At 49.8% G+C, this 55,394-nt stretch carries 66 protein-coding genes and 1 pseudogene (1 of these 67 running past the window's edge); 48 read left to right on the top strand and 19 right to left on the bottom strand.

Going from position 1 to position 55,394, the window contains the following annotated elements:
- From E4L36_RS17755 to E4L36_RS00030, 7 genes are all read left to right on the top strand, one after another.
- Positions 1–236, top strand: a 236-nt coding sequence (locus E4L36_RS17755; RefSeq protein WP_206064466.1) for a hypothetical protein, incomplete at its 5' end; no start/stop codon positions are given.
- The gene (locus tag E4L36_RS00005) at positions 229–459 is read left to right on the top strand and encodes a hypothetical protein (RefSeq protein ID WP_127693786.1); all 231 of its coding nucleotides are present in this window, start codon (positions 229–231) and stop codon (positions 457–459) included. The genes E4L36_RS17755 and E4L36_RS00005, both read left to right, overlap by 8 nt.
- A gap of 5 nt (positions 460–464) precedes the next feature.
- Positions 465–1,508 (top strand): NAD(P)H-dependent glycerol-3-phosphate dehydrogenase, encoded by a 1,044-nt coding sequence (locus E4L36_RS00010; protein WP_136678448.1) that lies wholly within the window; start codon positions 465–467, stop codon positions 1,506–1,508.
- Positions 1,508–1,957 (top strand): histidine phosphatase family protein, encoded by a 450-nt coding sequence (locus E4L36_RS00015; RefSeq protein WP_136678449.1) that lies wholly within the window; start codon positions 1,508–1,510, stop codon positions 1,955–1,957. Before E4L36_RS00010 ends, E4L36_RS00015 begins: the two co-directional genes overlap by 1 nt.
- Before the next feature lie 41 nt (positions 1,958–1,998).
- Positions 1,999–2,835: an alpha/beta fold hydrolase gene (locus E4L36_RS00020; protein WP_136678450.1), complete on the top strand. Its 837-nt coding sequence runs from the start codon at positions 1,999–2,001 to the stop codon at positions 2,833–2,835.
- Between the two features lie 32 nt (positions 2,836–2,867).
- Entirely contained in the window at positions 2,868–3,686 is an 819-nt protein-coding gene (locus E4L36_RS00025) for a DUF4892 domain-containing protein (RefSeq protein WP_136678451.1), read from the top strand.
- Positions 3,687–3,688: 2 nt separating this feature from the next.
- Positions 3,689–4,570: a patatin-like phospholipase family protein gene (locus tag E4L36_RS00030; RefSeq protein ID WP_127693781.1), complete on the top strand. Its 882-nt coding sequence runs from the start codon at positions 3,689–3,691 to the stop codon at positions 4,568–4,570.
- Positions 4,571–4,578: 8 nt separating this feature from the next.
- On the opposite strand, the gene folE is transcribed toward E4L36_RS00030, so the two are convergent.
- Complete coding sequence (folE, locus tag E4L36_RS00035; protein ID WP_127693780.1) at positions 4,579–5,118, bottom strand: GTP cyclohydrolase I FolE; 540 nt, start codon at positions 5,116–5,118, stop codon at positions 4,579–4,581.
- A gap of 90 nt (positions 5,119–5,208) precedes the next feature.
- A complete protein-coding gene (locus E4L36_RS00040) occupies positions 5,209–5,766 on the bottom strand; it encodes a Smr/MutS family protein (RefSeq protein ID WP_136678452.1) in 558 nt (185 codons plus the stop codon).
- Positions 5,767–5,885: 119 nt separating this feature from the next.
- Here E4L36_RS00040 and prmB point away from each other — a divergent pair, with 119 nt between their 5' ends.
- The 4 genes from prmB to speE all read left to right on the top strand — a co-directional run bounded on the left by prmB (position 5,886) and on the right by speE (position 9,651).
- Positions 5,886–6,800 (top strand): 50S ribosomal protein L3 N(5)-glutamine methyltransferase, encoded by a 915-nt coding sequence (gene prmB, locus E4L36_RS00045; RefSeq protein WP_136678453.1) that lies wholly within the window; start codon positions 5,886–5,888, stop codon positions 6,798–6,800.
- Positions 6,801–6,853: 53 nt separating this feature from the next.
- Positions 6,854–7,942 carry a chorismate synthase gene (aroC, locus tag E4L36_RS00050; RefSeq protein WP_136678454.1) on the top strand — a complete coding sequence of 363 codons (1,089 nt, stop codon included), beginning with the start codon at positions 6,854–6,856 and terminating at the stop codon, positions 7,940–7,942.
- 376 nt (positions 7,943–8,318) lie between these two features.
- A complete protein-coding gene (speD, locus tag E4L36_RS00055) occupies positions 8,319–8,816 on the top strand; it encodes an adenosylmethionine decarboxylase (protein WP_127693776.1) in 498 nt (165 codons plus the stop codon).
- Positions 8,797–9,651 (top strand): polyamine aminopropyltransferase, encoded by an 855-nt coding sequence (gene speE / locus E4L36_RS00060; protein WP_136678455.1) that lies wholly within the window; start codon positions 8,797–8,799, stop codon positions 9,649–9,651. The genes speD and speE overlap by 20 nt, the downstream gene beginning before the upstream one ends.
- Here the strand turns inward: speE and E4L36_RS00065 are convergent.
- Positions 9,648–10,244: a TetR/AcrR family transcriptional regulator gene (locus E4L36_RS00065; protein ID WP_136678456.1), complete on the bottom strand. Its 597-nt coding sequence runs from the start codon at positions 10,242–10,244 to the stop codon at positions 9,648–9,650. The genes speE and E4L36_RS00065 overlap by 4 nt on opposite strands.
- Positions 10,245–10,337: 93 nt before the next feature.
- Here E4L36_RS00065 and E4L36_RS00070 point away from each other — a divergent pair, with 93 nt between their 5' ends.
- From E4L36_RS00070 to cydX, 5 genes are all read left to right on the top strand, one after another.
- The gene (locus tag E4L36_RS00070) at positions 10,338–10,787 is read left to right on the top strand and encodes an HPP family protein (RefSeq protein ID WP_240770646.1); all 450 of its coding nucleotides are present in this window, start codon (positions 10,338–10,340) and stop codon (positions 10,785–10,787) included.
- 254 nt (positions 10,788–11,041) lie between these two features.
- Positions 11,042–12,355, top strand: a complete 1,314-nt coding sequence (locus E4L36_RS00075) for an FAD/NAD(P)-binding oxidoreductase (protein WP_136679247.1) — start codon at positions 11,042–11,044, stop codon at positions 12,353–12,355.
- 212 nt (positions 12,356–12,567) lie between these two features.
- Positions 12,568–14,142, top strand: coding sequence for a cytochrome ubiquinol oxidase subunit I (locus tag E4L36_RS00080; protein ID WP_136678458.1), 1,575 nt, complete (start codon positions 12,568–12,570; stop codon positions 14,140–14,142).
- The gene (gene cydB / locus E4L36_RS00085; RefSeq protein ID WP_136678459.1) at positions 14,135–15,271 is read left to right on the top strand and encodes a cytochrome d ubiquinol oxidase subunit II; all 1,137 of its coding nucleotides are present in this window, start codon (positions 14,135–14,137) and stop codon (positions 15,269–15,271) included. Before E4L36_RS00080 ends, cydB begins: the two co-directional genes overlap by 8 nt.
- Positions 15,272–15,287: 16 nt before the next feature.
- Positions 15,288–15,386: a cytochrome bd-I oxidase subunit CydX gene (cydX, locus tag E4L36_RS00090; RefSeq protein WP_127693770.1), complete on the top strand. Its 99-nt coding sequence runs from the start codon at positions 15,288–15,290 to the stop codon at positions 15,384–15,386.
- Positions 15,387–15,442: 56 nt separating this feature from the next.
- Here the strand turns inward: cydX and E4L36_RS00095 are convergent, their stop codons facing one another.
- The gene (locus tag E4L36_RS00095; protein WP_136678460.1) at positions 15,443–16,759 is read right to left on the bottom strand and encodes a sigma-54-dependent Fis family transcriptional regulator; all 1,317 of its coding nucleotides are present in this window, start codon (positions 16,757–16,759) and stop codon (positions 15,443–15,445) included.
- Between the two features lie 100 nt (positions 16,760–16,859).
- On the opposite strand from E4L36_RS00095, the gene cydD reads away from it, so the two are divergent.
- Both cydD and E4L36_RS00105 read left to right on the top strand, forming a co-directional pair.
- Positions 16,860–18,524 carry a thiol reductant ABC exporter subunit CydD gene (gene cydD, locus E4L36_RS00100; protein WP_136678461.1) on the top strand — a complete coding sequence of 555 codons (1,665 nt, stop codon included), beginning with the start codon at positions 16,860–16,862 and terminating at the stop codon, positions 18,522–18,524.
- Positions 18,521–20,146: an ATP-binding cassette domain-containing protein gene (locus E4L36_RS00105; RefSeq protein ID WP_136678462.1), complete on the top strand. Its 1,626-nt coding sequence runs from the start codon at positions 18,521–18,523 to the stop codon at positions 20,144–20,146. The genes cydD and E4L36_RS00105 overlap by 4 nt, the downstream gene beginning before the upstream one ends.
- Here the strand turns inward: E4L36_RS00105 and E4L36_RS00110 are convergent.
- Positions 20,131–20,451, bottom strand: coding sequence for a DUF3301 domain-containing protein (locus E4L36_RS00110; RefSeq protein ID WP_127693766.1), 321 nt, complete (start codon positions 20,449–20,451; stop codon positions 20,131–20,133). The genes E4L36_RS00105 and E4L36_RS00110 overlap by 16 nt on opposite strands.
- A gap of 169 nt (positions 20,452–20,620) precedes the next feature.
- Between E4L36_RS00110 and E4L36_RS00115 the strand changes: the two genes are divergently transcribed.
- Together E4L36_RS00115 and E4L36_RS00120 are read left to right on the top strand one after the other, a co-directional pair.
- Positions 20,621–22,099, top strand: a complete 1,479-nt coding sequence (locus tag E4L36_RS00115; RefSeq protein WP_136678463.1) for a protein adenylyltransferase SelO — start codon at positions 20,621–20,623, stop codon at positions 22,097–22,099.
- Between the two features lie 259 nt (positions 22,100–22,358).
- Positions 22,359–25,220 (top strand): ExeM/NucH family extracellular endonuclease, encoded by a 2,862-nt coding sequence (locus E4L36_RS00120; RefSeq protein ID WP_136678464.1) that lies wholly within the window; start codon positions 22,359–22,361, stop codon positions 25,218–25,220.
- 97 nt (positions 25,221–25,317) lie between these two features.
- Here the strand turns inward: E4L36_RS00120 and E4L36_RS00125 are convergent, their stop codons facing one another.
- Complete coding sequence (locus tag E4L36_RS00125) at positions 25,318–25,788, bottom strand: hypothetical protein (protein WP_136678465.1); 471 nt, start codon at positions 25,786–25,788, stop codon at positions 25,318–25,320.
- A gap of 139 nt (positions 25,789–25,927) precedes the next feature.
- On the opposite strand from E4L36_RS00125, the gene luxS reads away from it, so the two are divergent.
- Positions 25,928–26,440: an S-ribosylhomocysteine lyase gene (gene luxS, locus E4L36_RS00130; protein ID WP_127693762.1), complete on the top strand. Its 513-nt coding sequence runs from the start codon at positions 25,928–25,930 to the stop codon at positions 26,438–26,440.
- Between the two features lie 24 nt (positions 26,441–26,464).
- Here the strand turns inward: luxS and E4L36_RS00135 are convergent, their stop codons facing one another.
- Positions 26,465–27,358 (bottom strand): DMT family transporter, encoded by an 894-nt coding sequence (locus E4L36_RS00135; RefSeq protein ID WP_240770647.1) that lies wholly within the window; start codon positions 27,356–27,358, stop codon positions 26,465–26,467.
- A 57-nt stretch (positions 27,359–27,415) separates the two neighbouring features.
- On the opposite strand from E4L36_RS00135, the gene E4L36_RS00140 reads away from it, so the two are divergent.
- The 4 genes from E4L36_RS00140 to htpG all read left to right on the top strand — a co-directional run bounded on the left by E4L36_RS00140 (position 27,416) and on the right by htpG (position 31,090).
- Positions 27,416–28,135: a DUF599 domain-containing protein gene (locus E4L36_RS00140; protein ID WP_136678466.1), complete on the top strand. Its 720-nt coding sequence runs from the start codon at positions 27,416–27,418 to the stop codon at positions 28,133–28,135.
- Positions 28,132–28,611 carry a PaaI family thioesterase gene (locus E4L36_RS00145; RefSeq protein ID WP_136678467.1) on the top strand — a complete coding sequence of 160 codons (480 nt, stop codon included), beginning with the start codon at positions 28,132–28,134 and terminating at the stop codon, positions 28,609–28,611. The genes E4L36_RS00140 and E4L36_RS00145 overlap by 4 nt, the downstream gene beginning before the upstream one ends.
- A gap of 1 nt (position 28,612) precedes the next feature.
- Positions 28,613–29,065 (top strand): PaaI family thioesterase, encoded by a 453-nt coding sequence (locus E4L36_RS00150; protein WP_127693759.1) that lies wholly within the window; start codon positions 28,613–28,615, stop codon positions 29,063–29,065.
- A 108-nt stretch (positions 29,066–29,173) separates the two neighbouring features.
- On the top strand, positions 29,174–31,090 hold the full coding sequence (gene htpG, locus E4L36_RS00155) for a molecular chaperone HtpG (RefSeq protein WP_136678468.1): 1,917 nt from the start codon (positions 29,174–29,176) through the stop codon (positions 31,088–31,090).
- 51 nt (positions 31,091–31,141) lie between these two features.
- Here the strand turns inward: htpG and E4L36_RS00160 are convergent, their stop codons facing one another.
- Positions 31,142–32,110 (bottom strand): integron integrase, encoded by a 969-nt coding sequence (locus tag E4L36_RS00160; protein ID WP_136678469.1) that lies wholly within the window; start codon positions 32,108–32,110, stop codon positions 31,142–31,144.
- A 263-nt stretch (positions 32,111–32,373) separates the two neighbouring features.
- Between E4L36_RS00160 and E4L36_RS00165 the strand changes: the two genes are divergently transcribed.
- The 10 genes from E4L36_RS00165 (at position 32,374) to E4L36_RS17760 (ending at position 37,079) form a co-directional block, all read left to right on the top strand.
- Positions 32,374–32,721, top strand: coding sequence for a DUF3265 domain-containing protein (locus E4L36_RS00165; RefSeq protein WP_136678470.1), 348 nt, complete (start codon positions 32,374–32,376; stop codon positions 32,719–32,721).
- 135 nt (positions 32,722–32,856) lie between these two features.
- Entirely contained in the window at positions 32,857–33,159 is a 303-nt protein-coding gene (locus E4L36_RS00170; RefSeq protein ID WP_136678471.1) for a hypothetical protein, read from the top strand.
- 104 nt (positions 33,160–33,263) lie between these two features.
- Entirely contained in the window at positions 33,264–33,596 is a 333-nt protein-coding gene (locus E4L36_RS00175) for a hypothetical protein (RefSeq protein ID WP_240770648.1), read from the top strand.
- Between the two features lie 85 nt (positions 33,597–33,681).
- A complete protein-coding gene (locus E4L36_RS00180; RefSeq protein ID WP_136678472.1) occupies positions 33,682–34,143 on the top strand; it encodes a hypothetical protein in 462 nt (153 codons plus the stop codon).
- Positions 34,144–34,253: 110 nt separating this feature from the next.
- Positions 34,254–34,523, top strand: coding sequence for a hypothetical protein (locus E4L36_RS00185; protein WP_136678473.1), 270 nt, complete (start codon positions 34,254–34,256; stop codon positions 34,521–34,523).
- A 101-nt stretch (positions 34,524–34,624) separates the two neighbouring features.
- Entirely contained in the window at positions 34,625–35,080 is a 456-nt protein-coding gene (locus E4L36_RS00190; protein ID WP_136678474.1) for a DUF6756 family protein, read from the top strand.
- A 102-nt stretch (positions 35,081–35,182) separates the two neighbouring features.
- On the top strand, positions 35,183–35,758 hold the full coding sequence (locus tag E4L36_RS00195) for an HTH domain-containing protein (RefSeq protein WP_136678475.1): 576 nt from the start codon (positions 35,183–35,185) through the stop codon (positions 35,756–35,758).
- A gap of 144 nt (positions 35,759–35,902) precedes the next feature.
- Positions 35,903–36,286, top strand: a complete 384-nt coding sequence (locus E4L36_RS00200; RefSeq protein ID WP_136678476.1) for a hypothetical protein — start codon at positions 35,903–35,905, stop codon at positions 36,284–36,286.
- A 105-nt stretch (positions 36,287–36,391) separates the two neighbouring features.
- Positions 36,392–36,697 carry a hypothetical protein gene (locus tag E4L36_RS00205; RefSeq protein WP_136678477.1) on the top strand — a complete coding sequence of 102 codons (306 nt, stop codon included), beginning with the start codon at positions 36,392–36,394 and terminating at the stop codon, positions 36,695–36,697.
- Between the two features lie 235 nt (positions 36,698–36,932).
- Positions 36,933–37,079 carry a hypothetical protein gene (locus E4L36_RS17760; RefSeq protein WP_169051429.1) on the top strand — a complete coding sequence of 49 codons (147 nt, stop codon included), beginning with the start codon at positions 36,933–36,935 and terminating at the stop codon, positions 37,077–37,079.
- A gap of 61 nt (positions 37,080–37,140) precedes the next feature.
- Here the strand turns inward: E4L36_RS17760 and E4L36_RS00210 are convergent.
- Positions 37,141–37,599 (bottom strand): annotated as a pseudogene (locus E4L36_RS00210) (transposase); the annotation flags it as partial.
- 81 nt (positions 37,600–37,680) lie between these two features.
- Here E4L36_RS00210 and E4L36_RS00215 point away from each other — a divergent pair.
- Entirely contained in the window at positions 37,681–37,950 is a 270-nt protein-coding gene (locus E4L36_RS00215; RefSeq protein WP_136678478.1) for a DUF1778 domain-containing protein, read from the top strand.
- The gene (locus tag E4L36_RS00220) at positions 37,947–38,480 is read left to right on the top strand and encodes a GNAT family N-acetyltransferase (protein WP_136678479.1); all 534 of its coding nucleotides are present in this window, start codon (positions 37,947–37,949) and stop codon (positions 38,478–38,480) included. Before E4L36_RS00215 ends, E4L36_RS00220 begins: the two co-directional genes overlap by 4 nt.
- Before the next feature lie 62 nt (positions 38,481–38,542).
- On the opposite strand, the gene E4L36_RS00225 is transcribed toward E4L36_RS00220, so the two are convergent.
- Entirely contained in the window at positions 38,543–38,797 is a 255-nt protein-coding gene (locus tag E4L36_RS00225) for a Txe/YoeB family addiction module toxin (protein ID WP_136678480.1), read from the bottom strand.
- Complete coding sequence (locus E4L36_RS00230; RefSeq protein WP_127693752.1) at positions 38,794–39,045, bottom strand: type II toxin-antitoxin system prevent-host-death family antitoxin; 252 nt, start codon at positions 39,043–39,045, stop codon at positions 38,794–38,796. Before E4L36_RS00230 ends, E4L36_RS00225 begins: the two co-directional genes overlap by 4 nt.
- Positions 39,046–39,352: 307 nt before the next feature.
- Between E4L36_RS00230 and E4L36_RS17935 the strand changes: the two genes are divergently transcribed.
- Both E4L36_RS17935 and E4L36_RS00240 read left to right on the top strand, forming a co-directional pair.
- Positions 39,353–39,577, top strand: coding sequence for a GFA family protein (locus E4L36_RS17935; RefSeq protein ID WP_240770649.1), 225 nt, complete (start codon positions 39,353–39,355; stop codon positions 39,575–39,577).
- A gap of 174 nt (positions 39,578–39,751) precedes the next feature.
- Entirely contained in the window at positions 39,752–40,369 is a 618-nt protein-coding gene (locus E4L36_RS00240) for a LysE family translocator (RefSeq protein WP_136678481.1), read from the top strand.
- A 125-nt stretch (positions 40,370–40,494) separates the two neighbouring features.
- Here the strand turns inward: E4L36_RS00240 and E4L36_RS00245 are convergent, their stop codons facing one another.
- Positions 40,495–41,223: an RNA methyltransferase gene (locus tag E4L36_RS00245; protein ID WP_136678482.1), complete on the bottom strand. Its 729-nt coding sequence runs from the start codon at positions 41,221–41,223 to the stop codon at positions 40,495–40,497.
- 312 nt (positions 41,224–41,535) lie between these two features.
- Here E4L36_RS00245 and rlmE point away from each other — a divergent pair, with 312 nt between their 5' ends.
- Positions 41,536–42,156, top strand: coding sequence for a 23S rRNA (uridine(2552)-2'-O)-methyltransferase RlmE (gene rlmE / locus E4L36_RS00250; protein ID WP_127693748.1), 621 nt, complete (start codon positions 41,536–41,538; stop codon positions 42,154–42,156).
- Between the two features lie 5 nt (positions 42,157–42,161).
- On the opposite strand, the gene rluF is transcribed toward rlmE, so the two are convergent.
- Positions 42,162–43,217, bottom strand: coding sequence for a 23S rRNA pseudouridine(2604) synthase RluF (rluF, locus tag E4L36_RS00255; protein WP_136678483.1), 1,056 nt, complete (start codon positions 43,215–43,217; stop codon positions 42,162–42,164).
- 441 nt (positions 43,218–43,658) lie between these two features.
- Here rluF and E4L36_RS00260 point away from each other — a divergent pair, with 441 nt between their 5' ends.
- The 4 genes from E4L36_RS00260 to E4L36_RS00275 all read left to right on the top strand — a co-directional run bounded on the left by E4L36_RS00260 (position 43,659) and on the right by E4L36_RS00275 (position 46,407).
- A complete protein-coding gene (locus E4L36_RS00260) occupies positions 43,659–44,000 on the top strand; it encodes a Fis family transcriptional regulator (RefSeq protein ID WP_136678484.1) in 342 nt (113 codons plus the stop codon).
- 268 nt (positions 44,001–44,268) lie between these two features.
- Positions 44,269–44,691: a hypothetical protein gene (locus tag E4L36_RS00265; protein WP_136678485.1), complete on the top strand. Its 423-nt coding sequence runs from the start codon at positions 44,269–44,271 to the stop codon at positions 44,689–44,691.
- A gap of 82 nt (positions 44,692–44,773) precedes the next feature.
- Positions 44,774–45,304, top strand: coding sequence for a GNAT family N-acetyltransferase (locus E4L36_RS00270; RefSeq protein ID WP_136678486.1), 531 nt, complete (start codon positions 44,774–44,776; stop codon positions 45,302–45,304).
- A complete protein-coding gene (locus tag E4L36_RS00275) occupies positions 45,298–46,407 on the top strand; it encodes an agmatine deiminase family protein (RefSeq protein ID WP_136678487.1) in 1,110 nt (369 codons plus the stop codon). Before E4L36_RS00270 ends, E4L36_RS00275 begins: the two co-directional genes overlap by 7 nt.
- Positions 46,408–46,418: 11 nt before the next feature.
- On the opposite strand, the gene E4L36_RS00280 is transcribed toward E4L36_RS00275, so the two are convergent.
- Together E4L36_RS00280 and E4L36_RS00285 are read right to left on the bottom strand one after the other, a co-directional pair.
- The gene (locus E4L36_RS00280; protein ID WP_169051430.1) at positions 46,419–47,003 is read right to left on the bottom strand and encodes a TetR/AcrR family transcriptional regulator; all 585 of its coding nucleotides are present in this window, start codon (positions 47,001–47,003) and stop codon (positions 46,419–46,421) included.
- 13 nt (positions 47,004–47,016) lie between these two features.
- The gene (locus E4L36_RS00285; RefSeq protein ID WP_136678489.1) at positions 47,017–47,856 is read right to left on the bottom strand and encodes a DUF6544 family protein; all 840 of its coding nucleotides are present in this window, start codon (positions 47,854–47,856) and stop codon (positions 47,017–47,019) included.
- A gap of 269 nt (positions 47,857–48,125) precedes the next feature.
- Between E4L36_RS00285 and E4L36_RS00290 the strand changes: the two genes are divergently transcribed.
- A complete protein-coding gene (locus E4L36_RS00290) occupies positions 48,126–48,533 on the top strand; it encodes a DCC1-like thiol-disulfide oxidoreductase family protein (protein ID WP_136678490.1) in 408 nt (135 codons plus the stop codon).
- A 45-nt stretch (positions 48,534–48,578) separates the two neighbouring features.
- Here E4L36_RS00290 and E4L36_RS00295 read toward each other — a convergent pair whose 3' ends face one another.
- The 3 genes from E4L36_RS00295 to dctP form a co-directional block, all read right to left on the bottom strand.
- Entirely contained in the window at positions 48,579–49,880 is a 1,302-nt protein-coding gene (locus E4L36_RS00295; protein WP_127693740.1) for a TRAP transporter large permease, read from the bottom strand.
- Complete coding sequence (locus E4L36_RS00300) at positions 49,877–50,539, bottom strand: TRAP transporter small permease subunit (RefSeq protein ID WP_136678491.1); 663 nt, start codon at positions 50,537–50,539, stop codon at positions 49,877–49,879. Before E4L36_RS00300 ends, E4L36_RS00295 begins: the two co-directional genes overlap by 4 nt.
- 80 nt (positions 50,540–50,619) lie before the next feature.
- Entirely contained in the window at positions 50,620–51,624 is a 1,005-nt protein-coding gene (gene dctP / locus E4L36_RS00305; protein ID WP_136678492.1) for a TRAP transporter substrate-binding protein DctP, read from the bottom strand.
- A 264-nt stretch (positions 51,625–51,888) separates the two neighbouring features.
- Between dctP and E4L36_RS00310 the strand changes: the two genes are divergently transcribed.
- A complete protein-coding gene (locus E4L36_RS00310; RefSeq protein WP_136678493.1) occupies positions 51,889–52,794 on the top strand; it encodes a LysR family transcriptional regulator in 906 nt (301 codons plus the stop codon).
- Positions 52,795–52,847: 53 nt separating this feature from the next.
- Here E4L36_RS00310 and E4L36_RS00315 read toward each other — a convergent pair whose 3' ends face one another.
- Positions 52,848–53,621 (bottom strand): SDR family oxidoreductase, encoded by a 774-nt coding sequence (locus E4L36_RS00315; RefSeq protein WP_136678494.1) that lies wholly within the window; start codon positions 53,619–53,621, stop codon positions 52,848–52,850.
- A 100-nt stretch (positions 53,622–53,721) separates the two neighbouring features.
- On the opposite strand from E4L36_RS00315, the gene E4L36_RS00320 reads away from it, so the two are divergent.
- Together E4L36_RS00320 and E4L36_RS00325 are read left to right on the top strand one after the other, a co-directional pair.
- Entirely contained in the window at positions 53,722–54,627 is a 906-nt protein-coding gene (locus tag E4L36_RS00320) for a LysR substrate-binding domain-containing protein (RefSeq protein ID WP_136678495.1), read from the top strand.
- Between the two features lie 163 nt (positions 54,628–54,790).
- Positions 54,791–55,394 carry the start of an NAD(P)/FAD-dependent oxidoreductase gene (locus E4L36_RS00325; RefSeq protein ID WP_136678496.1) on the top strand. Its footprint extends 686 nt past the window's final position, so 604 of the gene's 1,290 nt are visible here — the first part of the coding sequence; its start codon is at positions 54,791–54,793; the stop codon falls past the right edge of the window.

The following is a 55,394-nucleotide window of genomic DNA, read 5'->3' on the forward strand; positions in this document are numbered from 1 at the left end:
AAGCTCAAGAAGCTCAAGAAGCTCAAGAAGCTCAAGAAGCTCAAGAAGCTCAAGAAGCTCAAGAAGCTCAAGAAGCTCAAGAAGCTCAAGAAGCTCAAGAAGCTCAAGAAGCTCAAGAAGCCGAATCTTCTGCAGAGGCGGAGCCTAATACATCAGATGCAGAAGCGGCAGCGACCAAATCTGCCCAACTTGAGTTGCTAGAAGAGAAAGACGAGAAGAAAGCAGACAATGTCTGAAGATCGACACAACACCAAAAAACTATCCCGGATCCTCGGGGTAGTTTTTAGTGCAATTTTCTTTGCTATCGGTGTGGCGGGATTCCAGAGAACCGGCGATTTTGTGCAATTGGCGGTGTTTATTGGCTTGTCGGCGCTCGCTTACATGGTAGTGATTTTTGTCTTTGCAGGGATTGATCGCCTACTGGATAAGGTTGATGACCGTCCGGATGGTGATAAGTAGATATCATGAGCTTGGAACAACACACACAACTCAAAAAAGTAGCCGTGCTTGGCGGTGGCAGTTTCGGAACTGTTATTGCCAATATCATGGCAGAGAAGGGCATTCCTGTTCATCAATGGATGCGTGATGCAAACCGTGCAGATGAGGTGAACACTCAACACGAGAACACGCGCTACCTTCCTGGATATGCGCTATCGCCTGCGTTGGTGGCAACAACGGATATCGAGTCGGCAGTACGCGATGCGGCGATCATATTTGTTTCTATCCCTAGCCCGAGCTTTCGCGATGTTCTGCGCCAAGCAAAACCGTTTGTGACATCCGAACAGTATGTTGTTAGCACCACAAAAGGGATTGAAAGTACCGGCTTTCATTTGATGAGTGAGATCATCAAGGATGAGCTGCCAGATGTAAAAGTGGGTGTGATTAGCGGCCCAAACCTTGCCAAAGAGATCGCGCAGCATCATCTAACGGCAACCGTTATCGCAAGCGAAGATGAGGGTGTGCGGGCATTGGTTCAAGAAGCGCTGCACCAGAGCTACTTCCGCGTCTATGCAAGCTCTGACACGTATGGCGTTGAGCTGGGCGGCACGCTGAAGAACATCTACGCTATTGCGGCGGGTTTAAGCGCTGCGTTAGGTATGGGTGAGAATACGCGTAGCATGTTGATGACGCGCAGCCTTGCAGAGATGAGCCGCTTTGCCGTTTCGATGGGCGCAAACCCGCTCACATTCTTGGGGCTGGCCGGTGTTGGTGATTTGATGGTGACGTGCATGTCCTCATTGAGTCGCAACTACCGTGTTGGCTACGCACTTGGTAGCGGACAGAGTTTGCAAGAGGCGGTGGATGCACTCGGTGAGGTGGCCGAGGGCGTTAATACGATCAAGATCGTCAAAGAGAAGTCGGACGAGAAAGAGATCTATATGCCGCTGGTCTCTGGGCTTTACGAAGTTGTTTTCAATGGCGCTCCCGTTAAAGAGGTTGCTGGTATGTTGATGACGAATGAGCAAAGCACCGATGTTGAGTTCGTTTTGCCGCGAGATGCTGTGTAATGCTGACTTTGATGCGCCATGGCGAGGCTGGTTGGGATGCACCAACGGATGAGTCTCGTGTGCTTACAGCGCATGGGATCGCGTTTATCCAGCACGTGGTGGCAGAGAATGCCGCTTTGTTTGGTGGGGTTAAGCGCGTCCTTGTGAGTCCGTATCTGCGCACCCAGCAAACGGTGAATACTATCTTGGCAGAGCTGGCGCATCAGCCTGAGGTGATCACAGATGACCGCTGGACGCCTGAGTCAGATATCTCCTCAGCCATCGCCTCACTTGAGGCCCATTGGTGTGAAGGGTTGCTCGTAGTCACACATCAGCCATTGGTTGGGAATTTGGTCTCCTACTTGTTAGAAGGGGATAAACTGCATCCGGAGCCATTGCTGCCGGCGCACTTCGCTACGCTGACCATGGAATGGCCAGCAGCAGCGCTTGCTCAGCGCGTATCTATTTAATCCTCCATGCTTTTTTCTTCGTGCTTTGCTAATGTAGAAGCATGAAAGAGATCACGTTTTCTGTGGGCGACCACACACTCAGAGGGCTCGAATCAGGGCCCGCCGACGCTCCCATATTGCTCGCGTTTCATGGCTGGCTAGATAATGCCGCGAGCTTTAATGAGCTGCGTCAGCACTTCACCGATTATCGCTTTATTGCCCTCGATATGATGGGGCACGGCTATTCTGATCATCGTCCCATCTCTATGCCGTACTATATTTGGGATAATGTGGCGGATGTGCGTGCGGTGGTTGCGGCGTTGACCGATCAACCTATCACGTTGATTGGCCACTCGATGGGCGCGAGTATCGCAACACTATTTGCGGGTGCGTTTCCTACGATGGTTAAGCAGTTATTTCTGATCGAGGGGTTGGCGCCACTCGTATACAAAGCAGATGAGCTGCCAAGCTTAATGGCTGATGCCATCGTCAAGCGTGAGCGGCAAATGAGCAAAACGCTACGCCCTTACACCTGTAAAGAAGACGCGATACGAGCGCGCGTGAATGGCCGCTGGCCGGTCAATCAGCAAGGTGCTGAGTGGCTGATAGAGAGAGGCTTAAAAGAGACGCCCGAGGGGTTCATCTGGCGCAGTGATCCAGGCCTTATGCTGCCATCGATTGTGCGCCTTAGCGAAGACCATGTAACTGCCTTTATGCAAGCGGTTGAGGCTCCGGTGTCGCTCTATCTTGGCCACGAAGGGCTACATGATGAGAGCTGGGATCGGCGGATTGAGCTGCTTACTAACTGCTCGGTGAGCTGGTTGCCAGGTAATCATCACTTACACCTGTATAGCGAACCAGCACAAGCGATTGCGGTCGCTATAAGAGAGCAGCTTTAAATGTGATACCACCCACTGGCGGGAGCGGATAGATGATAGTACGACAGGTAGTTTTGGGCTTTATCCTTTTCACTTCCATGTTGAGCGCGGCGCAGGATGATATTGCAAGCGCGGGAGTTGAGCCGATCGAGCGTTATCGCGGAGCTTGGATTGTGCGGTATGCGCAACAAGATGATGTGGACTATCGATTGCCGCTAGGGGGGATAGAGCAGGTCAATGGTGTTGAGCGCCCTGAAGATTCCGAACTGCTTACAGGCCACCTAACGCGTATTACCTATCGCCTTCAAGAGGGCACACGTACCCGCAAAATTGCGGACTTTTATCAGGAACTGCTGGCATCGTTAGATGCAAAGGTACGCTATGAGTGTCGCGGGCGTGCGTGTGGTAGCAGCAACTACTGGGCGAACGAGGTGTTTGATAACTCGCGTCTTTACGGCTTAGCGGCTGCGCAACACTACATCGCGGCTGAGTTACCCGGCTTGTCATTGGCGATCTACATAACAGAGCGTGGTAACCGACGTATCTATGTGCAGGTGGAGGCGATTGAGACTGACTCAACGGCACGGCTGATCACACAGTTGGATATTCAAGGTCATGTTGTACTAGCGACAGATCAGCTACCACAAACTGATGCATTACAGCGCTTACTGGGCGCATTGGATGGGCGCGATGTTGCTTTGGTTATCCATCATCGTGGTGATGATTTTGGCGCGGCATTGGCTGCGGCGCGTAAGGTGCAATCCGAGCTTTCTGGGGTAATCCCACAAAGTGTTGATAGTTACGCGGTTGGCCGATATGTCCCGTCAGTATTAGGTGATGCGCAGTTTGTCATCACGCTAGTGAGAGAGTAGCGATGACAACCGTATCTTTGGTGTTGGGTTCGGGCGGTGCGCGTGGTTATGCGCACATCGGTGTGATCGAGGAGCTTGAGCGCCGTGGTTACACGATTAACTGTATTGCGGGCAGCTCGATGGGCGCGCTAATTGGTGGTTTGTATGCAGCCGATGGTCTTGAGGCATACAAAGCTTGGGTAGTGAGCTTATCGCGCTTAAATATTCTCAGTTTACTGGATCTTACCTTCAGCATGGGGGCTATCCGCGGGGAGCGTTTGTTTAATAAGCTGAGTGAGTTTCTCGACGATTCCGCGATAGAAACGCTCAGAATCCCTTTTACAGCCGTTGCAACCGATATCGTTCATCAGAAAGAGGTTTGGTTTCAGCGCGGTTCGCTACGTGAGGCCATCAGAGCATCGATTGCTGTTCCCGGTGTTTTTACGCCGGTTATACAAGAGCACCGCGTGCTTGTGGATGGCGGTGTTCTTAATCCGCTGCCTATTATCCCAACCGTTGCTGCGCGCTCTGATCTGATCATCGCGGTTGATCTCAACAGCAAGTCACTGCTGCCGGAGATCTCGTTGCCCGACTATTCGATGGGAGGCATCCCGCTTGAGGATGGTTTTGCAGCACATCAAGCGCAACACCGGTCTCCCGAAGAGAGCAGCAAGTTTGATAGCAATCTCGATATTATTATGAACTCTCTTGAGGTGATGCAGGGGGCGTTGGCGCAATACAAAATCGCAGGGTATCCACCCGACCTGCTGATCGAAGTGCCCACTGAAGTGTGCCAGTTTCATGATTTTCACCGTGCCACCGAGGTGATCGAAGTAGGAAGGCAGGTGGCTGCAAAAGCGTTAGATGAGATGGAAGCGCGTGCCCAGAGGCCTGGGCACATTTAGCGGATCGCTTAGCGAATCAGTGAGAGAAACTCTGAACGCGTTTCGGAGTTGGAGCGGAACGAGCCGAGCATCATTGAGGTTTTCATCGAGCTGTTCTGCTTTTCGACACCGCGCATCATCATGCACATGTGCTTCGCTTCGATAACAACGCCAACACCTTTTGCGCCGGTGACTTGCTCTATTGCTTCAGCAATCTGTTTGGTCATGTTCTCTTGAATCTGAAGGCGGCGGGCGTACATATCCACGATACGTGCGATTTTAGATAGCCCAACAACTTGTCCGTCAGGGATATAAGCCACATGCGCTTTACCGATAAACGGCAGCATGTGGTGCTCGCAAAGAGAGTAAAGCTCAATATCTTTGACGATAACCATCTCGCTGTTATCCGATGGGAAGAGTGCACCGTTAACAACATCTTCAAGAGTTTGCTCATAGCCGCGAGTAAGATAAGCCATCGCTTTGGCTGCGCGAGCTGGTGTATCTACCAAGCCTTCACGGGTCAGGTCTTCGCCAACCTGTTCAATAATGGTGGCATACGCTTTTTCCATCACGAGTGGATATCCCCTAAGTTCTTGTCGTTCAAAAAAGGCGCTAAGTTACGCCAACATGACAGTTTCGTAAAGTGTCCGCACTAATTATTATCGATTTTGCTTGATCAGTACGTAGAGCGCGCCGGTGCCACCGTCACGCGCTTGTGCAGAGCAGAATGCGAGAACTTGCGGTAACTGGCGGAGCCAATCGTTGACATAGGATTTTAGGATTGGCTTTTGGCCGCTCTGGCTGAATGCTTTGCCGTGGACAACCAACACAGCGCGGCAGCTGTTGCGCTGTGCATCGCGAATAAAGTGGCTCAGCTCATCTCGTGCGGTATCAATGGTCATGCCGTGTAGATCGATACCGGCTTCCCACGGAATATGGCCTTTGCGCAGACGTTTCATTACACGAATCTGCACACCGGGTGCAGCAAATAGCAGTTCCTCTTCGGACTCAACGATCTCCACCGCTTCGCTTGATAGCCCGTCAATAACCTGTTCAATCTCTTCGCTTGCCGCGTCACGGTGCAACGCTTTAGATCGGTTTTTGCGGATGGGGCCATTGCTGCGGGTTACACGATCATGGTTAAGCGGCTTTACGTCCGCCATCAGGTCTGAAAAGTTTGGCGTGGTTTCATCCGGTGAGTTTTTCGTATCAGACATAGAACCCTTATCAGGAATTGATTAAACTGCTGAACCTTAAATCGCGCTACGGTGCAGCAAAGTGGTTCTTATCTTTGCCTTGCTTCGCGTTAACAGTCGTTATTATCCCGATAGATATTATGTTTGATCAAGCGTTATTAAAAAATGAATTGTGTACGATCCGCGATTTTATCCGCTGGACCTGCACACAGATGAATCAACACGGCGTTTACTTTGGCCACGGCCATGTGAACGCTTGGGATGAGGCGTCCCAACTGGTTCTGGCAGCCGTGAAACTTCCTTGGGATAGCAGTGAAACAGTGCTGGATGCGCGTTTGTTATCGTCAGAGAAAGAGACGGTTATCTCATATGTCGAAAAGCGTGTACTACAGCGTATGCCGTTGCCATATATAACCCAAGAGGCTTGGTTCTTAGGTTTGCCTTTTTATGTGGATGAGCGCGTGTTGATTCCGCGCTCGCCGATTGCGCAGCTACTAGAAACCGAATGCTCCCCATTTTTGCGTCCAGGTCCAGTGGAGCGCGTGCTTGATCTGTGTACCGGTAGCGGCTGTATTGGCATTGGAGCGGCGTATATTTTCGAAGAGGCAACGGTTGATCTGGTTGATATTTCGGATGATGCACTGGCTGTGGCCCGCAAGAATATCCGTGCTCACGGCATGGAAGAGCGCATTGAAGCGCTCCAAAGTGACCTGTTTGCCGGCCTTCAGGGACGACGCTACGATCTAATCCTGTCGAATCCACCGTATGTTGATCAAGCTGACTTCGCATCGATGCCCGATGAGTACCAGCATGAACCCGAGTTAGCGTTGACATCTGGCGATGACGGCTTGGATATCACCAAGCGTATCCTGCGCGAGGCAAACGAATATCTAACCGAGGATGGGCTGCTGATTGTGGAGGTGGGTAATAGTGAAGTGCACCTCATGGAGCAGTATCCACAAGTACCGCTAACGTGGGTGGAGTTGCCCCAAGGCGGTAATGGCGTGTTCGCTATCACCGCGCAGGATTTACGCCAATATCGCGACGAAATTTAATAGACTCGTTATAATACGCCCGCAAAAAAGCGCAACGGAGAGATAAAGACACTATGTCAGGCAACAGTTTCGGCAAGCTATTTACAGTAACGACCTTCGGCGAGAGTCATGGTCCGGCATTGGGTTGTATCGTTGATGGTTGCCCTCCGGGTATCGAACTCTCAGAAGCTGATCTGCAGCAGGACTTAGATCGCCGCAAACCGGGTACATCGCGCCACACGACACAGCGTCGTGAGCCCGATCAGGTGCGTATCTTGTCGGGTGTGTTTGAAGGCAAGACAACCGGGACTGCTATCGGCTTGCTGATCGAAAATACGGACCAGCGCTCAAAAGATTACTCAAATATCGCTGAGACGTTCCGCCCAGCGCATGCCGACTATGTGTATACCCATAAGTATGGCTTCCGTGATTACCGTGGTGGCGGGCGTTCGTCTGCGCGTGAAACAGCGATGCGTGTTGCCGCTGGTGGGATTGCGAAAAAGTTTCTTGAAGCCAAAGGTATTCAGGTACGGGGTTACTTATCGCAGCTTGGCCCTGTGGCCATCAACAATGAGAACTTCGACTGGGATCAAGTTGATCAAAACCCGTTCTTTAGCCCAGATGCTGCGGCTGTGAGCGAGATGGAAACCTATATGGATGCTCTGCGTAAAGAGGGTAATTCGGTGGGCGCCAAAATCTCTGTTGTTGCACAAGGCGTTCCTGTTGGGTTAGGTGAGCCGATCTTTGATCGTATCGATGCGGATCTTGCTCATGCTCTAATGAGCATCAACGCCGTTAAAGGTGTTGAGATCGGCGACGGGTTTGATGTGGTAAGCCAGAAGGGTACTGAGCATCGTGATGAGATGTTCCCAGATGGCTTCGGCTCTAACCATGCGGGTGGTATCTTGGGCGGTATCACAACAGGCCAAGATGTTGTCGCACATATCGCACTGAAACCGACTTCGAGCTTGCGCTTGCCGGGGCAGAGTATCGATGTACACGGCAACCCAATAGAGGTGGTTACCAAGGGCCGCCATGACCCGTGTGTAGGTATCCGCGCGACGCCGATTGCTGAGGCGATGATGGCGATTGTCTTGATGGATCATTACCTACGCAACCGCGCACAAAATGCCGATGTTGATTGCGCAACCCCGGTAATCTAACGTCTGCTATAGCGGTGTGGTCTTAAGCTGCACCGCTATGACCTTTCCTCGCTATTAGCCACTCTGCTGTCTTATCGAGTCTCCCGCCGAATCGGCGTTTGAAGAAACCGTGTTAAGCGGTGCTTACCGGCCTATTTTCGTTGCTTCGCGCTTTAGTGATTTATGTCGCTAACCTTTTGAAGTTGTGTGTGATTTTTATACTTTTTATCGTTACCTTCGCGAAGGTGAAAATTAATCATCTTTGAAATTGGTTTTTTCTTGCGTTCACTAAACAAAAGAGTGTAAAACAGCCCCTCAAATTTTTAGGCGCCCAGATTGGCTGGGCAGGTTAGGTACTGGATAGATTAAAAATCCTCCCAACTGGAGACAAACCATAATGAAAGAATCGCTTTCTGAAGTGCACCTGGCGGACGACCAAGAGGCTGTAAGCAGTGTTGCACCTTGGCCTGCGTTTACGCAAGGCGAAGAAGAGGAGCGTTTGGACTACTTTATCGAGCGTAATGGCGAGCGCTTTGCTGGCACTCACCTGATTATCGATTTAAGTGGTGCTTCTAAGTTAGATGACTTGGAAGTGATGGAGCAAGCCCTACGGGACTCCGTCGACGCTGCTGGTGCGACACTGCTACATATTCATCTTCACCACTTTACCCCAAATGGCGGTATTTCGGGCGTTGCCGTATTGGCAGAGTCCCATATCAGCGTACATACATGGCCAGAACGCAATTATGCGGCGTTTGATGTGTTTATGTGTGGCGCAGCAGAGCCTGAGAAATCCATTCCGGTTCTGGAAAACGCATTCTCACCCAGCCGTGTCAACGTGGATGAGATCTTACGGGGTAAACGAAGAGTAGAAGATGATGACTACGTATCTTGAGAAACTATACGACAGTTACGGACAACAGTTTACGATTGATGAAGTGTTGTTCGAGCAACAGACCGATTCTTGGCATCTGATTATTTTCCGTAATGAGATGTTCGGCACCGTGATGGCACTGGATGGCATTATCCAGACCACGGAGCGTGACGAATTTGTATATCATGAAATGCTGACTCACGTGCCACTCTTTGCACACGGCGCGGCTAAGCGTGTATTGATCATTGGTGGCGGTGATGGTGGCATCCTGCGCGAAGTGACCAAGCACCCTGAAGTCGAGCATGTGACGCAGGTTGAGATCGACCAAGCCGTGATTGATATGTGTAAAACGTATCTGCCCAATCACTCGGCCGGTGCATTTGATGATCCGCGTGCGAATATTGTGATTGCAGACGGCATTGAATATGTCACGCAAACAGACGAGAAGTTTGACGTTATTATCTCTGACTGTACCGACCCTGTTGGGCCTGGCGAAGTGCTCTTTAGCAGCACCTTCTACGAAGGCTGCAAACGCTGTTTAAACGAGGGTGGCATCTTTGTTGCCCAAAACGGTGTTGCCTTTATGCAGATTGAAGAGGTGCAAACAACAAAGCGTCGTTTGAGCCCTTACTTTAACGATCAGAGCTTCTATTGCGCCGCTGTACCTACCTACATTGGTGGCAATATGACATTGGCTTGGGCTGCTGATAACCCAGCGCTGCGCTCAGTTGAGCTGCAAACGCTTGAAGCCCGCTTCGTTGCATCTGGCATTAAAACACGCTACTACAATCCGCAGATGCACGCCGGTGCGTTTGCGCTACCGCAATACATCATCGACGCCCTCGATGAGGTTTAACGGCTAGTGCGGTTATGCACTGAGAGCGTTGGGCTTTTGGCCTGTGCTCTCAGTGCAGCCAATATCTGCTGTGCCTGTTTGGCGGCACCCGTTTGCTGACCAACATAAGCAGAGGTGATGGCTCCCTCTTTCAGAAGCATAATAGTATCCGCCCAAGCCTGTTCGTTTTCCTCAGCAATACTGTGCCGAATTGTCTGCGCAACTAACGCTTTGTGTTTTGCACAGTAGCTCGCTATTTCTGAATCAAGTTCGGTGTATTGCGCTGCGGTGTTAATGAAGAAGCAGCCACGGAAATCTCCCAGCTCCTCCACAGTGCCGTTAAACCAGTGATCGAGGCCAGTAAACAACCGGTCTATAACCTCATCCACTGATTGGCTCCCCGATAACACACGTGCTAGCCACCCCATAAATTGCTCATGACGCTGCTCAAGTGCACTCAAGATGAGCGCATCCTTGCTTGCGAAGTGATGATAAAGCGTCTTCTTCGCTACGCCTGAACGCGCCAGTATTTCGTTAATGCCGACGCTCTTTACCCCTTTTTCGTAAAAAAGGGCTAGCGCGGCATCTATTAGCTCTTGTCGTTTATCGTTCATGTCGATGCTCATTAGGAGTTTGCGTATAGTTTGACAAAGGGAGACCGACTTGTCTATTTTAGGTAGACAGATTGGTCTACTTGGTTTTTTATAATGCATGTTTTGCTATCAGTGTGGGCAGGCATTGCTGCTGCGATTGGAATCGGCATCTTGGTGCTGTTAGGTGAGATGCACCCGAATATCACGCTGTTGATGGCGCCGTTCGGTGCTACTGCTGTGATTATTTTCGGCTTGCCGAGCAGCCCTCTCGCACGGCCTAAAAATGTGATTTTAGGTCACCTTATTACCGCTGCTATCGGTGTTTGTTTTGTTGAGCTGGGTGATGGCGTGCCGCTAGAGATGGCATTTGCGACAGGGCTCGGTGTCACTGCGATGTTGCTTACCGGTACAACACATCCACCTGCTGGAGCAAACCCGATGGTGATTATCCTAGCAGGGCAAGGCTGGAGCTTCTTATTAGCGCCGGTGCTTAGCGGGGCGGTTTTGCTGGTTCTTGTTGCTCATCTGGCGAACAGATTTGTTCATACCAATAAGACAAATTAGACATAGAACTATGTCAATTGTGGCAAAGTGTTATGTGTTTTGTTCGCTGATGGAGATATCTGTTGCTTAGATACAACGATAACTGCTTGTAATTACGAGACATTATATCTGGATTTAATTAATTAGTGATTGCTAAATAACTGGCACATTTACTGCTAATTCCTATTTAGAAAATAAATCAAAACGTTCAGCGGTAGTGGGGTAGCTTGCTCCGCTGTCGCGTTCAATTGCTGGATTAGAATAGGGTGGAAGTTATGGCAGTCACTAGACGTAGTGTGCTAAAAGCAGGCGCTGCAGTCGGCTTAGCAGGTGCAGTGGGTATTGCAGGTTGGGAGTTCAGTAAGCTCAAAACGACAGCAAAAATCGTTATTGTGGGGGGCGGTGCTGGCGGCATTGGTTTGGCCAACCAGTTGTTGACTCAGCTATCGGGAGCCGAGATTACCGTGATTGATCCACGTGGATATCACTGGTATCAACCTGGGCAAACACTGTTATTGGCCGGTGCCTACCAAGCCGAGAGTGATGTTGTTTCTGCGAACGAAAGCTACCTTGATTCGAAAATCAATTGGGTGGCTGATGAGGTGGTTGCTTACGAGCCAGACAATAATCACGTGGTCACTGCCAAAGGTGAAAAGATCAACTATGACTTTCTTGTCGTTGCCAGTGGTTTAGAGCTTCGGTACGACATGATCGAGGGGTTAGATGTTGCGCAGATCGGCCAAGATTACATTACGAGTATTTATCTAAGCCCAGAGGCTGGCGTTGCGAGCCATCAGCAAGCGCTAGGCTTTGCTCGCTCAGGTGGAGGTAACGCTGTATTCACCCGCCCGCAGGGTGCGATGAAGTGTGCTGGAGCACCGATGAAAGCCACTAACCTTGTTGAGTTCTTTGTGCGCTCGGCGGGCCCGCGTGATGCATTTCAGTTTGATTATTTTACCTCTGAACACTTTCTTTTCTCAGTGAAGCCATTCGATAAGCGCTTACGCGGCATTTGGCAAGAGCGCGCGATTGCGCCTCACTATCAGCACACGCTAACAGCCATCGATACCGAGGCAAAGACTGCACAGTTTCAAAAAGCAGATGGCGCACGCGCATCAGTATCTTGGGACTTTATTCATATCGCGCCACCGATGACAGCGGTAGCCAGTGTCAGGAACTCGGCGCTGGCGGATAAAACGAAATACCACGGTTATGTTGAAGTTGATCAGTTCACCATGCGCCATAAGCGCTTTGACAATGTATTTGCCTTAGGTGACACCGCGGGAACCCCGATTGGCAAAACAGCAGCATCGGTTAAATCGCAAATCCCAGTGATAACAGCCAACATTCGGGCGTTGCTTGAACAGCAAGAACTCGTTGCAAAGTGGGATGGCTACACCTCTTGCCCGATGATTCTGGATGTGGGGCACGCCATGCTTTGGGAGTTCGATTACAGCTTAGAGCCCATCACCGCGCTGCCCTTTGAAGTGGTTGATCCGCTCGAAGTAAGTGAGCTTGCTTGGGTGATGGAGAAGTCGCTGATTAAGCCGGTGTATGACCTCATGCTTCACGGCTATACGCCCATCTAGCGTAGTCAGGGCGTGGCAGCATGTCGCGCCCTAGTTGGCAAACGCTGCGTCAAAATTGGCAATTACCATCTGTAGATTATATCAATTCAATCTGAAATTTTATTAAGTCTATTAATTTCAATGAGTTACGTTCCTGTTTTAATTGGCATGTTTACTGCTAAAACAGTGAGCAGGTTAAGTATTTTTCATCAGGGCAAAGTAAGGTAATTTTTATGGTTTCCGAAACGGTTGTGGAGCTATCGCGTTGGCAGTTCGCGCTAACAGCGATGTACCACTTTTTATTCGTGCCCCTCACACTCGGGCTATCATTTCTATTAGCCATTATGGAATCCGTCTACGTCATGACGGGTAAACAGATCTACAAAGATATGACCCGCTTCTGGGGTAAGCTCTTTGGTATCAACTTCGCCTTGGGTGTAACAACAGGTTTAACCATGGAGTTCCAATTTGGGACGAACTGGGCCTACTACTCCCATTACGTGGGCGACATCTTTGGCGCGCCACTGGCAATCGAAGGGTTGATGGCGTTCTTCCTTGAGTCCACCTTTATTGGCTTGTTCTTCTTTGGTTGGGATCGCCTTTCGCGGGTACAGCACTTGGGTGTTACTTGGCTGGTTGCGATCGGTTCTAACTTCTCAGCACTATGGATTCTTATCGCCAACGGTTGGATGCAGAACCCTGTCGGCGCGTACTTTAACTTTGAAACCATGCGGATGGAGATGAGCAGCTTTGCTGATGTGATCTTCAACCCAGTGGCGCAAGTGAAGTTTGTCCACACCGTCTCTGCCGGATATGTCACCGGTGCCGTATTCGTGCTGTCGATCAGCGCGCTCTATCTGTTGTGGGGCCGTGATATTGCGTTTGCGCGCCGCTCGTTTGCGATTGCATCTGCATTTGGACTCGCGTCTGTGCTGTCGGTCATCATCTTGGGAGACGAGAGTGGTTACGAAGTGGGCGATGTGCAAAAGGTGAAGCTCGCTGCAATGGAAGCCGAGTGGGAAACACACCCCGCGCCTGCGCCGTTTACACTCTTTGGTTTGCCCAATCAGGAGACTCAAGAGACCGAGATGGCGGTTAAGATTCCCTATGCATTGGGGCTAATTGCAACCCGCTCTGTCACCGAAGAGGTGACTGGCATCAAAGACCTTGTGGCGCATGCTGAAGGCCGTGTGCGCAACGGCATGGTCGCTTATGAGCTGCTTATGAAGCTGCGTGGTGGTGAAGATACACCGGAAAATCGGGCGGCATTCTCAGCGGTAAGCCAAGATTTGGGTTATGGCCTGCTACTCAAGCGTTTTACGCCAGATGTGGTTGATGCCACCGAAGCGCAAATCAAACAGGCCGCAGAGGATACGATCCCGCAAGTGGCGCCGATGTTTTGGACGTTCCGCATCATGGTAGCCAGCGGCTTTACTATGCTGCTGCTATTTATTCTTGCGTTCTACTACACCTCGAAACGACAAGAGTACCAGACTCGTTGGTTATTGAAATTTGCGGTGCTGTGCTTGCCACTGCCTTGGATTTCGTCAGAAATGGGCTGGTTTGTGGCCGAGTTTGGCCGTCAGCCTTGGGCAATTGGTGAAATCTTACCCACCTATGTCGCAACCTCACAACTAACCGAAACCGACCTATGGATGAGCATCTTCGGCTTTGTTGGTTTGTATACCGTGTTCCTGATTATCGAGGTGTACCTCATGGTGAAGTATGTCCGTAAAGGCCCAAGTGCACTAGGTACAGGGCGATATGACAATGAGACCGAAACTGCGGGGGTTCCACACTATGCTTGATTACGAAACACTTCGGCTTATTTGGTGGCTGCTGGTTGGTGTCTTGCTGATTGGCTTTGCAGTAACCGATGGCTTCGATATGGGGGCTGCGATATTGCTGCCGCTACTGGGAAAAACCGACACTGAGCGACGGGTGATTATCAACACCATCGGCCCCCACTGGGATGGCAATCAGGTGTGGTTTATTACGGCAGGTGGCGCGATCTTTGCGGCGTGGCCGTTGGTTTACGCCACAGCTTTCTCAGGCTTTTACTGGGCGATGCTTTTGGTGCTGTTTGCGCTGTTTTTCCGCCCGATCGGTTTCGAGTATCGCAGTAAGCAAGAGAGCGCTCGCTGGCGGACCAACTGGGACTTAGCACTATGCTTGGGATCTTTTGTTCCGGCTTTGGTGTTTGGTGTTGCGTTTGGCAATCTGTTTTTGGGCGTGCCGTTTCATTTTGATGAGCTAACACGGCCAACCTATACCGGCTCGTTCTGGGCATTGCTCAACCCGTTTGCACTGCTATGCGGCGTAGCCAGTGTCTTGATGCTAGCGCTTCACGGCGCTGTTTGGCTGCAGATGCGCGCGGGCGGCATGATCGAATCACGTGCTCAGCACTATGCTACGCGCTTGGGGCCGGTGCTTGCGGTGGTCATGCTACTTGCCGGTGCAGCGCTGCTGTTCTTTATCGAGGGTTACGAAATCACCTCAGCCGTGGTGGGCGACGCAAGCTCAAACCCACTCTCCAAAAGTGTTGCAAGAACGGATGATTGGTTTGCTAATTTTGACCAACTGCCGCTGCTGTGGTTGTTAGCGCTAGGTGCGATCACGCTGCCGGTTGTGGTGAGTGGTTTAGCAAAAGCAGGGCGCAGCGGCTTAGGTTTTGTGGCCAGTGCGCTGAATATCGCGGTCATCATCTTATTGGCAGGCGCTACATTATTCCCGTTTGTGTTGCCATCCTCATCGGATCTTGCCAGCAGCCTAACGCTGTGGGACGCCACCTCCAGCGAACTGACGCTAACCATTATGTTTTGGGTCGCTGCGTTTTTTGTGCCGATCATCTTGGCGTACACCACTTGGGGATACTACAAAATGTGGCGTCGTATCGAACCAGAGATGATCCAGCGTGACAGCGTGTCGCATTACTGATTTGGGAGTTGATTTTATGTGGTATTTTGCGTGGATTCTTGGCGTCTTACTCGCCTGTAGTTTTGGCATCATCAACGCGATGTGGTTGGAGAACCAGCTCGACGATGGTGAGTAGCCCAGCTTCTTGAAACAATAAGAATCGGAGTTCTCATCAAAAGCATCTTGGGGGACTTAGTCCCCCAGTTTTATTTTTCGGTACAGGGTACGCAAACTGCATTGTGCGATATCGGCCACCTCTGTCTTATCACTGTGCAGCGCTAACAATGCATCCAAATAGTTAGACTCAACCTCCGCTAAACTAAGGCGCTGTTGTGCCGCCGCTAAAAAAGGGTTGGTTTGAGTCGTGCTGTGTGTCGGGCTCAAGCTCAGTGCTTGTGCAACAGTTTGTTTAGACAATTCGTTACTTTCACGTAGCACCACGGCGCGTTCTAAAATGTTTTTTAGCTCGCGGATATTACCGCTGAAAGGGTGCTCACTGAGCAGAGCTAAGGCGTCATCTGTTAGTTTAAGCGGCCGCGTTGCATCGATACGTAAAAGAATACTCGCGGCGAGGAGTGGCAAATCATCACGGCGTTCTTGCAAGGCTGGCAAGCGGATCGGAAAGGTGCTGATGCGGTGATACAGATCTTCACGAAACAGCTTTTGCTCCACCATCTCGGGCAGGTTTTTATGGGTTGCGCAGATCAAGCGGAAGTCAGCTTCGCGCAGGTCCGTTTGCCCCACCGGGCGATAGGTTCGGGTTTCGATCAAGCGCAACAGTTTCACTTGTTGGTGCAACGGGATATCGCCCACTTCATCCAGAAACAACGTGCCACCTTGAGCTGCTTCCACCAGACCTTTGCGGGTGCTGGTTGCGCCAGTAAAAGCGCCGCGCAGATGGCCGAACAGCTCACTTTCGAACAAAGAGTCAGGCAAACCCGAGCACTCCACCGTGACGAACGGTTTACGGGTTCTATGGCTGGCTTTATGTACCGCTTGTGCTGCCAGTTCTTTGCCGGTGCCAGATGCGCCGGTCAAGAGTACATTTACATCGGTTGGGCCGACTTTGTGAATCAAATCAACCAGTTGGTTAAAGGCCTTCGAGCGGCCAATCATCTTGTTTGCGATGGGCTCTGCGCTCACTTCACGGATAGGGCGCATGATCTCGATAAAGTAGCGCCGTTCATGCTCATCGGTGACGGGCGTCGTTTCGATACCAACATGCTCTTTGCCCTGCGGTGTGTTGTGAATATGCAGTACGCTAGAGGTGGCTCCGCTCTCTCTTGCTGCATGCATAGGGCAGTTTTCACCCTCTTGATCGCAGGGGCGGTGATAGCCGTGCGACATCGCGTAGCACTTTACCGGCTGTGGTGTTTGTTGTTCACCAAAGCGATGCTGATAGAGCTGATTTGTTGCCACAATCGTATAGTTCTCATCGATCAGTACAGCGGGGTCACTGTAGCTGTCGAGAATATTCGTCATCGACTTGAGCCAGCTAGCGTCGGTCATCCGTTCACCTTGGAGTTTAATAGTGTGACAATATTGGCAAATTTTATGTCAGCCCAGTGTGGTTGCCTAGTGGGATATGTGTATAAGGGAGTGCTAAAGCATGCGTTATAACGGGGCAGCGGAGCTGTTAAAGGGGTTTGCAAACCGCACGCGTGGAATATCGGCTGGGTTGGTCGCGTTGGGATTGATACAAGTAGGGATGACCATTCTGTTGGCGTATAGCGTGGCTAATATGCTGCAAGGTGCCTTATTCGCGAGTACTCAGCAGCTGCCTACCGCACTCGACTGGTGGCTAATGGGCACTGCACTGATAGGTAAAGCACTGGCCGCGTACGCACAGAGCCGATTGGGGAACTGGGCCAGTATCCAGATTCGTGCGGCGCTGCGCAGTTACGTTTTACAAGCGGTCTATGCGCGTAATATTCAGTTGCTCGCTCAGGTAAGGGCGGCTGAGCTGACTAATCTACTTAGCACCCAGACCGATGCCTTACGCGAGTACTTCTCGGATTTTGTACCCCAGCGCCGACTTGCTGTATTGATGCCGATTGCGGTGTTAATCGCAGCCGCAACAGTTAACTGGCTGGTGGCGCTGATCCTGCTGGTAACGGCACCATTGGTGCCCGTGTTTATGATGTTGGTGGGGCGCAAAGCCGCGCAAGCTAACCGTGAAAACTTAAATGAGCTCAACCGGTTAGGCAACCTACTGGCTGATCGCTTACGCCACCTTCAAGCGCTACAGCTGGTTGGTACCCAAGAGCAAGAAGCCGAAAGCCTGTTTCACCAATCTGAGCGCTTTCGCACCTCAACAATGCGGGTGCTGCGTCTTGCGTTTCTCTCTGGCACTTTGTTGGAGTTCTTTAGTGCCATTAGCGTTGCTTTGGTCGCGGTATACCTTGGCTTGTTCTTTTTGGGCAAATACGATGTTGGAGCATGGACGTCAGGACTAACGTTGGGCGACGGCGTCTTTTTGCTGATGCTCGCTCCGGAATTTTACCTACCGCTGCGCCGCCTTGGCGCGCTCTATCATGCAAAGGCGGAGGCAACCAGTGTGGCGGAGGCGGTGGTTAAGATCACACAGGGCCAAGATGAAGCCGCAGCGAACCGCAAAGACGTACCCTTGCTTGAAACCCTCACCCTGCAACAGGTGATGCTCGGCTCACAGCCGATAGACCTAACTCTACATAAAGGTGAGGTGCTGCTACTGACGGGCCCCTCCGGTTCAGGGAAAACAACATTGCTCGATGCATTAGCAGGGCTGCGGCCCTTGGGTGCCGGACAGGTTGTTATCAATGCGCACACACATGCAGCGCCAGCTGCACTCTATCGCGAGCCGAGCTGGTTTCAGCAAGTCGGATACATGACACAGCAACCCGAACTATTGTACGCCTCAATTCGCGATAACTTATCGCTTGGGCGCACTTTTAGCGATGAGCAACTGATGGCGGCGCTGCGTACCGCTCAAGTCGATGATGTGGTTGCCGCGCTGCCAGAGGGACTTGATTACTTTGTCACCGATGCGGGTGGTTATCTTTCCGGTGGGCAGGCGCAGCGTATTGCGCTGGCACGGGTGTTTTTACATCAACCCAAGTTGTTGATCTTAGACGAACCCACCGCCAGCCTTGATGCTGATACAGCCGCGCGCTTTTTAGAGAGCCTTTGCCGTTATCGTGATCAAGGTGGGCGAGTGATTATCGCCACTCACCGCGATATCGCGCCGTTATCAAGCACCTATCATGTGGACGCTGAACAAGGAGTATTACAGTGAACCCGCTAACGAAACGTTACCTGAGCCTCTTGTGGGCGCAAAAAGGCTTGGCTTTACTGGGTGTGCTACTGGCGGTTGTGACAGCGCTATCAGGGGTGGCGTTGCTGGCGGTTTCGGGCTGGTTTATCAGCGCAGCCGCGCTGGCCGGCGCGTCGGTTGTGACGGCCCATGCGTTTAACTTCTTTACCCCTGGTGCCATTGTGCGGGGGCTATCGATCTCGAGAACGGCAGGCCGCTATGGCGAGCGCATCATCACCCACGAAGCGACATTTCGGCTGTTGTCACAGCTACGGGCTGATCTTTTTCGCGTGCTTGCGGCGCGTAAATGGAGCGAGCAAAAGTTCAATCGCCATGATGTGGCCAGCCGCATGTTAGAGGATATTCGCTACATCGAGTCGATCTACTTAAGCGCCGCCGTGCCTGCTGTAACGGCCATCATTATTGCTTTTGGTTATCTTGGTGTATTGGCGCTGACCCATGCGAGCTTAGCGCTCTTTGCCAGTGGCTTTGTGGTTCTGCTGCTGTTGTTTTTGCCTTGGCTCTACAGCCGCGCGGTGCTTGTTCCGCAGGACGAGCTGCATCGCCAGCGCTCACAGCAGTGGAGTACGGCCAGTGGCATTTTACACGCGCTGCGCACGCTCACCCTCTTTGGGCAGTTTGAGCATCACAGTGAGGCATTCGTGCGCCACACGCGTAACACCGACCAACTTGAAGCGCGTGCGGTGGCCCGCCAGCAAGGGGTGCTATTGGTGGCACAGGTGACATTGGCGCTGCTGACTCTCACGCTGGTTTGGCAGGCGTTTTCCCTTTACGGGGCAGCTGAGTTGGGTGGCGCGCAGCTATTTATGGTGTTGCTGCTCACACTCGGGGTTTCAGAGGTTTTACTAGCGCACATACCTGCGGTTGCGAACTTTCGCCTTGGTTGGCGTGCACTCAGTCGGCTTGATCAGATGGCTGGTGGCGAGAATACCCCTGATCCGCGTCAGTTCATTCGAGGTGAGCGCCCTGCGGTGACGCTGAACAATGTGAGTTACCGCTATCCTGCGCAAAAAGCAGCCACACTGACTGGCGTGACTCAAAAGCTCACACCCGGTTGGCACTGGCTCGTGGGTGAAAGTGGTGCGGGTAAAAGTACCCTGATGGGGTTGCTGGCTGGTGACTTTGCCGCATCTCAAGGTGAGGTGATCCTAGCGGGTGCGACAGGTTCTGTGGCAGTGATGCCCCAGCAGGTGGATATTCTGCGAGCATCCCTTCGCCAGAATGTGGCTCTTCATCGCACCAGCAGCGATAAAGCGATAGAACGGGCGCTTGAGCAGGTCGGGTTATCGGAGTGGATAGAAACGCTACCTCAGGGCTTGGATACGTGGTTGGGCGAGGGGGAGTGGCAGCCCTCAGGCGGTGAGGCAAAGCGCATCGCCTTAGCGCGTCTACTGATTGAGGAGAGTGAAATTATTCTGCTCGATGAACCCTTTGCAGGGCTGGATGCACAACGGGTTGATCAATTGATGGTAAATCTGCGCAAGGCTTGGCAAGGTAAGGTGGTGATCGCGGTGTCGCACGATCACCGATATATTGATGCGCAGGACAGTACTCTAGTGTTGCGGCCTCACCCGATGCGGTGAGGCTCCAAATCAACGCTTGTGATGCGCCGACCCAGCACGATGACACGCCCAGTGTAGCGATCATCGCCCGTTGACGAAAACTCAAACTGGTAGCGGCGCCACAGTTTTAACTGCCCATCATCGTCACGCTTTAGCCATAACGCACGTAAACCAATGCTTTGATCAAGGAGCTGCAAGCCCATCTCTTTGCAGGTCTTGTTCGCTGCGCGAAACGCAACCTCTTTAACTTGTTGGGCCTTCCACCAGTAAAACATACCTAAGCAGATAAACGAGACCCAAAAAAGATCAGACAGCTCGATAAACATAACGCCTTATTTTGTCACTGAAATTTCGGCTAGTAGATCACACTCTATGTTGCAAAGCTACTGAGAAGGGAAGCTTGTTAAATAGTTGACTAAAATGCTAAGGTATAGGCCACGGATATAATAGAAACCCCTGTGCGACGTACCACAGGGGAAGAGAGCGGGGCGCTTCATGAATTCTCAAGGTTCTATATTTGCGGATCTTAATCTGCGGCAAACATATCGCGATTTACCAGAAAACTTTTATCAGGATATTGCACCGCAACCGCTTAAAGAGGCGCACCTGATCAGCTTTAATCCATCAGTGGCCAACTGGTTGGGGTTAGATGCGTGCCGCGTTAATCCAAGTGATCTCGCCCGCTACTTCGGTGGTGATGGCATTCTGCCAGATAGCCAGCCGTTAGCCATGAAGTACGCTGGACATCAGTTTGGTGTGTACAATCCGCAACTCGGTGATGGCCGTGGCATGTTGTTGGGTGAGTTGGTAAACCGCGATGGGCAGCGAATTGATCTACACCTGAAAGGCGCTGGCAAAACGGCGTATTCGCGCTTTGGTGATGGCCGTGCGGTGTTGCGCTCCAGCATCCGTGAATACCTTGTAAGCGAGGCCATGTATGCCTTAGGCATACCGACAACGCGTGCGCTATCGTTGGTGGGTAGCGAAGAGTTCGTAATGCGTAACGGGATGGAACCTTGCGCTGCGGTGTTGCGTGTGACCGAGTGCCATATCCGCTTTGGCCACTTTGAGCACCTTTACTATACCCGCCAGCACGACGCGCTACGCGAACTTGCCGATTATTGTATCGCCCGCTACTACCCGCAGTTTCAAAACGAAGAAGACCCGTATCTTGCGTTTTTTATCGAGATACGTAACCGCAGCGCCAAACTGGTTGCGCAGTGGCAAGCCTATGGGTTTGTGCATGGGGTGCTGAATACCGACAATATGTCGATACTTGGAGAGACGTTTGATTACGGCCCCTTCACGTTCCTTGATGAGTATGACCCGACTTTTGTCAGCAATAAAAACGATCATGAGGGCCGTTATGCATTCGAGAATCAGCCAGATATTGTGCTCTGGAACCTCTCCTGCCTAGCGCAAGCACTGCTGCCGCTCTCAGAGAAAGATGCGCTGGTGAGTGCGCTCAACGAATATCGTGATATCTATTTTGCTGCCTACTACGGCCTGATGCGTAAGCGTTTAGGGCTGCTGCTCGAAAAAGAGGGTGATGCTGATCTTATCAACCAGTTGATCTTGATGGCTCAGGCCCAAAAAGCAGATCTCACCCGTTTTCTGCGCGACCTTTGTGACATTGCGGTTGAATCTCCTGCAACGATTGAATCGTGCATGCAGCACTTTGCCAGCCGTGACGCAATCGAAGAGTGGCTAACACGCTACCTTGCACGCGTAGCATTGGAAGCGGCCAGCCAGCCGATTCGTAAGCAGCAGATGCGCAGTGTTAACCCGGCTTATCTGCTGCGTAACTACATGCTCGAAGAGGCGATAAGAGAGGCTCACCAAGGCGATTACCGGCCAGTTAATACCTTACTGGGCATTATCCGTAAGCCGTTCGAGACACAAACCGGGGCAGAACGTTTTGGCGAGGCCCCGCCCGATTGGGCCGCAAGTATCTGCCTGACTTGCTCCTCATAATACTTCGTCGCTTCTTGCAAAACAAAACCGCCACCTAGCCGTAACAAAGCTGGGTTAGGTTGGCGTTGAAAGCCTTTTGCTTTTGTTGGTATGCGGGCTTTTGCAATCACGATAACCCCTTTTTCACAGCCGCTTACGTCCTGTAGGCGGCTATTTTCGTCATCTAGACGTCACGTTTATGCAATGTCTGCGTCATCGGATTGACCCACTCGATACTTAACATCATCGCTTTCTCAAACAACTCTAAGGAATGGTCGTAATGAGTAAGTGGATCAGCCGCGTTAGCTGTATGGCGGCAGCTATTGCAGCAGCGCACGCCAGCGCTAACCCCGTTATCATCTCGGAATACATTGAAGGTAGTAGCTTTAATAAAGCGATCGAGCTGTATAACACCAGCACAGCGCCGGTCAGCCTAGATGGCTATGCGTTAAAGTTCTATTTCAATGGCCGAACAAGCCCTGCCACCACAGTTAACCTCGCGGGCCAGCAGATAGCGGGCCAAGCAACCTTTGTGATTGCACATCGCGATGCGGCATTTGATCCCAATCTCATCAACCTAACGAGTGCGGCGAGCTGGTTTAATGGTGATGATGCTATCGTGCTAGAAAACAATGGTCAGGTGATTGACTCAATCGGCCAGATTGGCACTGATCCGGGTAGCGAGTGGGGCACAGGCGTGACCTCTACCAAGGACAACACGCTGCGCCGCGTGGTGGGCACAACAGTGGGCGATACCGTCGCTGATGACCCGTTCTTCCCAAGTGTTGAATGGGTAGGTTTTGCTAAAGATGATGCGTCTGATCTGGGGCTGTTCGCTGGCAACGGTGGCGGTGATACTGGCGGCAATGGTGGTGACACCGGCGGTAATACGGGTAATCCATTCGCCTGTGCAAGCCCAGCTACGGCGATCCACGCGATTCAAGGCGCGGGAGATGCCTCTGCACTGGAAGGAGAGGTGCACGAGGTTGAAGGCGTTGTTACCCAAGTAGTGCCGGGCCTTGACGGCTTCTTCATCCAGATGCCAGACGCTGAAGTGGATGGCGATAGCGCAACATCTGAAGGTGTCTTTGTATACTCTGGGAATGCGCGGGTGAATGTGCAGCCTAACGTAGGCGAGCGTATCCGCTTAAACGCCTCCGTATCTGAGTACTTCGGTAAAACACAGTTAACCAATATTACCGCGTTTGAAGTCTGCCAAGAGAGCGCTGAGCTGCCTTCAGCTGCCACGATCTCATTGCCTGTTGCAGATACATCTGAGTGGGAACAGTGGGAGGGGATGCGCGTTGCGTTTGATCATCCGCTGGTGGTGAACGAAACCTATAACCTTGGCCGTTACGGCACGTTGATGATGGGTAAAGCGCGTGCTTGGATCCCAACACAAGTGGCTAGACCGGGTGCGACTGCACAGGCCGTTCAAGAAGCCAATGCGCGTGATCGTATCTTTATTGATGATGCATCAAATCAGCAAAACCCCGCCGTTATCCCATTCCCAGCTCCACAGCTGAGTGCGACCAATACCGTGCGTGTTGGTGATGTGGCACAAGGTGTTGTCGGTGCGCTGGACTACTCGTTTGGTGATTATAAAGTGATGCCTGAGTCTGAGGTGAGCTTCTCGCAGCAGAATCCGCGCACATCAGCGCCGGAGCTGTTGCACCAAGGTAACCTCAAGGTCGCTTCTTTCAATGTGCTCAACTACTTCAACGGTGATGGCCAAGGCGGCGGATTCCCAACAGCGCGTGGTGCTGATAACTACGCAGAGTTGCAACGCCAAGAGGCAAAAATTGTTGCAGCGCTGGTTAAGATCGATGCAGACATCGTTGGTCTCATGGAGATCGAAAACGATGGCTTTGGCGCGAACTCTGCCATTGCGAGCTTAACGCAAGCGCTGAATGCGGTGGTGGGCGAAGGCACCTATAGCTATGTGACACCGAGTATGTCACGCCTAGGTGATGATGCCATCGCCGTTGGTTTGCTATACAAGCCCGCTCAGGTCAATCTATTTGGTGCAGCGCAGGTGCTGAGCACGGCGAACTCGCCGCTTGACGGTTCCGGGCAGCCGCTGTTTTTGGATAGCAAAAACCGCCCAGCCTTGGCACAAACGTTTAGCTTGCTAGAGAACGGTGGCCAGCTCACTGTGGTTGTGAACCACCTTAAATCGAAGGGTTCTAGTTGCGACGCGCTTGGTGATCCTAACTTGAACGATGGCCAAGGCAACTGTAATCAAACCCGTACACGCGCTGCCCAAGCACTGGGCCAATGGTTACCAGAAATCTTTGGCGCTGAGCAACCCACGCTGATCATTGGTGACTTAAACGCCTACGCGAAAGAGGACCCCATTGCTGCGCTGGAAGCGGTAGGTTACGAGAACCTATCGGCAACAAAAGGCAATGGTCAAGCATACTCTTATGTCTTCTCTGGTGAGACCGGCCAGCTTGATCATGCGCTGGGTAATCTGTTTGCCGCACAAGATGTTGTAAATGTGGTTGAGTGGCATATCAATACCGATGAACCACGCGTACTGGATTACAACACCGAGTATAAAACTGCTGATCAGATCAATGATTACTATGCGAGCAACGCGTTCCGCTCGTCTGATCATGACCCAGTGATCATCGAGATGAACCTACAGAACCGTAATCTGCTACCTGTGGCTAGCTTCACTTATGAAACGGCAGGTACAGCTGTGAACTTTACTGCCGTTGCAACCGATGAAGATGGCACTATTGCAAGCTACGAGTGGGAGTTTGGCCCAGACCTCTTTGCTTACGGTGAGCAAGTGAGCTTTGATTTTGCCGCACCGGGTGAATACCCCGTTACGCTGCGCGTGACAGATGATAAAGGCGGCGTAACCGAGTACAACGATAGCGTTGTTATAGCGGCTCAAAGCAATCAGCCGCCTATTGCAGCGATGTATCACGGCAGCTTCTATCGTTTCCACTGGTACGTATCGACCAGTAGTGATGTGGATGGTGAAGTGGTTTCTCACCAGTGGAGCTTCTCGGATGGCCGCGAAGCGACTGGTGATAGCGTTTTCATTATCTCAACCCAAGAGCTGGGCGCGACGTTGACCGTCACGGATGACAAAGGCGCAACGTCGAGCACTGTTCACACACCACAATAAGTGGTTGTGTTGCTCCAAACCAAAGCCCGCAATGCGGGCTTTTTTTGTTTTGGGGGCGTAAAGATAATACGTGTTTGGGGCGGTAACGCCTATGGTGTTAAATCGAGCGGCAGCCCACTCTGGCAGGAAACACGCTGTAGTTTGTGCGGATGCTGTAATTGGTTTGGTCGGGTCTCACCAAAATACGATCTTGGGTAAGCACGGTATTGAAAATATCGTAGGTGGTGCAAACGGCATAATAACGCGCTTTCACATTAAGAATCTGAAAGCGGATAATGCCAAAGTCGTTGCTGGTGACAAGCGGCTCACGCTGGCTAGGGTCAGGCTTCATGATGCGAGCTGTCTCTTTAAGCTGCTGCTGGCGCCATTGCTCCTGTTTGGCAGCGTTGCGATTTTCAGCGGCTTGTTTGGCCTGCGCCTTATTAAAGTGGTCCTTATCGTAACGCGATAAACAGAGGTTACGCTCTTTTTGATCGCTCATGGCGTGGCAAAGAGACGCATCCATCGCCCAGCTAAACGGCGCGATGGCGAGTAGCGAAGAAACTGAAAAAACCAAGACTTTTGACACCAGTTGATATCCTTCCAACAACAAATTTTTTCGTCATTCTGGCATAGCGTGCCAGTTAGTCTATCAATATAGTTGAAAACTCCAATTGAGACGGGAGATAATTTAACTTTACTTAACCAAAAGATGTAAAGGAGCGGCCATGCCACTGCTAGACAGTTTTACTGTTGACCACACACGTATGCAGGCACCAGCAGTACGAGTAGCAAAAACGATGCAAACACCGAAAGGGGACACCATTACTGTGTTTGATTTGCGCTTTTGCTTGCCGAACCAAGAGATCTTGAGCGAGCGTGGCATACACACGCTAGAGCACCTGTTTGCCGGTTTTATGCGTGATCACCTGAATGGCGATGATGTTGAGATCATTGATATTTCACCAATGGGTTGCCGTACCGGCTTCTACATGAGCCTGATTGGCACACCGGCGGAATCCCGCGTAGCAGATGCGTGGTTGGCAGCAATGGACGATGTACAAACCGTGCAGGCCCAAAACGAGATTCCAGAGCTGAACGAATACCAGTGCGGTACGTATGAGATGCACTCGTTGGAAGAGGCGAAAGAGATCGCGGCGAATATCAAATCGCGTGGTGTTTCTGTCAACAGCAACAACGAGCTACAGCTAGATCCTAAGTTTCTTGCTGAACACTCCTAAGCAACACCGATAGGTGCCAGTGCGCTAAGCGGCGTGACTGGCACGTTTGCGGCGCTCCTCTTGGGCGCCCAATATCACTGAACCGACCCCACCCACAGCCACTAGTAACACACCTGCGTAGGTCCACTGATCGGGTATTTGTTGCCAGATTAACCAGCCCCAAAACCCAGTAAAGGCGACGCCGGTGTAACTGATAGGCGAGATGATAGACGCTTTGGCGTACTGATAAGCTTTTGTGTAAAGCCACATCGTCAGCCAGATGGAACCGCCGATCAGTAGCATGGGCGGCCACGCTGCGGCAGGGATGGGCTGCCAGTTCAGCAACGCCAATGGTACGCTAGCAACTGCGGAGAAACCGAAGTAGTAAAACAGAATACGGTTAGTTGGCTCTGTCAGTGCCAGCATACGCGTTGTCATAATGGAGCCTGCCAACGTAACGGCAGAGGCGAACCCCACAAGATACCAACCGTTTAACCCACTGGCGTCGGGCTTGAGTATCAGCGCAATACCTGCCATGCCGATAACCAGCGGTATCCAGCGAATCAGCGCGATACGCACGCCATAAACCGCGAGCACCAAAAACGGCACACACAGCGGGGCAGCGTTACGTAACAGGGCAGCATCAACGAGGGGGATCTTCTCAATCGCGAGATAGTACGCGTAAAAACAGGCCCAGCCACACAGTGCACGCACGACGTGTAAACGAAAATGTTCGGTTTTGAGTTGGCTAACGCCGCGCCGAGCAAGCCAAGGTAGCATGATGGCGGTGCACAGCAGATACTGCACGGCAACGATCACCTCAATCGAGACCATCGTGGCGGCGTATTTAATCAATGCCGCAGCAATGCTCATGATAAACGAAGTGCCGAGTGCAAATGCAGCGCCTAAGGCGATATTTTCCGAGGTTGATGCAGACAATTGAGAATCCTGAAACTTCAATTAAAATAAAAATTTACATGCAATCGAGTTGAATCCATGGACACAGCAATTTCGTTCTTTTCACAAAACTGGCTTAACGTCATTGCGTTAGCATGGTTTCTGATCTGCTTTAAGGGCTATATGTTTTACGCCCATAGAAAAAGCTTTACCACCCCTTGCCTTGCAAGTGTGATGCATATGTATCGTTTTGAGTGGATGCTCAGAATGATTGATAGAGACAATCGTATCTCTGATACATCCGCCATCGCTAACCTTGAGCGTAGTGTATCGTTTTTTGCATCCACCACGATGCTTATTCTAGCTGGTCTTATGACGGTGCTGGGTTCTACCGAACAAGCGATCGATATTGTTTCGGACATCCCCTTTGCTACCCAAGCTACGCAACAAGAGTGGGAGTTAAAGATACTCCTTTTAATTGTGCTGTTTGTTTATGCATTCTTTAAGTTTACTTGGAGCCTGCGCCAATATGGTTTTGTCTCGGTGATGGTGGGCAGTGCCGTGATGCCCGGCGAAGCGGCCAATGAGCAGGTCAAAAATGCCAGTGCCGACCGCTTAGCGCGCATGACCTCGATGGCAGCAAACAACTTTAATCTCGGTTTGCGCACCTTCTATTTTAGCCAAGCGGTGCTCGGTTGGTTTATCAACCCGATTCTGTTTATGGGACTAGCAACACTGGTCACTTGGATTCTATACCGCCGGGAGTTTAGCTCTGATACGTTGCAAATCTTGATGATGTCAGGCGGAGAGGTGAAATGAATACCGAGCCGTTGGCAAAATGTCAGCGCTTTCTAGCGGCACTGGCGCATATGCGCAAACTTAACATGCAAGCGGTCGCCGCAGACAAACGCCAAGTCACGGTGATGTTGCCCGTGCAAGAGGCGCTACAAAACCATCAGTTCAAAACCTACATGCATGGCGGGGTGTTGACCACATTAGTGGATACCGCCAGCAGCATGTCGACGCTGGTGGCGTTGGATGAGTATGAGCTGTGTCCGACGTTAGATCTGCGTATCGATCATATGTCGACCCCACAACTGAGCCAGCCGTTATATGCGCAAGCGGAATGCTACCGCATCACCCGCAGTGTGCTATTTACCCGCGCCACGGTTTACCAAGCATCGCTTGATCAGCCGGTCGCCTACGCGATTGCAACCTTTATGCGGCCAGAAAGTGGCACCACAGATAGCGCCTTCAAAGCATTGATTGATGGCACAGCAGCAGGGTTACCCTAACATGGCACAGTTGAGAGAGATCGTGGCGCACGCCCACCAAAGCGGCGACTACCAACCGGTTATCGAGATTATTCCCTACGCTAAAATCATCGGCGTATGTTGCGAGCGCTTTGGCGAAGAGATGATCTTCCGTCTGCCCAAGAACCCAGACAATATCGGTAATCCAACACTGCCTGCTATTCATGGCGGGGTGATTGCATCGTTTATGGAGCTAACTGCCGCCTTTGAACTTACCCTGCAGCTGGATCAACCTGCCTTGGCGAAGATTATCGACTTCTCGGTGGATTACATGCGCGCCGGGCGCGACCGAGACACCTTTGCTATCTGCACGATTGAGCGCCAGGGGCGCCGCGTTGGTAACTGCTCGATTATTGCGTGGCAAGATAAACGCAGCGAGCCCATCGCATCGGCCCGTGCCCACTTCCTGCTCGACTCACTCACCGCACTGGAATAAAACGCGCGTTAAAAAACCCTACCTTTTGCCCTTGAAATGAAAAACAGTGTCCCCATCAATCGGAAGAACACAACATCAAAGATCTGACGATAGATAGGGTACTGTTCTATGAGCACAGAAACGCAGAAAGAAACACTAGGATTTCAGACCGAAGTTAAGCAACTGCTTAACCTGATGATCCACTCTCTGTATTCAAATAAAGAGATCTTTTTGCGCGAGCTGATCTCCAACGCATCTGACGCGGCAGAAAAGCTGCGCTTTGAAGCGTTGTCTAACGGCGAGCTTTATGAAAACGATGGCGATCTCAAAATCCACGTTAAATACGACGAAACCGCAAAAACCGTTACCATCGAAGATAACGGTATTGGTATGTCACGCGATGACGTTGTTGACCACCTGGGTACGATTGCCAAATCAGGTACGGCTAACTTCCTGAACCAGCTAACCGGTGACAAAGCCAAAGACAACCAACTGATTGGCCAGTTTGGTGTGGGCTTTTACTCGGCATTCATTGTGGCTGACCAAGTGGATGTATACACCCGCCGTGCTGGTGCCGATGTGGCTGAAGGCGTGCACTGGAGCTCTAAAGGTGAAGGCGAATTCACCATCGCAACCGTTGAAAAAGCGGGCCGCGGTACGCAGATCGTACTGCACCTGAAAGACGGTGAAGAGGAGTTCGCCAACGGCCAGCGCCTACGTACATTGGTACGTAAATACTCTGATCACATCTCAATGCCAGTGGTCATGCAGAAAGAAGCACCGCTTGGCAGCGAAGATGATGAAGAAGCGCAAGCGGTAGTGGAAGAAGAGGAAACCGTAAACAGCGCAACAGCACTGTGGACGCGTAACAAAGGCGATATCTCTGATGAAGAGTACGGCGAGTTCTACAAGCATATCTCCCACGACTTTGGCGATGCGCTGACTTGGGGCCACAACCGCGTAGAGGGTAACCTAGAGTACACAAGCTTGTTGTACGTACCAGAAAACGCGCCATATGATTTGTGGAACCGCGAAGCCCCACGCGGCCTGAAGCTCTATATCCAGCGTGTTTTCATTATGGATCAGGCGGATCAGTTCTTGCCGTTGTACCTACGCTTTATTAAAGGTGTGGTGGACTCTAACAACCTATCGCTCAACGTATCCCGCGAGATTCTGCAGCAAGATCCTAGCGTGGATAAGCTGCGCAGTGCACTGACTAAACGTGTGCTGGATATGCTAACCAAGCTCGGCAAGAACGACCCAGAAAAATACCGTAAGTTCTGGAACGCGTTTGGTAGTGTTATCAAAGAAGGCCCAGCGGAGGATTACACTAACCGCGACAAGATCACTAAACTGCTGCGCTTTGCATCCACTCACGAAGACAACCCAGATGCACTGGTGTCTCTTGAAGAGTATGTAAGCCGCATGCAGGAAGGCCAAGAGAAGATCTACTACATCACCGCTGAAAACTACAACACTGCGAAGAACAGCCCGCACCTTGAGATCTTCCGCAAGAAAGGCATTGAAGTGCTGCTGATGACCGAACGTGTTGATGAGTGGATGATGAGCCACCTGTTCGACTTTGATGGTAAATCGTTCCAAGACGTTACCAAAGGTGAACTAGAACTGGGTGATGCTGACTCCGAAGAGGAGAAAAAAGCGCAGGAAGAGGCCGCAAAAGAGGCGGAAAGCCTAGTTGAGCGCCTAAAAGAGCGCTTGGAAGAGCGTGTATCTGAAGTGCGTGTCACCCACCGCTTAACAGATTCGCCAGCATGCTTGGTGCTTAACGCTTACGATATGGGTGCGCAAATGCGCCAGATTATGGAAGCCGCAGGCCAAGCAGTGCCAAGCAGCAAACCGATCTTCGAGATCAACCCAGAGCACCCGCTCATTGCGAAGCTAGACCAAGAGCCAGATGAAGATCGTTTTGGTGAGCTAGCACAGATCATCTTTGATCAGGCAGACCTAGCCGCAGGTGGCCGTTTAGAAGACCCAGCCGCTTACGTAGCGCGTTTAAACAAGCTACTGCTGGAACTGAGCCAGTAAGCACTTAACGCACACTACTAAAACGGGCTACGGCCCGTTTTTTTGTGCCCGCTACATGCCGGTGCTTAGGGGGCTAACCACTCCAAACGCCCCGCGTTTTAGCACATGGGTGTAGATCTCGGTGGTTTTTAGATCGGAATGGCCCAATTGCTCTTGTACCGTGCGAATATCAGCCCCGCTCTGTAGCAGGTGCGTTGCAAACGTATGGCGCAGCGTATGGCAGGTAACATGCTTAGTGATCTTGGCGTTAAGCGCCGCAGCCCGAATACATTTGTTTATTGAGGTTTCATCAACATGGTGCCTGCGCAAGTGTTCAGTTTGGGGCTCAAACGATAACCGCGTTGCAGGGAAAAGATATTGCCAGCCCACTTCATAAGCGGCGTTAGGGTATTTTTTAGCTAATGCACTTGGCATCCAAACGCCGGCAAACAGCGCATGTTGGCTATCGTCTAATAAGAATCTTTCTACTTGTGCTATTTGCTCCCGTAGGGGCAGAGCCAGCTCTTGAGCCAGTGTAACAATCCGATGCTTTGAACCCTTACCGTTCCAAACGCGAATATTGAGGTGGTCAAGATCGATATCTTTAACGCGTAAGCGGGCTAGCTCCATACGGCGAAGCCCCGACCCGTAAAGTAAGCATGCCATTAACCAGTGTGAGCCACTTAGCTGCGCGAGTAGGTCGTTTACCTCTTGTTTGGTGAGCACGGTAGGCAGTTTGGCTTGGCGTTTACTGCGGCGAAACTCCCCCAGCTCCCCCAGCGGCTTTTTAATAATATCCCGATAAAGAAAAACCAACGCATTCAACGCAATTGCCTGCGTTGCCGGTGCAACGTTACGCTGTACCGAAAGGTAAGATAAAAAGCGGCTGACATCAGCAGCGCCAAGCTGATCTGGGTGCTGCTTTTGGCAGAATAGAATATACCCCTTGATCCAATATATATAAGTGGATACTGTTCTACGACTGTAGTGGCGAGCAAGCATGTAGCTTTTAATAGCTTGAAGGTAAGGAGACTGAGCCATACGAGAGAGTCCTTTCTCATAAATATGTATGGATATACAGTATATTTTTCTTTCCTTTTTTCAAGCCTTCAAAAGTGAAAATTTGCCACTCTATTTTTTGTTACGCAGGTGCTGCCAATTTAAAGCCTTTGGAAACAATAGCTTAAAAAGTTAGCCCAAAAGTCAGAAAAATAGAGTGAAGTCATTTAAATAATTATTATGATGCCCCATGGCGTCATAATCAGGCTGTTATGCGTGCAAGCCGAATAATAAGGATATTGTTTATGGAAGATTTAATAGATTTATTACAGCATCGTGGTTTCGAGTTCCAACTTAAAGCAAATAAAGTATCAGTTAAGCTTGAGGGGCTATCAAACCAAGTTTCAATTCATAAGGATATTGTAACGAATAGGTATAAAGTTAAAACCAATGATACGGCTCTATCTATAGGAGCTTGTGTATTCTTGTTTACGGGCTTAAATAGCATGAGTCACAGTGGCGTGGGTGGTTTGTTGAGCTTTGCTCTTATTGCCGTTTCGATGTTCTCATTTATGTCTGTGGTATTGACGGAACTTAAGCTAAATAGTCTTCGTTCAGTTATAGATGAGTTAAATAGCCAGTCACACGCATAACAAAGCGTTTAAGACAGATTCCCAACGCTTGGCGGTTTCAGTTCAAAGTTTAGCTTTAGTGTTTATGGCACAATAGCTTAAGTTCAGTGGTAGCGTTGCTCACTACTTAACGCGGCGTTAAGTGTCAAAACGAGTATGGATGATTTAATCGAAGAAATTGGAATTGATAAAGAAGAAAGGCTTTATGTAAAGCCATATAATGAATCATTCCCATTTATATATCGCGAGGGCATGGAGGTTCATTGGAACGAAGAATTTGGTTATCTTTATGGTGCCAAACCAAGAAAGTGGTCGTACCTAGAATGGTTCAATCAAATTATTAGCGCAGCATCACAACAAGGTTGTATGTTACTTGTTTCGCCTTCAGTAATTTGGGTTAATGTTCCCGCTGCACTGCAACAAAAAATAACAGGCACGCAAAATGCCAAAAACACTTAACAAGGCCAAGCACAATCGTGCAATGCAAAAAACGCATTGCACTGGACAGCCTACTCTGCGCTTCGGCTGCCTGTGTTGGCGGCGTTATATGTTCAGGAGGAACAATGGCATCGCCTTACAATATGGCTTTTGCATGTTTGGATTGTCATAAATCCTTCAAACGTGAGTTTAATTTAGCTGAAGAGTATCCGGTTACTTTAACTTGCCCAAATTGTGGTGGTAATGCACACAATCTTGGTCGGCACTTTAAAGCGCCAAAGCGTACTGATAAAAAGCAATGGGCTAAAGTTCAGCTCCTCCTAGAGCACGGGTTCTTCTTTCAAAAAATATATGACAACTCAAATGCTGGAGAACTTGTTCCATACCCAGAAACTTTGGAACAAGCAAAAGAGTTTGTAGTGAAATACAAAGCTTATGCTGTACAACGGAAAATATAACAAAAACATCAAAAGTCGCCCTTCGGGCTTGGACCGCAGCTGCGCTGCGGCCCTTTATGTTGGGCGTTAGCGGTAAGGAGTAATTATGACGATCTTAGTATCATTTATAGGCTCACTTATTGCTGCATTCATAGCTGCATTTACTGCGCATCATTTGGCTACAGCACGGATGCGAAAAAATGAGCTTTCAAAATTTCAGTTAGCAGCATACTCAGATTTTTTAGGTGCGGCTTCACGCTTAGCTGTTTCACGTAGAGTTGGCGATACTAGCAATGAAATAGAGGACTTAGCGGTCCTAAATGATTCAAAGAATCGTATTCTCATTGGCGGAGATCGTGCTGTTGTCGAAGCTCTGATTGAGTTTTGGAAGCACGGTGCAACCTTAGAAAGAGAGCAAGAGATAATTGCCTTCAAGCATCTAGCGAGTGTAATTCGAGAGTCTTTGGGGCATAAAAAATATGACATATTTGATCTTGAGATTTCAAATACCATGTTCAAACTAGAGCCATCAGATTTTTCGTATCGGGCAAGCCGTAGTGATGGCTGATATCGCTAACAAGGCGGTCAAAAATTGCCAACAAGTTGGCTGGACCTCCACAAGCTCCGCTTGTTCCGGCCTTTTACCGCGACGTTATAAGTTGAAAGGAGATAGTACACATGGAAACACAACTGAGTGAAATTTTTAGTCATATCCTTAAACAACTACCACCAAGCAACATATCGATTGAGGATCTCATACAGGAGATACACGACTGGGAAAAATCTGGAAGAGAAGAGCATTCATTACGCATGGGTAACTTGTTGATAGCTGCGACAGCTTTAAATGATCAGATGTGCTTTAAAGTAACTGAGTGCACAAATGTTGCTGGAATATCTATTGTTCAGTCAAATTCACAGTCGTGGCAATTTGAACTTTCAAGGAAGTAATATAGCTAACTTATAACAAGGCCAAGCAGCATCGCACACTTTGTGCGCTGGACCTCGCTACGCTCGGCCGCTGTTGGCAGCGTTACAAGGCATAAGTGAACATGTCGCAAGTTCTCAGGGAAGTAGAAAATGCTATCGAATCCTTGGCATTGGATGCCGTGGTCACCCGTGTGACAGCTCCGCATGCAGAAGAACTATACAAAGAACTTCTTGAGGTGTTTGTTGAAGGTGGGGACAGAAGATGGTGGTGGGAGTCATTCAAAATGGAATCCCAGAGCGTTGCCTTTGAAGACGGAAAGGGATTTGAGCATCTTGATGAATTCGTACCAAACTCCAAAGAGATCTTATGGTTCGTCGTAGAAGACGACGAATTACCGTTCTATCCAATCTTCGAGGCATCGACGGAAAACGTCAAAAAGATAATTGGAGAGTGCTTTGCGTTCGAGTACTACCTAATACCCAAAAACAAACGGTGGTTGTTGTGTGAAAACCACCACAACAACGTAATCGGAGTCGGTGATGAGGTTGTGTCGGCAATTGTGCAAAATGCCATGTAACAATCATGTCAACTGGAACGCCAAAAGCTACGCTTTTGGTTCCCTTCGCTGTCGCTCCGGCGTCCGGTTACATCAGCGTTATGTTAATCGAGGAAGTATCGAGTGACTTGGAAAGAAGCAATAATAGAGATTTTGCGCCAAAATAATGCGGCAATGCATTACCTGGATATAACAGAAAAAATTGTAGAGCAACATTTGGTCAGCTTTAGTGGTAAAACACCGCACAACACGGTAAGTAATACATTAACGACAACTATTAAAAAGTTTGGCTCTGAATCCCCTTTTGTGTATTTCGGTGACGCAATTTATGGGCTCAATGGTAGCTCTAATGAAATTTTGAATAATGATGAATCGACAGAACAAAAGTTTGTCGAGGGCAGTCAAAAAACAGTGTATGTGAACCGATATGAACGTAATGCTAAAGCTAGGAAAGAGTGCTTAGAGCATTATGGTCACAAATGTTGGGTCTGTGGTTTCGACTTTGAGCAAACTTACGGGAAAGACATTGGAAAAGGTTTCATTCATGTGCACCATATTGTGGAATTGGCTTCAATTGGTTCAGAATATGAAGTTAATCCGATCACTGACTTGATCCCACTTTGCCCAAATTGCCACGCAATGGTTCACCGAAAAGTACCGGCAATGAGCCCTCAGGAATTGAAGAAAAAATTAACATAACAAAGCATTTAAGAGTGATTCTCAACGCTTGGCATTTTTCATTCTATCGTTAAGTTCAGTGTTTACGGTGGTAAGGTTAAGTTTCGTGGTCGCGTTGTTCACACCTTAATGCGGCGTTAGATCGAAAAAAAAAAGGGAAATTTTATGTCGTTAAGTAGAATAGAGTGGGGGGCAATCGCATCCGTTATTTCAGGTGCAGTTTGGCTTGGAACGTTGCAAGGTACACTAAACAACCTTGATCCAAAAGAGATAAAAGAAGAGACAAATAAGTCTGTTTTAGCAATACGTAATGTTACATCAGAATTATCCCGCAGCTTAGAAAACAACTCCATTACGACGAACCTAGAGAGCATTACCTATGAAAAGTGCGGCAATTCCGGTTCAACAGGATTAAGATGTGAAAAAACTTGTCCCAAAGGAAGTGTATTGGTTGGATTGAACTTTGGTGGTGATGATGGTGGAGGAGGAGAAATCGCATATATTCACCTCAAATGTGCTCCGCTAATAGTCAACAGTTCACCTAAATAATGATCTAACAAGCTGCATCACAAAGCTGCTTCGCAGCTCGGACAACCTACACTACGTTTCGGTTGCCGGTGTGCACGGCGTTATGTGTTTTAAGCAAGGGTAACCATGACAATAAAATATATAATTGATGAAGATTGTGAGAATGTAACTTCCAATGAAGTTTGTGATAATGAATTTCACCAGTTAAAAGTCTCTGTTGATGAAAGAAATTCAGATATATACCTGAGTTTTAGTAGTAGAGAGTCAATGAGGGATTTTGCGTTGAGCTTACTGCATGAAAGTGCATATGGCTCAGGGTGGGCTGAATTATATCCATTAGGTTTTGAAGGTAAACAACTAGTTGTGAATGGCGTCAGGCTTAGCCCAGATAGTTCACGTATATTTATTGATTACCCTAAAGCAAAGAAATAATAAAAGTGCAGTGTAAATGGGTGGGTGGTGGTATTTTACTCATAGCTAAAATCTTCATGATCACAGTCAATAACACATAACAATGCACAGCACTTTGCTCCCTCCGGTCGCGGGACGCTCGCAAGCTCGCGCCCGTGTGCTTGGCGTTGGTATGACTCCCACTGTCAAATTTGAGCACAGCTATACCTGCTTTTTTTAAGCCCTTCTGTCTAACTAAATAGAGTTCATGCATCGAATGAGGCCGGTAATTTCGTCGGTTTTCATGCTGGTATTCGTGGATTACTCATTCTTCAATGAGCAGCGCCTACCTTACTTATTCCGTCGTGGCACCGATCTTCAGTCTATGTTCGTGGATCAACTGCTGACGCAGCTGCCTGCCTAACGCCGTCGGAGATTATGCCACTGCCGTGGCCTGATCCCATGCACGAACTCTAAACCTGTCATTATGCGGGAACCCTCGCTAATCTTTTCGTTGGATCAACGGGCGATAAAACAACCTCTCTAGCGATAGCCCAGATATATGCAATCATCTCCCGTGCAATAGCCGTGACAACGACGTTGTAGTGCTTACCGCGCTTCATGAGGCGTTGATAACGGCGACATAGCCTCAGTTGAGCTTGCCATCCTATATCGACAATCTCTTTACTGAGGGATTCTTGTCGTACCTGTAATTCTGTAGAGATATTTGCGCTGTAACGATAGCTGTGTGCGCCTTCGATCAGTAAGCGCCTTGCACGGCCATTACCGCACTTGGTGATGCTACCTTGCCGCCTGTGCCCACCACTGGAATGTTCACTTGGTACTAAGCCCAGATAACTCATCAGTTTTCGTGGGTGATCAAAACGGGTGAGATCACCTAATTCTGCAACAACGCCAACAGACTATATCTCGATCCGTAAAACTTCCGTACAAATTGAGTGCGCTTTAAGTTTGCACTATAATCATCCATGATATACGGAATATATCCGTACATAGGAGGAGTTATGGCAACTGCACGTTTAGATATCCGCCTTGATGAAGAGATCAAGGCAAAAGCCGAAAAAGCATCGGCTTTACTTGGTTTAAAAAGCCTTACTGAATATGTTGTGAGACTTATGGACGAAGATGCGACTCATGTTATTGAAGAGCATGAAAGTACTATGGTCAAAGACAGTGTCTTTGATGAGTTTATGGCTGCGTGTAATAAAGCGAAAGCTCCGAATCAAGCTTTGCTTAATGCTGCCAAATTTACAGATGAGAGCGGCATTAAGTGAGTTGGGGTAAAGAGTTCGTAGAACTTAGTAAATCAAAGCATGACCGCAACTCATTTGATTGTGGTGAGCAAGAGGTAAACACATTTATCAAAACCCAAGCTGCAAAGCACATGCAAGCAGGTATTAGCCGAACAATGGTTTTACCTAGTGGTCAACCAATGCTCAATCAAAAATTCGCTATTTGTGCATTTTATAGTGTTGCCCCGAGCTCTATCAGCCGGGAAACATTACCAGAGCAACTAGCAAAGAAGCTTCCTAGATACCCAATCCCAGTTTTTCTTTTGGCTCAATTAGCTGTGCACAAAGAGTTTCATGGCTCTGGACTCGGAAAGGTGAGCCTTATTCGTGCCCTGAAATACTTGTGGGAAGTCAATCATCACATGCGGGCGTACGCAATTGTTGTGGACTGCCTTACAGATTCAGCTCAAGCGTTCTATACGAAGTTTGGCTTTGGAGTGTTGTGTGAACATAACGGACGTATTCGTATGTTCTTACCAATGAAAACGGTAGAACAGGCTTTTAATCAATAGGCTACGAATATACAAGTAATCCAAGGGAGGCAGTAAACAACGCCTCTTTATTTGGCGTGGCGCTAGTAGTGGTAGCGTAATTGAGCGATAAGAAGCGAATTATCGTGAACTTTGTAAACGATTCTGTGCTCATCGTTAATACGTCTAGACCAGTAGCCAGAAAGGGCATGTTTAAGTGGTTCTGGTTTACCAACACCTTCAAAAGGATTTCGCTTGATTTCCTTAATCAGCGTATTGATCCGCTGTAAAATTTTTTTATCAGTTTTTTGCCAGTGTAGGTAATCCTCCCATGCCTTTTCTGCAAAAATTAGCTTCACTCAATCAATTCCTTTTCTTGGCCGTTTCCAGCTTCAAGTTCAGCAATAGACTCAATCAGCCGTTGAGTGTTTTTGGGGCTTCGTAATAGATAAGCTGTTTCTTCAAGTGCTTGGTAGTCATCCATAGAGATCATAACTACGGCACCTTCTCCCTTACGGGTAATTGCAATTGGCGCATGGTCATCGCAAACTCGATCCATGGTTTTGGCAAGGTTACTTCTGGCTGCGGTATAGCTTATGCTGTTCATAAGTTGAATCCTGTACATGTACTTAATTCTGTACCTATTGTAGGCTCGCATAACCCGTTTATCAATCCTCGCCAACACGTTGGCCGGGCCTACACACGCTGTGGGTTCAGGCCGTATATAAAGGAGAAGCTATGGCTAATTATTTGGGCTCGTGTTTGTGTGGTACGGTAAAGTTCGAAGTGCAAGGTGATTTTGATAGCTTCTATTTGTGCCATTGTAAACATTGCCAAAAGGATACCGGCTCTGCTCACGCGGCAAATTCTTTTCAACGTCAGCTAAGTTGGTGTGGCAGTCGGGTGAGGATGTAGTGGCTTCTTTTACACTGCCAAACACTCATCACAATAAGAGCTTTTGTCAGTTGTGCGGTTCGGCAATGCCAAGCGTTCAGGCTGCGGGTTTGCTCGTTGTCCCTGCAGGGAGCTTGGACACCGACATTTCCATTTCGCCAACGGCACATATCTTCTTATCTAGCAGAGCGGCTTGGGATGACAAGTTGGGAAGCGCACCACAATTTGAGAGGCTGCCAGAGTGAGCCTCCATAATCTGCGAAACGCAGCCGTGCTTACCTGCGTTTCGGTACGCTGCAAAGCCAAGCGCTATGCGTGGTAAAAGTGTTACTGGTTTTTAAGTAGAGCCCGACACGCGCAATCAACAATTCGTCTTCGGCACTAGGTCAGTAAAATCGGTCGTTTATTGAGGTAATGTTGTGGAAATCTGGAAGTTACTGCTCTTTATGCCTGTGTGTTTTGCACTCAATATGACGCCAGGCCCAAACAATCTATTATCTATGAACAATGCGCGATGTTATGGCTTCAAGTCAGCCTTTATCGGGGGGCTTGGCCGCATTGCTGCATTCTCGGTAATGATCGTATTGGCGGCTTCAGGTTTAGCTGTTGTTCTTTATGCGTCTGAGATTCTGTTTCTAACTATTAAGGTGGTGGGTGCTGTCTACTTGTTGTGGATCGCCTTTAATCTTTGGTCATCAGAGGTAAGCCCTCTCTCTGGAAGGGGAGGCCGTCTCAACCGGCTAGGTTTAGCTAAACAAGAATTTTTGTTAGCTGCTGGTAACCCAAAGGCGATCTTAATTTTTACCGCCTTTCTGCCGCAGTTTGTCGATACATCGGCGAGTGTAAATGAGCAGTTCTTGGTTTTAGGAGCAACGTTCTTAGTGCTAGAAATGGGTGCGATATCGGTTTATGCCATATTCGGAATCTACCTAAGGCAGTGGTTCTCTAAGCCCGAAATGGCGAAGCGCTTTAATCGAGCCTGCGCGGGTTTTTTAGCTGCCTCTGGCGCAAGCCTGTTGCTAAGCCGCCAGCAGTAGCAGCTATAGGTGATCCCTTAGCGCTGGGCTGGCGTAAAGCTAGCCTGTTACGGCGTTAAATTACCGGGTGGTTTGCTGCAGACAGAGCAATACCTATGTACGCTTTAGGTAAAAGGGTAAATACACTAGCGGTTAAGTTCGTAGGCGCACATATTGACGGCGGTTGCGAGGTTTAGCGATTCCAAAGCTCCGCTGCCGTGTATCGAAAAGGCTTGCACGTTTAACGCTGCTAGCTGCTCGCGGGGCACGCCTCGTGCTTCATTCCCAAAGATAAAACACTGGTGCTCAGTAAATGCAGGGGCAGACAGTTCAGTGCCTTTAATATCTAAGCAGGCGAACCGATCAAAACGTGTTTGTAGATCACTCAGCGAGACATCCACCTCAATCGGTACATGAAAAATCGCTCCCATGCTGGCGCGCACCACTTTCGGGTTGAAGGGGTCTACGCTGTTGGGGCTGAGTACACACGTAAAGCCACCAAACCACGCTAATGTGCGCAAAATGGTGCCCAAGTTGCCGGGATCTTGTATCTCGTGTAAGTAGATGGTACGTGGTTGAGCAGTGTTGGAGGGCTGGAGTAATGCAGCACTGAGCGGCACCACTGCAACAATCCCTTGGGGCGATTTGGTGTCGGAGATTTTCTGCATCTGTTTATCAGAGATCTGCAACTGCTCAAGCGTGGTTTCGAAAACCCCATAGCTTTCGCTGGTATACACTTTGGCAGCCGCTAACAACGGGTTGGTTTTTGCAGCTTTTTCCAACTCTAGAATAAGGTGTTCGCCCTCCACCAGAAAATAACCTAGCTCAGTGCGGTACTTTTTTTGATGTAGCTTTTTAATGTCGTCCAGCTTCATGGGCGTCTCTTTGGTTTTAGCTTAGGTTTCTATGGTGGTTTTCACTGCCAAGGGCGTTGTTCACCCGATTCGCCAGCATGGTTGTGGCGGTTGATACGGCTATGTTGCCGTCATCAGTGCGGTGACTAAACGTCTGGAACAGTGAAGGCGTTAATCGCTCTTAATGCCAGCGGGCGCCATTGTACCTGAAGCCTGCGCTTCGAAATATCTTCTGAGTAAACAAAAAGCCATGTGGCAGCCAGCCGGAGCAAGGTGGTGTATAATGCGCGCCTTTGTTAAACCCACCTTTGTGTAAGTTCCCAGAGTAGCAATATGGCAAGATCTAAAAGCAGTAATCAATGGCTCAGTGAGCATGTCAATGACCCTTATGTAAAGCGCGCGCAGGTTGATGGCTACCGCTCGCGTGCTAGCTATAAGATCCTCGAGTTGATTGACAAGGATAAGCTCATAAAACCCGGTATGGTGGTGATGGATCTGGGAAGTGCGCCGGGTGGTTGGTCGCAGGTGGTGGCACCTTTGGTGGGTGATAACGGCCGTGTCGTGGCGTCTGATATCCTCCCGATGGATGCCTTACCCGGCGTTGATTTTATCCAAGGTGATTTCACCGAAGATGCCGTATTTGAAGACATTATGGCTTTGCTAGGGGACTCTCCAGTGGATTTGGTGATCTCTGATATGGCACCTAATATCAGTGGCGTTAAAACCGCCGACCAAGCATCGTCTATGTATTTGGTTGAGCTTGCGCTAGATATGGCGCGGCAGGTGCTCAAACCCAATGGCAGCTTTGTGGTGAAGGTTTTCCAAGGCGAGAGCTACGACGAATACCTCAAAGATGTGCGTACATCCTTCAATAAAGTGGTCATCCGTAAACCTGATGCTTCTCGTCCTCGCTCGCGCGAAGTTTACTTGGTCGGCAAAGGCTTCAAAGGCTAATTCGTCTAGCGGCGGCGTTTACCGGGCTTTGACGAGCTAGCTTTGGACTGAGTACCGCGTTGCTGGCTGCGTCCTGCCGCTTTTTTACTGGGGCGCGCACCGGCATGTTTTTTACCTGCGCCTCTTGCTTGCTCACCAGTGGTTTGGCGTGAAGTTTTTGAGGCAGGTTTTCGGCTACCGGGTTTGTTTTTCCCATCCGATGTTCTTGGCTTTGCTGAGCCTTGGCCGCGGGGCTTGGTGCTATTACCAGAGCGGCTAGAGCCACCGGCCCGTGACTGCTTAGCGCCGTTTTGCGGTCTGCCACGTCTTTGCGAGCTTTTACGTCCAGCTGGTGCTTCAGACGAAGAGCTCGCTACGGCGTCCAGTAAGGTTTTAAGCTCTTTCTCGGTCAGGTCGCGCCACTCACCAACCGGTAGGCCTTTCAGATCGACATTCATGATTCTGAAGCGCTCAAGGCTCACCACCTCATAACCAAAATATTCACACATCCGGCGAATCTGTCGGTTCAGGCCTTGAACTAGCGTGATCTTAAAGGCTGTTGGGCTAGTTTTAACCACCTTGCACTTTTTGGTTTTAGTACCGAGTATCGGCACGCCGTTCGACATACCTTCAATAAAATCATCGTGAAACGGCTTGTTAACAGTGACCAGATACTCTTTCTCGTGCTCATTACCTGCGCGCAGTATCTTGTTGACCAAGTCGCCATTGTTGGTAAGAAAGATCAAGCCCTGAGAGTCTTTATCTAAGCGCCCGATAGGGAAGATACGGGTGCTATGGCGGACAAAATCAACGATATTATCGCGCTCGCTGCTCTCAGTGGTACTCACAATACCCACCGGCTTATTCAGTGCGATAAAGACTAAATCTTCCGCTTCACGCGCTTCGATCAGCTGGCCATTGACCTTAACCACATCGCCAGGTGAAACCTGATCGCCCACCTTGGCGCGTTTCCCATTTAAGTAAACATTGCCCTGTTCAATAAAACGGTCGGCCTCACGACGCGAGCAAATACCACTTTCACTAATGTATTTATTCAGGCGCATGGAGAAAGAATCGAACATAGACATTTCACTTGATGAAAAAAAGGTGGGCCATACTAGCATATCGCACGTGCCTGAGCATCTGCGCACAGCGAATTCGAGCCACAACGGGGCTGTCAATCGACTTCAGCCAAAAGTAGAGCAACGCTTGGTGCTAGATGTATTTTGCTATCCATGTGTGATCTCGCAGGTAACCCACCGTAACGACACAACCCAGCTTGTGTCGTGATCTGATTCAGCAATGGCGCTTCATGGGTATGTTGATAGACGCTAGCTTTAATACGAAGGAGTAGCCCGTATGCACCACACTGTTTAACGGTTATTTTTTGCGATTTACTTAGACGTCGTAGCTAGTTATAGATAGATATGAACATGAAGAGAAAGTATGTAAAAATTGTTTCTCATATAAGCTAGTTAACGATATCTGGCTGTGAACTTTAAGAGCTTTTAGGCGGCAGAGTAATGAGAAAGACCGATAAGAAAATTGATAATGCTATAAGAGGGGCGTTGACTGAGGTTTGTGAGGCGGCTATTGGTAATTTTGAAGGTTTTAAGTGGCTGACTCATGTCGTAGATTATAACTGTTTTCCTAAATCCTTATTGGTTGTTTGCGTTTTTGAAACTAATGACCAGCTGTCTAGCTTCTTGCGAAATAAAAAAGATACTGAGGTCTTTGACCTAATAAAATTTCATCTTAAAGATATACCCTTAAATATTAAAGATATAAGCAAGCATGTTGACTTTGATACAGAGGAAAACTGCACAAATAAAAATAATGGAAATTGGCGCGAGCGCTTGCATTAAATCATACTTTTCAAGGCGGTGAGATCAGGCCGCTTGAATGGGGTGCTGGATGCCTTTCAGACCTCTTATTAAAGGGGGAGGTGTGTTTGGGATGTTTTTTATTAATATAATATTTTTAATTTAGGTTTTTCATATTTTTATGCTGGTTATCTCCATATGGTGGTAATTATAAAAACTGATAGGTATTTTTAAAGTGCTAGAGTTAAAGTAATAGCTAGGTGTTTTTCATTAGCGTTTTCGCGTAACTAATCGACTATGGGGGTTAAGAATGAAGAAAATAGTGGCCGTAGCTTCTCTATTATTCGCATGCTCAGCTAGTGCTGCGCCAATTACCGATATCGCTGGTACAAAGGCTTTGTGTGGTAAAGCGGCTGAAGCCTTTGGTTCTGGTGACCCCAAAGCTTCCATCAATCTCCTCAAGCCGCATTGGCCATTGCCCACCGAAGAGATCGATAATCTAGCTTATCAGTCAGAATCTCAGTTAAAAATGGTGACATCGCGCTTTGGCAAGGTGCTTGGCTCAGATTACGTCAGTAGTAAGGTAGCCGGTAACAGCTTTGTTCAGCATATTTATATAGGTAAGTTTGAGAAGCACGCTGTGAGATTCCTTTGTGTTTTCTACAAACCTAAACAGGAGTGGATAGTCAACGCAGTATTTTGGGATGATCAAACACCGTTGCTGTTTGAGTAAAGCAGCTTGCAACGTTTGCAAAACGTGTGTGCACGTGTGATGTGCGTGGTTTATTTTAGCCCCCTAATGGAAGCCATAGAAAATGGACATACGAGTACCTCAAACGCTTGAAACAAAGCGGCTCTGGCTGCGCCAGTTTGAAAATAGCGATTGGATAGATCTTCATAAGTACTATTCAGACCCTAGCGCAACGGCATTCACCACGGGGCGAGCGTTCTCGGAAGGTGAAACGTGGCGTGCTATGGCGGGAATGGTGGGGCATTGGCAACTGCACGGCTATGGCCCATACGCTGTTGTTGAAAAAGTGAGCAACTCCGTACTTGGAACGGTTGGCTTTTGGTATCCGAATGATTGGCCAGCTCCAGAGATTAAATGGGCTTTGGCTCCAGAATATTGGGGGCGTGGCTTTGCCAAGGAAGCTACGTTAGCCGTTCAAGAAGCCGCCCGAGAGTATCTTTCAGATCTGCCGCTTATTAGTTTTATCCATGCGCAGAACATGCCCTCCATTAGGTTGGCACAAGCAGTTGGCGCGACCTTTGAGAAAGAGGTTGAGTTTCGTGGTGGCATTTGGCACATCTACCGCCACCCAAGCGTAGCGCAAAGTTCATGTTAGCTCGGCGCGCATTTCTGCAGGGAGTCTGCGCAACGGCAGCAGCAAGTTTAGCGTTAAGTGGCAGCTGTCTGGCGTTAGGTACTGAACCCATTGGCTGGTACATGCCCGATGAAAGTGAACCCCATGCACGTACATGGATGGCGTTTGGTGCCAGTGAATCCATTTGGGGCGCAGAGTTGTTGCCTCGGGTACAGCAAGACCTAGCCTCTATTGCCTTGAGTATTGCGCAATATGAGCCCGTTACGATGTTGGTGCGGGCTGCTGACCTTGAAATAGCCCGTCGCTTGATGGGGTCGCAAGTTGAGTTTGTGGTGTGCCCAATTGATGACCTTTGGATTCGAGATACGGGCCCCGTGTTTGTAGTAAGCGAGAGCGGCAAAAAGGGCGCGATCAATTTCAACTTTAACGGCTGGGGAGGCAAGCAGCGCTTCTTAAATGATCGTTATGTTGCCGAATTTGTTGCAGGCCGAGCGAATGCAAAAATGGTGCGTTCAGCGCTGACGCTGGAAGGCGGCGGTATCGAGGTCGATGGCCACGGTACCGCAATTATCACTGAAAGCTGCGTACTTAATAGCAACCGCAACCCAGGGGTTTCCAAGGCGGATTGCGAACGCGAGCTAAAGCTTTTACTGGGCTTGAAAAAGATCATCTGGCTACCCGGAATTAAGGGCAAAGATATCACGGACGGCCATACCGATTTTTATGCGCGCTTCGCTAAACCCGGTACGGTAGTCGCAGCGTATGATGCCGATCCGGCTTCGTTCGACCACGCTGTGACAAAACAGCATTTAGATATTTTGCGCACGGCAACCGATGCACAAGGAAATCTCTTGGATGTGGCAGTTTTAGAAGCGCCAACGCAGCTAAGAAACATGGCCGTTAACGATGATTTTGCCGCAGGCTATATAAACTTCTATCTCTGCAATGGCGCTGTTATTGCGCCTGAATTTGGCGATAAATATGCTGATGCTAACGCTCGTGAGACATTAGCGCGGTTATTTCCTGACCGGGATATTATTCAACTGAATATCGATGGTCTCGCCGCTGGTGGCGGGGGAATTCACTGTACAACGCAACAAGAGCCAGCGATGGAGCGTTTGTAAAGCGCTATGCGTTAGCAAGCAAAGAGCTTTAGGTAAAGTGCAGCTGCGTGTTCCGCCCGTGCGCTAATGTCTGGTTTTGTTAGCGGTGGAATAGAGCCGTCTAGCACTTTAATTTGGCTGTCTTGCAGCAAAAGCCCCAGAAAGTAGTTAAGAGACTGAGTAGCCTCTGAAGAGACAAGGCTTTGCTCAAGGTAGCGGCTGAACTGTGCACCAACCGATAGTGCAACGCGCTGGCGACCATGCTTTTCTAGTATTAACGCTAACTCGGGATTACTGGCGGCCTCAGCAATCACGATGCGATTAATCACAATCGATTGCGGACTCATCAGAAAGGTGAGCAACGCCTCACCAAACGCGGTTAAAAAGCCGGCGGGGTTGTTTGGATGGGCAGAAAAATAGTCTGCAGTTAAGCCTGCTTGATCGGCGTTTTCCGTGACAATCGCTTCAAATAAGCCCTGTTTATTGCCAAAGTGGCGGTAGAGGGTCTCTTTTGATGCGCCTGCGTGGCGGGCTAACGCGTTCATGCTGAACGCCATATTGCCTTGATCGACCAAAAGCTCCATCGCTGCGTTGAGTAGCTGCTCTCTTTTTGACACCTTTTGCCCTGATTTAGTCGTTTGCATAAAGTTGAGTGATGTAGCTTGTGATCTGGCCATCCCAAAACGGGTAGTCGGTACCGTTTGCATGACGAGCGATAACAAACCGATGCGGAATCATCATACCATCTACCAAGCGGTAATCGGAGCGTGCGGCGTATTCGCCCGAGCCGTGATAGGGCGTGTTAAGGTCACCATCGTGTTCTGCGCGCAGATGCACTAACCGGCCCAGCATGTCGATTTTGGCGATCATGCTAGCTTCCAAACCTTTGAACGAGGCGATCACTCGCGCGTGTTCGTTATCTATCGCTTCCCAGCGTATGTATTGGCTTGGGATGAGCGCTTGCGGATAGAGGGGCGATTCGAGCAACCAGCGTCTTAAACTGATCTGATTGAGAGTTGGAGTTGCCGGTTGATCCATCACGGTAAACGCGCCAAAGAGCTTCGCTTTCATCTCCATCTTTCCATCAATGTAGGCATCGTAAGCCGTGGCCCAAACCCCCGGTAATATTGGTGTATCCGCTTCAAACATTAGCGCTGGGACGGCGGGAGCGAGGCTTTGCTTAGCTGTGGTGGGGCTGAACTCCTCATGCTTTGGGCGGCGAAACTCCCCCTGCATGCCAACACGCACCAGCGCTACTGCCGGCACGCCATTGGGAAAGGTATAGGATAAATAGCGCGTAACCGGGGCCGGCACGGTGGCAGAGATTGAGTAGTTGGCGTCTGCCGCTACTGCCGCGTCGTGAACCTGTTGGTGAAACGCAGCGAGCTGGCTGTGTGTTGTTTGATATTGGATGGCGCCATATGCGGCTATACCTGCGGTGACCAGTGCTAGTGCTGTTAGGGCTTTCATCTCAGAGCGTCTCCATTTTGCTATGATATAATCGTACCGTACCGTTCGGTACTGTTTAATCCTAAGTCAGCTACTAGCGCTCGTCAAGCAGGTGATTAGTTTTGCCACTACGGCCTATGTGCTGGTTTGCTGGTTTGCTGGTTTGCTGGTTTGCTGGTTTGCTGGTTTGCTGGTTTGCGTGTTCGGTGGATTCATGCCATCACCTAAAAAGAGATGCACTGCTATCAGTCACATGCTTTACTGCTGAAAAGGCTCTAGGGGGAAGGTGTGTGGCACGCAAAGAGGTACTGCTAATTTATGATCAGGAATGCCCGGCCTGTCACGCGTATTGCCAAGTGGTGAATATCCGCAAAAGTGTGGGGGAGTTAACCATTGTGGATGCGCGCCAACCGAGCAAGGTGATGGAGGAGATCACAGCGCAAGGCTTGGATATCGACCAAGGCATGGTGCTCAAACTGGGCGATCAGCTTTACTACGGAGCTGATGCGATTCACGCGTTGGCGTTAATTGGTAGCCGGTCGGGTTTTCTTAACCGCATTAACTACTGGGTGTTTAGCTCAAAGCAGCGCTCGGCTGTGTTGTATCCGATACTGCGGTCGTTGCGAAATGTGCTGCTCAAGCTATTGAGAAAGCGCAAGATCAATAATCTTGGTGCCGCGGGGAATGATCGCTTTTAACTTGGCATCAAAATAGAGAAGGCGCCGTGATTGGCGCCTTCATGCTTAATAGCCCATCAGTAGGCGGGGTAAGAACAGTGATAGATCCGGCACGAATGTCACCAAAAATACCATTGGCAAATGCCCCAAACAGAGGAACTTAAGCGTCGGCCCGATATAGCGGTCTAACGACAGCTTGCTAACGCCCCCGGCCATATAGAGCATCGGCGCGCACGGCGGTGATACGTTGCCAAGACCTAGGTTTACGCCAACAACGGCAGCAAAGTGGATCGGATCGATGCCAAGCTGTGTAATGATTGGCAAGAAGATAATCGCTGCCAGCACGCTCCCAGAGATATCATCAACAATCATACCGATTAGCAGCAGTAGAATATTGATCATAAACAGTAAGACGTACTTGTTATCGGAGAAGCTCAGCAGCGCTTCGGCGAGCTCTTTTGGTACCTGCTCTAAGATCATGGCGCGGCTCATGATGAACAGGAAGAACAGCACCGCCATGATCGAACCGGTCATTGTTACGGCGCGTACTGTAACGCTCCCCAAGCTGCGTAGCGACATCCCTTTGTAGATAAATAGCCCCACAGGGATGGCATAGATCACGGCAATTGCCGCCGCTTCAGTTGGTGTTGCGATACCGCTGTAGATCGCGCCCAAAATAATAACGGGCATGAGCAACGCGAACGAAGCGCTGTATCCGGTTTTGGCAATATTTTTAACCGACTGCCCCAGCGGTAGCGCAGGTTCAAGCTTGATGTTGGGGTTGTCGCGGACAAACCAAATGTTTAGCGCACAGTAGAGAACTGTCAGAAGGATGCCGGGAATGATCGTCGATAAAAACGCCGCACCCACCGAAAGGCCGCCAGTGATCGAGAAGACAATCATCGGGATGCTTGGCGGAATCAACAACGCCAGTACTGATGAGCACGCCACTAACGCGGTTGCATGGCCCTCTGGGTAGCCCTCGCGAATCATCCGCGGGATCATAATTTGACCAACTGCCGCAATCGCTGCTGAAGAGCTGCCCGAGATCGCACCAAATAGGGCGCAGGTCAGTACGGTTACCGCACCTAAGCCGCCTTTTACGCGGCCAACAATCGCGTTGACAAAGTTCAGCAGCCGCTCGGATATACCGCCTTCTGCCATCAACAGCCCTGCAAAAATGAATAGCGGCAGGGCGAGCAGTGCAAAGCCGCTGGCTGTTTTGAATCCGTGTGGGATAAGAAAGGAGATATTGTTGCCCGTTGTGTAGGCAAACAGCACCGCACCGATGCCAAACGCAAATGCGACGGGAATCTCCATGAGGATAAGAACGACGACAATCGCCATTGCGATAAGAAACAGAGTCATTCGGCTGCCTCCTTCACGTTGCGCGCATGCTTGATGCGTGCAGATAGATCTAAATATTCGTTGATTGCTTCAAGTAGGAAGTAGCCCACCATCATGGCGAAGCCGATAATCATGCTGCCGCTCCAAAGACCACGCGGCCATTGTAGGTTGATACTCATACGGCCTTTGCCGATGACAAAAAACGCATATTTGCAGGCAAAGTAGCCGAAGATGCAGGCAGCGATCATACAAACCACAGAGCCGACAAACCTAATGGTGCTGACTTTGATGGGGTCATGCACCACCAAGCTGACGATGCCGCCGTGGATATGCTCGCGCTGACGGGTGGCATATCCCATGCCCAAGAAATAGATCCATACACCCAGCAGCACGGCTGCTTCTTCGATGCCGGTGAAGGGTGACTCGAAACCATAGCGCAGCACAATCTGGACAAACATCAGAGACGCAAGGCCAAGGCATGCGGCTATCATTAGTGTGCAAAATATCCCGTTTAACAGGCGCTCGAATTGCACCAGCACGCGGCCCAGTGCGCTGCTTTGCTCGGGGACAACAGCATGCAGGTGGGGCGGTAGAGGATGATTGCTGAGATTAGGGTCGTAGTCGTAAATTTTGGTGTCGCCAACCGATGTGCGTTCGGCGGGCTCGGTAGTGTTGCGCATAACATGGATCCTTTCAAAACGAATAGCAGAGGGCTCACTGGCGTTAAGCCAGCAAGCCGCGTGTGAATTTATTCGTCAGATCAGTTGATGCCGGCGATCTTGCGCATCATATCCATGATTTCAGAGCCAACGACCTTCTCCATGTAAGGCCATTCGTTGGCGTAAAGCAGCTCTTTGGCTTTGTTGCGTTGCGCGTCTGTTAGCTCAACCACGTCGATGCCGTAATCGCGCACCTGTTGCAGGTAGCCGTTATCGATACGCTCTGCTTCTGTCCATACCCAAGCTAGCGTCTCATCTGCAGCGGCACGCATCTTATTACGCTCAGCTTCTGGTAGGTCTTCCCACCAATCCTTGTTTACAACCCAGAACGCGTGCTCAAAGTAATCACGCGTGAGGATGTAGCTTTGCAGCACATCGCGCATCTGCCAGATCTCTACCGCAGGGCCAAAGGCGCGGCCATCAACGGTGCCAAGCTGCAGGGCGGTGTAGAGCTCTGCGAATGGCATCGGTACGGCAGAGAACCCCCAGTTTGCAAAACGCTCGATCGCCAACGGTGTTGGTACAACGCGCATCTTGATGCCAGCCGCATCTTCTGGGAAGTTGGTCGGGACTTTATCCACGCCTTTGCGCATGGTGATGGAGCCAAAGCCGGTAGGAATCAAGCCCAATACGACAAGGTCGTTATCGGCCATGATCTCGTTATACACGTTGAGCATGGGGCCATTTGGACCATAGGCTTTACGTGCTGATTCCCAATCGTCTACCACATAACCGAGCCATGTTAGGTCTAGGCGCGGGTCAAACTCAGATGCGCCATAGGTGATTGTCATGGGAATAACCCCCTGCATCGCCTGCTCGAACTGAGATGTCCAGTCTCCTAGGTCGCCACCTGGGTGGTATTCAGGGCTATATGCCGATTGGCGGGCTTTGAGGTTATCGATAAATTTTTCGGAGGCGGAGTGGAAGATGTGATCTGTTGTCATCGCTTGGGCAAAGATGAAATCTTCGCCCGCCTGAGCTGTGCTGAGGGAAACAGATGTTGCAAGAACACAACCAGAAATTATCGTTTTAATAGTATTTTTCATGATCGGTACGACCCCATTATTTATATCTTTTATATTGGTCTCTGTAGGCGCTGACCTGTGTCGAAGTAGCGCTTCATTTACTATGCGCAGGGGCGAAAAAGGGTTAAATATGAAATTTCTTTCTTTCAGGTAAGTAATTGCTTAACTTAAAAACGACTAATGTTTGTTACAGTTATCTGACTAGTGATAGAAGATATTTGCGTGAATTCGCGTCTGATCGGGTGTTTTAGTGGTTGCTAATGGTGGTGTAAGCCGAGAATTTTTATGAAAAAAGTGAAAAAGTTTACCGGCCAGTTGGGCGATGTAGATCTGCGTATGTTGCGGATCTTTAAAACCGTTGTTGAGTGCGGTGGTTTCTCGGCGGCAGAGGTGTCGTTGAACATCACGCGCTCGGCGATCAGTCTATCGATGTCGGATTTAGAGCAGCGTCTAGGGTTTCGGTTGTGCCAGCGTGGCCGCTCTGGTTTTGCGCTAACGGAAGAGGGGCAACAGGTATTTGATTACACCTTGCAACTGCTTTCATCCCTCGAAACCTTTCGCACGCAGGTTAATACTCTGCATACCCAGTTGGTGGGCGAACTGAATATTGGTATCACTGACAACCTAGTGACGATGCCGCATATGACACTCACCAATGCGCTGGCAGGCTTAAAGCAGCAGGGGCCAGATGTGAGTATCAATATCCGCATGATTCCCCCTAGCGAGATCGAATTGGGGGTACTGGATGGCCGTCTGCATGTGGGGGTGGTGCCAACACTGCGCGCATTGCCGGGGCTCAACTATTACCCTCTGTATGGGGAGCGCTCGCAGCTTTACTGTGCGGCTTCACATCCATTATTTACGCTGCCAGACGAGCACATTGATATTGCCGCATGGGATGCGGTGATGCCTGCCTATGCGCAAACGCCAGAGATTAAGTCTTGCTATCAAGCGCTGAAAACCTCCGCTACCGCCACTGACCGTGAGGGGGTTGCCTTCCTGATTCTAACGGGCCAATACATCGGCTACTTGCCCGAGCATTTGGCCCAGCGCTGGGTATCTGAAAAACGGATGAGGGCAGTGTGCCCCGATGAGTTTAGTTTTGATACGCAGTTTTCGGTGATTACGCGCAAAGGCGCACGCTTCAACTTGGTATTAGATACTTACCTAGAGCACCTAGGCGTTAAATAGGCCTGCCCGATAGGAAGTATTGCTCTGCTTGCAGGCAAGCAGAGCAATAAGGGTTACCGCAGCGCTTCGCTGATGCTTTTGCTCAGCGGTGTCGTGTTGCGCCCTAATAACTGGCTGAGTGTTTGGCTGTTATCCTCTAACCAGCCACGTGATGCGTGATCTTCAGCATCAGCTAACGCACCAGCAAACCCTTCAGGCAGACCAATATTTACCAATAGCGCAGCAAACTCCTCTTTTGGCATATTGCTGTAAGGAATCTCTTTACCGCTTTGCTCAGATGTTAGCACAGCTGCCGCGGCCTCTGCGTAGTCTTTACGTGCCGCTGTCGAGAAGCGGCCTTGCGCTGCCGCACCCGCCACCGCACCGGCCTGTAAGATACCCGGAACGCTCTGAGTGTAATTCTCGGTATACCAGCCATTACGTAGAATCACCGCCGGTAACCCCGAAGCTTTGATCCGTGCTTCTGTTTCTTTGTGTTCTTGAGCCAGCATTAGCGGTGATGTATCGGCCTTCAAAATACTGGTGTAGACAAACAGCTCAAGGTTAGCGTTTTTAGCAGCATCAATCACCGCTTGATGTTGGGGTACCCGCTGGCCCACCTCACTTCCAGAGATCAGCAGGAGCTTGGTAACCCCTGCCAATGCATCGCCAAGCGTTGCGCTTTGGTTGTAATCAGCTGTGCGTACCGTCACACCAAGGCTTTTTAGATGCTCGGCTTTAGCGGGGTCACGTACTAGCGCCACGATATCTGCGGCAGGAGTGGTTTTTAAAAGGCTTTGGATAACGTGTTGGCCAAGCTGGCCGTTAGCGCCGGTAACAGCAATCATCGTCATGCTCCTAATCGATTTGTAGGTAAGATTCATAAGCAGTATGCGCTAAGCTCAGTGTTATCATAAGTAGGTCAACTTGGGATAAGGAGTTCGGGTTTTGAGTACAATTGAATTTTCCCATCTGCGTTTGCTTGCGGTGTTTGCAACGGTGGTGGAGTGCGGCAGTTTTGCGGGTGCTCCGCGTAAACTGCACAGTAGCCGCTCCCGAATTAGCGAGCAGGTTGCCCAGTTGGAGAAAGACCTTGGCGTGCGCCTTTTGCAGCGCTCAACGCGGCAATTAAAGATCACGCTAGAGGGGCAGCAGGTGTATGCGCAAGCGCGGCAGCTACCTGAAATCTTAAGTGGAGTTGAGGCTGCGGTCACCGCGCAAGTACCCAGCGGGCGTGTTGCGATTACGATGAATCACGACATCGCTCACAAGTACTTACTCCCTGTGCTGAGAGATTTTCAGGCGCACTATCCGCAGGTTGAGTTGGACCTTATCCTCAATGACAGCCGGTTAGACCTAATCAGCGAGCAGATCGATCTAGCAATACGGATTGGTGTTCCTCGGGATGATTCGGTGATTGCTCGGGTTTTGCATCAGGAAACATTCGGTTTGTTTGCAAGCCCGGAGTACCTCGCGCGGCACGGCACACCTAACACACTGGCTGATCTGCACCAGCATAGTTGGATTAACTTTCATACCCCTAGTATCAATGTGGTGGGGCTACAAGAGCACGGCAAGTATATCGAAATTGAACCGCGCTACTGCTACCGCTGTAATTCACCTTTGATGATGCAGCAGATGGTACTCAATGGTTTAGGGATTGGCGCGCTATTGCCCACCACGGTACATAGTGAAATCGCCGCTGGACGCTTAGTGCAGTTGGTGCCCTCGGTCAGCAGTGAAACGGTGGTGTTCTCCTTGGTGTATCCATCACGGCGCCAAATTCCGCCGCGCACGCGTGCCGTGATCGACTATCTTTTAGCCGCAGATATGTTTGCCACGCGATCAATATGATCGAAAGTACCAACGGTCTGTTGCATGAATCGCCCAAAGTTAGGTCGATCAGAGTATAGATTTGTAGCGTCTAACAGGAGTAAGCTGCATTTTCAATGAAATAGGTCAGGCGAGGGCGTTTTTATAAGCGTTTTCGCCTGACTCTATTTTAAGGAAATGTAAGATGAAAACGATTGTTGTAGTAGGAGGCGGAGCAGGCGGTTTAGAGCTTGCGACTAAGCTAGGCGATAAATTAGGTAAGAAACAGCGCGCAAAGATCATCTTAGTGGATCGTAGCCGCACGCACATCTGGAAACCATTGCTGCATGAAGTGGCTACTGGCTCGCTCGACACTGAAACCGACGGTGTGGTGTACCGTGCTCATGCCAGATCACACGGCTATGAGTTCCAATTAGGTACGATGATTGGGATCGATCGTGAAGCCCAGCGCATTCAGTTAGACAGCATCGTTGACGAAGAGGGCGTTGAGATTGTTCCTGCGCGCCAGCTGGCTTACGACACACTGGTGCTTGCGGTAGGCAGTGTCAGCAATGATTTCGGCACACCGGGCGTTAGCCAACACAGCTACTTCTTAGACTCGCACCGACAAGCCAGTAAGTTCCACCAAGCGCTTTTAAACCAGTTCTTGCGCCTTAATCAGGGTGATAGCGAAGCGACATTGAGTTTAGCGATTGTGGGTGGCGGAGCCACGGGTGTTGAGCTTTCTGCGGAGCTTTACCATGTGGTTGGGCTACTGCGTATGTATGGCATGCCGGGCATCCGTAAAG

The organism is Neptunomonas sp. XY-337 (assembly GCF_004959845.1).
Classification (GTDB): Bacteria; Pseudomonadota; Gammaproteobacteria; order Pseudomonadales; family Balneatricaceae; genus Neptunomonas; species Neptunomonas marina.

Coding starts and splice junctions, on each gene's coding strand:
- E4L36_RS00005 (WP_127693786.1), top strand. CDS start 229: ATGTCTGAAGATCGACACAACACCAAAAAACTATCCCGGATCCTCGGG.
- E4L36_RS00010 (WP_136678448.1), top strand. CDS start 465: ATGAGCTTGGAACAACACACACAACTCAAAAAAGTAGCCGTGCTTGGC.
- E4L36_RS00015 (WP_136678449.1), top strand. CDS start 1,508: ATGCTGACTTTGATGCGCCATGGCGAGGCTGGTTGGGATGCACCAACG.
- E4L36_RS00020 (WP_136678450.1), top strand. CDS start 1,999: ATGAAAGAGATCACGTTTTCTGTGGGCGACCACACACTCAGAGGGCTC.
- E4L36_RS00025 (WP_136678451.1), top strand. CDS start 2,868: ATGATAGTACGACAGGTAGTTTTGGGCTTTATCCTTTTCACTTCCATG.
- E4L36_RS00030 (WP_127693781.1), top strand. CDS start 3,689: ATGACAACCGTATCTTTGGTGTTGGGTTCGGGCGGTGCGCGTGGTTAT.
- folE (WP_127693780.1), bottom strand. CDS start 5,118: ATGGAAAAAGCGTATGCCACCATTATTGAACAGGTTGGCGAAGACCTG.
- E4L36_RS00040 (WP_136678452.1), bottom strand. CDS start 5,766: ATGTCTGATACGAAAAACTCACCGGATGAAACCACGCCAAACTTTTCA.
- prmB (WP_136678453.1), top strand. CDS start 5,886: ATGTTTGATCAAGCGTTATTAAAAAATGAATTGTGTACGATCCGCGAT.
- aroC (WP_136678454.1), top strand. CDS start 6,854: ATGTCAGGCAACAGTTTCGGCAAGCTATTTACAGTAACGACCTTCGGC.
- speD (WP_127693776.1), top strand. CDS start 8,319: ATGAAAGAATCGCTTTCTGAAGTGCACCTGGCGGACGACCAAGAGGCT.
- speE (WP_136678455.1), top strand. CDS start 8,797: ATGATGACTACGTATCTTGAGAAACTATACGACAGTTACGGACAACAG.
- E4L36_RS00065 (WP_136678456.1), bottom strand. CDS start 10,244: ATGAACGATAAACGACAAGAGCTAATAGATGCCGCGCTAGCCCTTTTT.
- E4L36_RS00070 (WP_240770646.1), top strand. CDS start 10,338: ATGCATGTTTTGCTATCAGTGTGGGCAGGCATTGCTGCTGCGATTGGA.
- E4L36_RS00075 (WP_136679247.1), top strand. CDS start 11,042: ATGGCAGTCACTAGACGTAGTGTGCTAAAAGCAGGCGCTGCAGTCGGC.
- E4L36_RS00080 (WP_136678458.1), top strand. CDS start 12,568: ATGGTTTCCGAAACGGTTGTGGAGCTATCGCGTTGGCAGTTCGCGCTA.
- cydB (WP_136678459.1), top strand. CDS start 14,135: ATGCTTGATTACGAAACACTTCGGCTTATTTGGTGGCTGCTGGTTGGT.
- cydX (WP_127693770.1), top strand. CDS start 15,288: ATGTGGTATTTTGCGTGGATTCTTGGCGTCTTACTCGCCTGTAGTTTT.
- E4L36_RS00095 (WP_136678460.1), bottom strand. CDS start 16,759: ATGACCGACGCTAGCTGGCTCAAGTCGATGACGAATATTCTCGACAGC.
- cydD (WP_136678461.1), top strand. CDS start 16,860: ATGCGTTATAACGGGGCAGCGGAGCTGTTAAAGGGGTTTGCAAACCGC.
- E4L36_RS00110 (WP_127693766.1), bottom strand. CDS start 20,451: ATGTTTATCGAGCTGTCTGATCTTTTTTGGGTCTCGTTTATCTGCTTA.
- E4L36_RS00115 (WP_136678463.1), top strand. CDS start 20,621: ATGAATTCTCAAGGTTCTATATTTGCGGATCTTAATCTGCGGCAAACA.
- E4L36_RS00120 (WP_136678464.1), top strand. CDS start 22,359: ATGAGTAAGTGGATCAGCCGCGTTAGCTGTATGGCGGCAGCTATTGCA.
- luxS (WP_127693762.1), top strand. CDS start 25,928: ATGCCACTGCTAGACAGTTTTACTGTTGACCACACACGTATGCAGGCA.
- E4L36_RS00140 (WP_136678466.1), top strand. CDS start 27,416: ATGGACACAGCAATTTCGTTCTTTTCACAAAACTGGCTTAACGTCATT.
- E4L36_RS00145 (WP_136678467.1), top strand. CDS start 28,132: ATGAATACCGAGCCGTTGGCAAAATGTCAGCGCTTTCTAGCGGCACTG.
- E4L36_RS00150 (WP_127693759.1), top strand. CDS start 28,613: ATGGCACAGTTGAGAGAGATCGTGGCGCACGCCCACCAAAGCGGCGAC.
- htpG (WP_136678468.1), top strand. CDS start 29,174: ATGAGCACAGAAACGCAGAAAGAAACACTAGGATTTCAGACCGAAGTT.
- E4L36_RS00160 (WP_136678469.1), bottom strand. CDS start 32,110: ATGGCTCAGTCTCCTTACCTTCAAGCTATTAAAAGCTACATGCTTGCT.
- E4L36_RS00165 (WP_136678470.1), top strand. CDS start 32,374: ATGGAAGATTTAATAGATTTATTACAGCATCGTGGTTTCGAGTTCCAA.
- E4L36_RS00170 (WP_136678471.1), top strand. CDS start 32,857: ATGGATGATTTAATCGAAGAAATTGGAATTGATAAAGAAGAAAGGCTT.
- E4L36_RS00175 (WP_240770648.1), top strand. CDS start 33,264: ATGGCATCGCCTTACAATATGGCTTTTGCATGTTTGGATTGTCATAAA.
- E4L36_RS00180 (WP_136678472.1), top strand. CDS start 33,682: ATGACGATCTTAGTATCATTTATAGGCTCACTTATTGCTGCATTCATA.
- E4L36_RS00185 (WP_136678473.1), top strand. CDS start 34,254: ATGGAAACACAACTGAGTGAAATTTTTAGTCATATCCTTAAACAACTA.
- E4L36_RS00190 (WP_136678474.1), top strand. CDS start 34,625: ATGTCGCAAGTTCTCAGGGAAGTAGAAAATGCTATCGAATCCTTGGCA.
- E4L36_RS00200 (WP_136678476.1), top strand. CDS start 35,903: ATGTCGTTAAGTAGAATAGAGTGGGGGGCAATCGCATCCGTTATTTCA.
- E4L36_RS00205 (WP_136678477.1), top strand. CDS start 36,392: ATGACAATAAAATATATAATTGATGAAGATTGTGAGAATGTAACTTCC.
- E4L36_RS17760 (WP_169051429.1), top strand. CDS start 36,933: ATGAGGCCGGTAATTTCGTCGGTTTTCATGCTGGTATTCGTGGATTAC.
- E4L36_RS00215 (WP_136678478.1), top strand. CDS start 37,681: ATGGCAACTGCACGTTTAGATATCCGCCTTGATGAAGAGATCAAGGCA.
- E4L36_RS00230 (WP_127693752.1), bottom strand. CDS start 39,045: ATGAACAGCATAAGCTATACCGCAGCCAGAAGTAACCTTGCCAAAACC.
- E4L36_RS00245 (WP_136678482.1), bottom strand. CDS start 41,223: ATGAAGCTGGACGACATTAAAAAGCTACATCAAAAAAAGTACCGCACT.
- rlmE (WP_127693748.1), top strand. CDS start 41,536: ATGGCAAGATCTAAAAGCAGTAATCAATGGCTCAGTGAGCATGTCAAT.
- rluF (WP_136678483.1), bottom strand. CDS start 43,217: ATGTTCGATTCTTTCTCCATGCGCCTGAATAAATACATTAGTGAAAGT.
- E4L36_RS00260 (WP_136678484.1), top strand. CDS start 43,659: ATGAGAAAGACCGATAAGAAAATTGATAATGCTATAAGAGGGGCGTTG.
- E4L36_RS00265 (WP_136678485.1), top strand. CDS start 44,269: ATGAAGAAAATAGTGGCCGTAGCTTCTCTATTATTCGCATGCTCAGCT.
- E4L36_RS00270 (WP_136678486.1), top strand. CDS start 44,774: ATGGACATACGAGTACCTCAAACGCTTGAAACAAAGCGGCTCTGGCTG.
- E4L36_RS00275 (WP_136678487.1), top strand. CDS start 45,298: ATGTTAGCTCGGCGCGCATTTCTGCAGGGAGTCTGCGCAACGGCAGCA.
- E4L36_RS00285 (WP_136678489.1), bottom strand. CDS start 47,856: ATGAAAGCCCTAACAGCACTAGCACTGGTCACCGCAGGTATAGCCGCA.
- E4L36_RS00295 (WP_127693740.1), bottom strand. CDS start 49,880: ATGACTCTGTTTCTTATCGCAATGGCGATTGTCGTCGTTCTTATCCTC.
- E4L36_RS00300 (WP_136678491.1), bottom strand. CDS start 50,539: ATGCGCAACACTACCGAGCCCGCCGAACGCACATCGGTTGGCGACACC.
- dctP (WP_136678492.1), bottom strand. CDS start 51,624: ATGAAAAATACTATTAAAACGATAATTTCTGGTTGTGTTCTTGCAACA.
- E4L36_RS00310 (WP_136678493.1), top strand. CDS start 51,889: ATGAAAAAAGTGAAAAAGTTTACCGGCCAGTTGGGCGATGTAGATCTG.
- E4L36_RS00315 (WP_136678494.1), bottom strand. CDS start 53,621: ATGATTGCTGTTACCGGCGCTAACGGCCAGCTTGGCCAACACGTTATC.